Below are 57,671 nucleotides of genomic sequence, written 5' to 3' on the forward strand. Positions count from 1 at the left end.
GCGGTGGCCGGCGGAGCCCGGTGCGCGGGTCCGGGCGGAGCCCGGTGCCGGCGGAGCCGGGTTTCCTGGGGCGCCGCCCCAGACCCCGCGCCTCAAACGCCGGCGGGGCTGGATTCGCCCGGCCCCGGCCGGAACAGCCGGGCGGGGCCTGCCGGGCCGCGGCCGAACACGGGGGCGGCGACCGCCGGGAGGCCGGAGGCTACGACCCGGCCGGGGTCGTGGACCTCAGGGTGCCGTCCGGGGCGGCCAACAGGACCGGGGTGTCCGGGCCGCCGAGGTCGCGGACGGCCGCGCGGTCGGCCTCGGCCGGGGCCTCGGCCGCGCTCACGACGGCGGCGGCCTCCAGCGACCGGGCCCCGCTGGCCACGGCCATCGCGACCGCGGTCTGCAGCGCGCTCAGCTTCAGGGAGTCGAGCTCCACCGTCCCCGCGACGTACGTCCGTCCCGTCTCGTCCCGCACCGCCGCCCCCTCGGGCACCCCGTTGCGGGCCCGGGCGCTGCGCGCCAGCGTGATGATCTTGCTGTCCTCGGGGGCGATCCCGGTGCTCTCCGTCATGGTCGAAAGCATAGGGAGCACCGCTGCCCGGCCGTGCAACGACCCCGCCGCGGCCGGGCCGCGGCCCGGCACGGCCCGCCTCAGGGCCGGTCGAGCTTCAGCCGCTCCGCCCGCGGCAGCCCCGCCACCACCAGGTCGTAGGAGTCCTCGACGAGCTCGCGCAGCATCGCGTCGGGGATCCCGCCCACGGTCACCGTGTTCCAGTGCCGCTTGTTCATGTGGTAGCCCGGCGCGATCGCCCCGTGCTCCTCACGCAGCCGTACCGCCAGCTCCGGCTCGCACTTGAGGTTGACCTTCAGCGGCTCGGCGTCCAGCGCGCTGAGCGCGAACATCTTGCCCTTCACCTTGAACACCGAGGTCTCCGGGGTGAAGGGGAACTCCTCCACCGCCGCGTTGAAGCCCAGACAGAACTCCCGCAGCTGCGCCGGGGTCATTCCCCCTCCTCCCCCGCGGCCTCGGCCGCGGCCACCGGTTCGACCAGCACCGTCACGATCTTGTTCCGCCGGCCCGCCGGCGACTCGGCCGTCAGCCGCAGCGGACGCCCGTCCGGCAGTTCCACCAGCGCCGAGGCGCCCGCGATCGGAACCCGGCCCAGCGCCTTCGCCAGCAGTCCGCCGACCGTCTCGACGTCCTCGTCGTCGAAGGCCTCGACCTTGAACAGCTCACCGAGGTCGGTGATGTCCAGGCGCGCCGTGACCCGGTAGCGGTCCTCGCCCAAATCCTCGACCGGCGGGAGCTCCCGGTCGTACTCGTCCGTGATCTCGCCGACGATCTCCTCGAGGATGTCCTCGATGGTGACGATGCCGGCCGTACCGCCGTACTCGTCGATCACGACGGCCACGTGGTTGCGTACCTGCTGCATCTCGCGCAGCAGATCGCCCGCGTTCTTGGTGTCCGGTACGAAGACGGCCGGCCGCATCGCCGTCGACACCAGGTCGGCCTCGGACTCCCGGTTGACGTGCGTCTTGCGGACCAGGTCCTTCAGGTAGACGATGCCGACGATGTCGTCCTCGTTCTCCCCGGTGACCGGGATGCGCGAGAAACCGGACCGCAGGGCGAGCGTGGTCGCCTGACGGACCGTCTTGTAGCGCTCGATGCAGACCAGGTCGGTGCGCGGCACCATCACCTCGCGCACGAGGGTGTCGCCGAGTTCGAAGACCTGGTGCACCATCCGGCGCTCGTCGTCCTCGATGAGCGATTCCTTCTCGGCGAGGTCGACCATCGCCCGCAGCTCGGCCTCCGAGGCGAAGGGGCCCTTGCGGAAGCCCTTCCCCGGAGTGAGCGCGTTGCCGACGAGGATCAGCAGCTGCGGGATCGGCCCCATGATCCGGGCGAGCGGTACGAGGACGTACGCCGCAGCCGTCGCCGTGTTCAGCGGGTGCTGGCGGCCGATCGTGCGCGGGGAGACCCCCACGGCGACGAAGGAGACCAGCACCATCACGGCGATGGCCACGAGCAGCGCGGTCCAGTTCTCGCCGAACTCGTCGAGGCAGACGTACGTGACCAGGACCCCGGCCGCCATCTCGCAGGTGACCCTGACCAGCAGTGCCACGTTGAGGTAGCGGGTGGGGTCGCCCGCGACCTGGGCGAGCTTCTCGCTGCCGCGCCTGCCCTCCCGTACTGCCTGCTCGGCGCGGAAGATCGAGATGCGGGCGATGCCGGACTCCGCGCACGCCGCGAACCAGGCCACGACCACCAGCAGCACCGCGCCGGTGATCAGTTGCGGGGCGCTCACGAGACGGTGGGAGCCGGGGACGGGCCGGTCAGCCCGCGCTCACCGCGCCAGCCGTCCACGATGGCCGCCTGGAGGCCGAACATCTCGGCCTTCTCGTCGGGCTCCTCGTGGTCGTATCCGAGCAGGTGCAGCACCCCGTGGACGGTCAGGAGCTGGAGCTCCTCGTCCATGGAGTGCTGCGTCGGGGCTTCCTCGCCCTGCTTCTTCGCGACCTCGGGGCAGAGCACGATGTCGCCGAGGAGCCCCTGCGGGGGCTCCTCGTCGTCCTTGCCCGGCGGACGGAGCTCGTCCATCGGGAAGGACATGACGTCGGTCGGGCCCGGCAGGTCCATCCACTGGATGTGGAGCTGCTCCATCGCGTCCTCGTCGATGACGATGACGGAGAGCTCCGAGAGCGGGTGGATCCGCATCCGGGTGAGCGCGTAACGGGCGATGTCGAGGATCGCCTGCTCGTCGACCTCGGTTCCGGACTCGTTGTTGACGTCGATCGACATGGTGCGCTGGGTTCTACTTCCGCTGGTAGCCGTTGGCGGCCTGCTGGCCGTCGTCGTACTTCTCGTACGCGTCGACGATACGGCCGACCAGCTTGTGGCGGACGACATCCTCGGACGTGAGCCTGGAGAAGTGGATGTCGGGTACCCCGTCGAGGATTTCCTGAACCTGGCGCAGACCGCTCCGCGCCCCGCCGGGAAGGTCGATCTGGGTGACGTCACCCGTGATCACGATCTTCGAGTCGAAGCCGAGCCGGGTCAGGAACATCTTCATCTGCTCGGCGGTCGTGTTCTGGGCCTCGTCGAGGACCACGAACGCGTCGTTGAGCGTGCGGCCGCGCATGTACGCCAGCGGCGCGACCTCGATCGTGCCCGCCGCCATCAGCCGCGGGATCGAGTCGGGGTCGAGCATGTCGTGCAGCGCGTCGTAGAGCGGGCGCAGGTACGGGTCGATCTTGTCGAAGAGGGTGCCCGGCAGGAAGCCGAGCCGCTCCCCCGCCTCGACGGCGGGCCGGGTCAGGATGATCCGGCTGACCTGCTTGGACTGCAGGGCCTGGACCGCCTTGGCCATGGCGAGGTAGGTCTTTCCGGTACCGGCGGGGCCGATGCCGAAGACGATCGTGTTCTTGTCGATCGCGTCGACGTACCGCTTCTGGTTGAGGGTCTTGGGGCGGATGGTGCGGCCGCGGCTGGAAAGGATGTTCTGGGTGAGCACCTCGGCGGGCGTCTCGGGCCCGTCGCCGTTGCCGTTCGCGCTCGCCTTGAGCATGGCGATCGAGCGTTCCACTGCGTCCTCCGTCATCGGCTGCCCGGTGCGGAGCACCAGCATCATCTCGTCGAACAGTCGCTGGATCAGGGCGACTTCCGCCGCCTCTCCGATCGCGCTGACCTGATTGCCCCGAACATGGATGTCGGCCTTCGGGAAGGCCTTCTCGATCACGCGCAACAGGGCGTCGCCCGAGCCGAGCACAGTCACCATCGGGTGTGTCGCCGGTACGGTGAAGTGCGCTCGCGCCTGCCCCGGCGCGGGGATGTGGGCTGTCGATGTCTGAGTCATGGGCCGGCACTGTGGCCTGCGCATACCTCCTGCTGAGGGGCCGCGCCGATCGACGACCTCCGGAGTACCAAGCGTACGTCGCCGCCGCTGCTTCCCCGAGAGGTTTTCACCGCCCCCGCCGGCCCGCGACGGGCTGCCGCACAGTCCCCCGGCTACGCGGAGTGCCGGAAGCCGATGGTCGGCACGGCCCTGCGCCGGGCGGCCGGGGTCGCGGCCGACGGGATCAGGTCGTCCAGGAAGCCGTAGCGGCCGCGCAGTGCGTGCGGGGCGTCGCGCCACCAGTGGGCCACCTCCGGCCAGCCGGGGGCCGACAGGGAGCCGCCGAACTCCTGGACCGACAGGGCCGCGGTCAGCCCGGCGAAGGCGAGCCGGTCCGCCAGCGGCCAGCCCGCCAGGGTGCCGGTGACGAAGCCCGCCACGTAGACGTCCCCCGCCCCGGTGGGGTCCAGCGCCTCCACGGAGATCCCCGGGACGTGCGCGGTCTCCCCGGTGCGCCCGTCGACCGCGTACGAGCCCTCCGCGCCCATGGTCACCACCGCGATCGGGACCTTCTCGGCCAGCGCGCGGGCCGCGGCCCGCGGGCATTCGGTGCGCGTGTACCGCATCGCCTCGCCGGCGTTCGGCAGGAAGGCCTCGCAGTGCTCCAGGTCGGCCAGGGCCCCCAGGTCCCACCGCCCGCTCTCGTCCCAGCCCACGTCCGCGAAGACCCGTGAGCCGCGCCGGGCGGCCCCGCCGATCCACTCCTCGCCGCGGCCGGGCCCCAGGGAGGCCACCGCGGCGCGGGCTCTGGGCGGACACTGCGGCGAGGACCCGGGGTCCGCCGGCGGGGGGGCCTCGTGGCCGTGGGAGACCATCGTGCGCTCGCCCTCGTAGGCCATCGAGACCGTGACGGGGCTGTGCCAGCCGGGGACGATCCGCGACATGGACAGGTCGATGCCCTCACCCTGCTCCAGGGCGTCCCAGCAGTACTCGCCGTAGTGGTCGTCGCCGAAGGCCGCGGCGAGCGAGGTGCGCAGGCCGAGCCGGGCCAGGGCGGTGGCCATGTTGGCGACTCCGCCGGGGCTGGAGCCCATGCCGCGCGCCCAGGACTCCGTACCGCGCACCGGCGCCGAGTCGAGGCCGGTGAAGATGATGTCGAGGAAGACCGTCCCGGTCAGGAAGACGTCGCAGCCCGGTTCCTCCGGGTCGCGCAGCGGACCGAGCGGGTCCACGGCTGCGGTGCGGCTGTCGAGGTCCCGACTGGTCACGGTGGTCTCCCCGGTTGATCTCGAAGGGCCGTTTCTCGGTGAAAGCTGCCAGGTCTCCCCACCAGGGGCGGGACCAAAACCCAGTGTGGCGCAGATCACCCACAACATGCCCTGCGACCCGATCGCCGCAACCCGCGGGCGGGCCCGCGACGCCGTGCGCCCCGGGCCGCGCGCGTCAGCCCCGCTTCGGCAGCGGAACCCTCATCAGGTCCGCCGCCACGGTGAGCTCCCCCTCGAATCCCGCCGCCCGCGCCTGGCGTTCGAATTCGGTCGGATCGGTGTACCGCTGCGAGAAGTGCGTCAGCACGAGGTGCCGGACGCCCGCGTCGCGCGCCACGCGTGCCGCCTGGCCGGCGGTGAGGTGCCCGTGGTCGGTGGCCAGCCGCTCGTCCTCGTCGAGGAAGGTCGACTCGATCACCAGCATGTCGCAGCCCTCGGCGAGCTCGTCCACGCCGGTGCAGAGCCGGGTGTCCATGACGAACGCGAAGCGCTGCCCGGGCCTGGGCTCGCTGACCTCTTCCAGGGTGACCCCGCCGAGGTGCCCGTCGCGCTGGATCCGGCCCACGTCGGGCCCCTTGATCCCGTGCCGGGCGAGCAGCTCGGGCACCATCCGGCGGCCGTCGGGCTCGGTGATCCGGTAGCCGAAGGACTCCACCGGATGCGAGAGCCGCCGGGTCTCCAGGACGTACGAGGCCCCGTGCGCGACGGTTCCGTCCTCGGCCACCGGTTCCTCGGCGATCGGCACGGTCTCGCGGTAGGCCGTGGCGTACCGGAGCCGGTCGAAGAACTTCTGCCCCGACGCCGGGTAGTGCGCGGCGACGGGGTGCGGGACCTGGTCGAGGTTGATCCGCTGGATCACCCCGGCGAGGCCGAGGCTGTGGTCACCGTGGAAATGGGTGATGCAGATCCGGTTGATGTCGTGCGCGGCGACCCCGGCACGCAGCATCTGCCGCTGCGTGCCCTCGCCCGGGTCGAAGAGGATGCCCTCGCCGTCCCAGCGCAGCAGGTAGCCGTTGTGGTTGCGGTGGCGGGTGGGCACCTGGCTGGCGGTGCCCAGCACCACGAACTCTCTGGCGGACACGTGCTATCCCGGGGGCCACTGGAGGCCGCGGCCGCCCAGGACGTGCGCGTGGGCGTGCCAGACGGTCTGGCCGGCCCCGGAGCCGGTGTTGAAGACGATCCGGTAGCCGTGGTCGTCGATCTTCTCGTCGGCGGCGACCTGTGCGGCCTCACGCAGTATGTCGGCGGCGACGCCCGGCTCCGCGGCCGCGAGGGACGCGGCGTCGGGGTAGTGCACCTTGGGGATGACGAGCACGTGCGTGGGCGCCTGCGGGTTGATGTCCCGGAAGGCGACGGTGGTCTCGGTCTCCCGGACCACGGTCGCCGGGACGGCCCCCTCGACGATCTTGCAGAACAGGCAGTCGGCCTGCGGTTCCCCGGCCATTGCGCACCCTCCCGTGACGTTGATCGGTCCGGGCATCGTATCCAGCCGGGGGCCCGCCGCGGGCGCGCATTTCAGCCGGTCAGGCCCAACGTCCGGTACGGGCGAGCAGTACCGCCGCGGCCGCTGTGCCGGCGGTGGAGGTCCGCAGGACGGAACGGCCCAGGCGGTAGGGGTGCGCCCCCGCCGCGGCGAAGACCTCCAGCTCCTCCGGGGAGACGCCGCCCTCCGGGCCGACCACCAGGACGACGGAGCCGGTGGCCGGCAGCTCGGCCGTGGCCAGGGCCTGCGAGGGGGTGTCGCGGTCCTCGTGCAGAACCATCGCCAGATCGGCGCCGGCCAGCAGCGCCGCGACCTGCTTCGTGGACAGGGCCTCGGCCACCTCCGGGAAGCGGACCCGGCGGGACTGCTTGCCCGCCTCGCGGGCCGTGGCCCGCCACTTGGCCAGGGACTTGGCCCCGCGGTCGCCGCGCCACTGCGTGATGCAGCGCGAGGCCTGCCAGGGCACGATCGCGTCCACACCGGTCTCGGTCATGGTCTCGACGGCCAGCTCGCCCCGGTCCCCCTTGGGCAGGGCCTGGACCACCGTGATACGGACCGCCGGCTCCTCCTCCCGCCCGGCGTCGGCGACCGCCACGACGAGCCGGTCCTTGCCCTCGGCCGCCTTGACGACGGCCTCCGCCCAGCCGCCGCGGCCGTCCGTCAGGACCACCTGCTCGCCCGGGTTCAGCCGCTTCACGGACACGGCGTGCCGGCCCTCCGGCCCGTCCAGGACGAACTCCGCCCCGGCGGGGACCTCTTCGACCACGAACACCGGGGCCGTCATGACGCACTCCTCATCTGCATTTCCTTCAACATCCTCTGCGCCTGCGCCAATTCGGCCGCCAGCACCTCCACCAGCTCCGCCGCCGGCAGGGCCCGCGCGAGCCGGTGCCCCTGGCCCGCATACAGGGCCATGCCCTGCGGGTCGCCGGCCGCGGCGGCCGCCTTGCGCAGCCCCGAGGTCAGGTGGTGGACCTGGGGGTAGGCGGCCGGGGCATAGGGGCCGTGCTCCCGCACGAAGCGGTTGACCAGCCCCCGCGCCGGCCGCCCGGAGAAGGCTCGGGTCAGCTCCGTCCGGACGAAGAGCGGATCCGTCAGCGCCTTCTTGTGCACGGGGTCCGCACCCGACTCCGGACACACCAGGAAGGCCGTCCCGAGCTGCGCCGCCGCCGCGCCGGCCGCCAGCAGCGCGGCGATCTGCGCGCCCCGCATGACCCCGCCCGCGGCGATGATCGGCAGGGCCACGGCCTCCCGTACCTGCGCCACGAGCGCGAGCAGCCCCACCGCGGCCGTGCCGTCGATCTGCGGGTCGTCCCGGTGGGTGCCCTGGTGGCCGCCCGCCTCGACGCCCTGGACGCAGACGGCGTCGGCACCCGCCCGCTGGGCACTGCGTGCCTCCTCGGCGGAGGTCACCGTGACGACGGTGTACGTACCGGCCTTGCGCAGGGCGGCGAGGGCCGCGGGGGCGGGACAGCCGAAGGTGAACGACACGACCGGGACCGGGTCCTCCAGGAGGATGGCGAGCTTGGCGTCGTAGCCGTCGTCGCTGGTGCCGATGATGTCCTCCTCGGCGAGCGAGATCTCGTACCAGCTGGCCTCGCCGGCCAGCTGCCCGCGGTACGCCTCCACGGCCGCCGGGTCGACGTACCCGGTCTGCGGCATGAAGAGGTTGACGCCGAAGCGGTGCCGGGTGAGTGCGCGCACCTGTTTGATCTCCTGGTACATCCCGTCGGCGGTCTTGTAGCCGCCGGCCAGGAAGCCCAGTGCGCCGGCCTCGCACACGGCGGCGACGAGCGGCGGGCAGGAGGCGCCGCCCGCCATGGGAGCCTGCACGATCGGGTGGGGGGAGAGACCGTTCGCGGCGGTGGACATGGCTGCATCGTGCCACGTCCGGCCCACGGCGCCGAATCACCGCTTTCGCCTGGCATAGTCCGCTTCCCGGCGGGCGGAGGGACGGCCTCCGGCAGTACGCCGAGAGCCCGGCCGGGTCTCCCCGGGCCGGGCTCGAAGCGGTGCTCGCCGTGCGGTCAGCGACCGTTGAAGGCGTCCTTCAGACGACTGAAGAGGCCCTGCTGGCCCGGCGCGAACTGGCCCATGGGCCGCTCCTCGCCGCGCAGCTTCGCCAGCTGGCGCAGCAGCTCCTCCTGCTGGGCGTCCAGCTTGCCCGGGGTGGTGACCTCGACGTGCACGATGAGGTCGCCGCGGCCGCCGCCGCGCAGGTGGGTGACGCCGCGGCCGTGCAGCGGGATCGCCTGTCCGGACCCGGTACCGGGCCGGATGTCGATCTCCTCCAGCCCGTCCAGCGTCTCCAGCGGGCACTTGGTGCCCAGCGCGGCCGCCGTCATCGGGATGGTGACCGTGCAGTGCAGGTCGTCCCCCCGCCGCTGGAAGGTCGGGTGCGCCAGCTCGTGGATCTCCACGTACAGGTCGCCGGCGGGGCCGCCGCCGGGGCCGACCTCGCCCTCGCCCGCGAGCTGGATCCGGGTGCCGTTCTCGACACCGGCCGGGATCTTGACCGTGAGGCTGCGGCGGGAGCGGACCCGCCCGTCACCCGCGCACTCGTGGCACGGGGTCGGGACGACGGTGCCGAAGCCCTGGCACTGCGGGCAGGGGCGCGAGGTCATGACCTGGCCCAGGAAGGACCGGGTGACCTGCGAGACCTCACCGCGGCCGCGGCACATGTCACACGTCTGCGCCGAGGTGCCGGGGGCTGCGCCCTCGCCGGAGCAGGTGGTGCAGACGACGGCCGTGTCGACCTGGATGTCCTTGGTCGTCCCGAAGGCCGCCTCGTCCAGTTCCAGGTCGAGGCGGATCATGGCGTCCTGGCCGCGCCGGGTCCGCGAGCGCGGGCCGCGCTGCGAGGCCTGGCCGAAGAAGGCGTCCATGATGTCGGAGAAGTTGCCGAAGCCGCCCGCCCCGAAGCCGCCGGCTCCGCCGCCGCCCGAGGAGGACAGCGGGTCGCCGCCGAGGTCGTAGACCTGCTTCTTCTGCGGGTCCGACAGCACCTCGTAGGCCGCGTTGATCTCCTTGAAGCGCTCCTGCGTCTTCGGGTCCGGATTCACGTCCGGGTGGAGTTCACGCGCGAGGCGCCGGAAGGCCTTCTTGATCTCGTCCTGCGATGCGTCGCGGCGCACGCCGAGAACGGCGTAGTAGTCCGTGGCCACTTACGACTCCGCCAGGATCTGTCCGACGTAACGTGCCACTGCGCGTACCGCTCCCATCGTTCCGGGGTAGTCCATGCGGGTCGGTCCGACCACGCCGAGTTTGGCGACCGTTTCGCCGCCCGAACCGTAACCGACCGAGACGACCGACGTGGAGTTGAGCCCCTCGTAGGCGTTCTCGTGCCCGATCCTTACGGCCATTCCCGACTCGTTGGCCTCGCCGAGGAGCTTGAGGAGCACGACCTGCTCCTCCAGCGCCTCCAGCACCGGCCTGATCGTCAGGGGAAAATCGTGTCCGAAGCGGGTGAGATTGGCGGTACCGCCGATCATCAGCCGCTCCTCCGCCTCCTCGACCAGGGTTTCGAGGAGCGTCGAGAGGACGGTGGAGACGGTGCCCCGGTCGTCGGCCTCGAAGGACTCCGGGAGGTCCTGGACGAGCGGGGGCACATCGGTGAAGCGCCTGCCGACGACCCGGCTGTTGAGCCGGGCCCGCAGGTCGGCGAGGGAGGCCTCGCCGAAGGGGCTCGGACAGTCGACGAGCCGCTGCTCGACGCGTCCGGTGTCCGTGATCAGGACGAGCATCAGGCGCGCGGGGGCGAGCGAGAGCAGCTCCACGTGCCGGACGGTCGACCGGGTCAGGCTCGGGTACTGGACGACCGCGACCTGACGGGTGAGCTGCGCGAGCAGCCGCACCGTACGGCCGACGACGTCGTCGAGGTCGACGGCCCCGTCGAGGAAGTTCTGGATGGCCCGGCGCTCGGGCGACGACAGCGGCTTGACCCCCGCGAGCTTGTCGACGAAGAGGCGGTAGCCCTTGTCGGTGGGGATCCGGCCGGCGCTGGTGTGGGGCTGGGCGATGTAGCCCTCCTCCTCCAGCACCGCCATGTCGTTGCGCACGGTGGCGGGCGAGACGCCGAGCCGGTGCCGCTCGGTGAGCGCCTTGGAGCCGACCGGCTCCTCCGTCCCGACGTAGTCCTGGACGATGGCGCGCAGCACTTCGAGTCTGCGTTCGCTGAGCATCGCGCACACCTCCAGCGTGATCCGTTGCCGTGTTCTGACGTGTTCTGGCGTTCGTTGGCACTCTGTACGTCCGAGTGCCAGAGAGCCCCCGCTCAGTGTACGGCCGGGTAGTAAGACCCTGGCAAGGGAGGCCCGCCAGGGTAGCGTCGCGGCATGGACGTGCGTTGGGAAGAGGCGGGCTGGGAACGGCTGACCGGGAGGGCCGGCCGGCGGCGCCTGCCGGTGTGGGACTGCACGGTGGGGCTGGTGGTGGGGGACGAGTCCGTCCTTCTGATCGATCCGGGATCGTGCGTGCGCGAGGGTGCCGAGGTGCGGGCCGAGGCCGAGCGTCTGACGGGCCGGAGCGTGACCCATATCGCATTCACGCACGGGCATTTCGATCACGTACTGGGCGCGGCCGCCTTCCCCGGCGCCGAGGTCTTCGGGGCGGTCGGGCTGGCCGCGCTGCTCGCCTCGGGCCGCGAGGAGCTGCGCGGGGACGCGGTGCGGCACGGGCTCGCGGAGGCGGAGGCTGCCGAGGCGGTGGACCTGCTGGTGCTGCCCGGCCATCAGGTGTCGGGCGAGTGGACCCTGGAACTGGGCGGGGTGCAGGTGCTGCTGGCCAACGTGGGGCCCGGGCACACCGGGCACGACCTGGCCGTCTTCGTCCCGGGCGAACGCGAGACGGTGTTCTGCGGCGACCTGGTGGAGGAGTCGGGCGAGCCGTTGGCCGGGCCGGACGCCGTGCCCCGGCAGTGGCCCGCCGCCCTGGACCGGCTGCTGGCGCTGGGCGGCGAGGACGCGCTGTACGTGCCGGGTCACGGAGCGGTGGTCACCGCGGAGTTCGTGCGTGCGCAACGCGCCACACTGGCGGCCCGTTCCGGCGTGTCGTAGGCGGGAGGCGCCCGGCTCTCCTAGTGTCGGCCGGATGCGCGAGTACTCCCCCGACCTGACCCCGCAGTGGAAGCGACCCAAGGCCGTGCCGGAGGTCGCCGCGGAACCGGACCTGGTGGTCGAGGTGGCGGGTACGGACTTCTGCGGTGCGGTGGTGGCCTGCGAGGCGGGCACGGTGACCTTGGAGGACCGCTTCGGCAAGCGCCGGGTGTTCCCGATGGAGCCGCGGGGCTTCCTGCTGGACGGCGCTGTGGTCACCCTGGTCCGGCCGCCCCGGGGGCCGTCGGCGCCCGCCCGTACGGCGTCGGGGTCGATCGCCGTCCCCGGCGCCCGGGCGCGGGTGGCCCGGGCGGGCCGGATCTACGTCGAGGGCCGGCACGACGCCGAGCTGGTGGAGCGGGTGTGGGGCGACGACCTGCGCATCGAGGGCGTGGTGGTCGAGTACCTGGAGGGCGTCGACGACCTCCCGGCGGTGGTGGCGGAGTTCGGCCCGACGCCGGACGCCCGCCTGGGGGTGCTGGTGGACCACCTGGTACCGGGCTCGAAGGAGTCCCGCATCGCGGCGTCGGTGGACTCTGAGCACGTCCTGGTCGTGGGCCACCCCTATGTGGACGTCTGGCAGGCGGTGAAGCCGTCGGCGCTGGGCATCGCCGCGTGGCCGGTGGTCCCGCGCGGCCAGGACTGGAAGACGGGCGTCTGCCGGGCGCTGGGCTGGCCGGAGAACACCGGCGCCGCCTGGCAGCACATCCTGTCCCGGGTGGGCTCCTACAAGGACCTGGAGCCGACCCTGCTGGGCCGCGTCGAGGAGCTCATCGACTTCGTCACAACCCCCGCCTGATCTACGGCAGGGTGCCGAAATCGACGGTGTCGAGCGTCACGCCGAGGCCGTCCAGCGGGACCGGTTCTGCGAACTTGCTGGTCCGCGCCGTGCGGTAGTCGGCCTCGCCCCCCACCGCCGAACGGCTCGGTGAGCAGCGTGCACTTCGCTTCGAAGGGGTCGACGGTCAGGCCGGCCCGGATCCGCGCGGGTTCACCCGGGAAGGTGATCAGTCGACCAGGTCCCGGACCACCGCGTCGGCCAGCAGCCGCCCCCGCAGGGTCAGCACGGCCCGTCCGGCCTCGTAGGGGCCCGGCTCCAGGAGCCCGTCGGCGAGGGCCTTGCGGGAGGCCGCCAGGCCGGCCGGGGCGAGCAGGGTCAGCGGCACCCCGTCCACGAGGCGCAGCTCCAGCAGGATCCGTTCCACGCGGCGGTCCTCCTCCGAGAGGAGCTCGCGCCCCGCGCCCGGGGAGCGGCCCTCGGCGAGGGCGGCGGCGTAGGCGCCGGGGTGCTTGACGTTCCACCAGCGGACCCCGCCCACGTGGGAGTGCGCGCCCGGCCCGGCGCCCCACCAGTCGGCGCCGCGCCAGTACAGCTCGTTGTGCAGGCAGCGCCCGGCCTCCGAGGTGGCCCAGTTCGACACCTCGTACCAGGAGTACCCGGCCTGGGCCATGACCTCGTCGGCGATCAGGTAGCGGTCGGCGTGGACGTCGTCGTCGGTCATGGGGACCTCGCCGCGGCGGATCCGGCGGGCCAGCTGCGTGCCCTCCTCGACGATCAGCGCGTAGGCGCTGACGTGGTCCGGGCCGGCCCCGAGGGCGGCGGCGAGGGAGTCGCGCCAGTCCTGGTCGGTCTCGCCCGGCGTCCCGTAGATCAGGTCGAGGTTGACGTGCTCGAAGCCCGCCGCGCGGGCCTCCGCCACGCACGCCTCGGGGCGCCCGGGCGTGTGCGTGCGGTCCAGGACCTTCAGGACGTGCTGCTTGGCGCTCTGCATGCCGAAGGAGATCCGGTTGAAGCCGCCTGCGCGCAGCTCGGCCAGGTACGCGGGGTCGACGGACTCCGGGTTGGCCTCCGTCGTGATCTCGGCGTCGTCGGCCAGGCCGAACTCGTCCCGGATCGCCGCGAGCATCCGTACGAGGTCCCCGGCGGGCAGCAGCGTCGGCGTGCCGCCGCCGACGAAGACGGTGCGGACGGCCCTCGGGTCGTCGCCGAGCACCTTCCGCGCGAGCCGGACCTCGTCGATCAGGGTGTCGACGTAGTTCTCGCGGGAGGCGAGCACGCCTCCGGTGCCCCGCAGCTCGGTGGCCGTGTAGGTGTTGAAGTCGCAGTACCCGCAGCGCGTGGCGCAGTACGGGACGTGCAGGTAGAACCCGAGCGGCCGCTCCCCCGCGCCCGCCAGGGCGTGCGACGGCAGCGAGCCGTCTTCGGGCATGGGTTCACCGTCGGGGAGTGCGGAAGGCATACCCCCATCATCCCGCACCCGGCGCACCGCCCGGTCCCGCCCGCGTTCGAGGCGGGGGGTGTGCGGCCCCGGCGGGGCGGGACCACGCCCCGCCCCGCCGGGCCCGCGGCAGGCGTCAGGCCTCGCGGGACCCCTCGTACATCTCCTCGATCAGGTGCTTGAACTCACGCTCGACCACCGGCCGCTTCAGCTTCAGGCTGGGCGTGAGGTCGCCGTGCTCGACGTCCAGGTCGCGCGGCAGGATGCGGAACTTCTTGACCGTCTGCCACCGCTGGAGACCCTCGTTCAGGGTCTGGACGTAGGTCTCGATCAGCCGGTCGGTCTCCGGCGCGGCCAGGACCTCCTGGTACGTCCTGCCCTCCAGCCCGTTCTCGGCGGCCCAGCCCAGGATCGACGGCTCGTCGAGCGCGATCAGCGCCGAGCAGAAGTTCCGGTCGGCGCCGTGCACGACGATGGTCGACACGTACGGGCAGATCGCCTTGAACCGGCCCTCGATCTCCGCCGGGGCGACGTACTTGCCGCCCGAGGTCTTGATCAGGTCCTTCTTGCGGTCGGTGATGCGCAGGTAGCCGTCGGGCGAGAGCTCGCCGATGTCGCCCGTGTGCAGCCAGCCGTCGGACTCCAGGACCTCGGCGGTCTTGTCCGGCTGCCCGTGGTAGCCCTGCATGATGCCGGGGCCGCGCAGCAGGACCTCACCGTCGTCGGCGATACGGACCTCGGTGCCGGGGAGCGGCTTGCCGACCGTGCCGGTGCGGTAGGCCTCGCCGGGGTTGACGAAGGAGGCCGCGCTGGACTCCGTCAGGCCGTAGCCCTCCAGGATGTGGATGCCCGCGCCGGAGAAGAAGAAGCCGATGTCGGGGGCGAGGGCGGAGGCGCCGGAGACGGCGGCGCGCAGCTTCCCGCCGAAGGCGTCGCGGAGCTTGGAGTAGACGAGCGCGTCGGCGATCTTGTGCTTGGTGGTGAGGCCGAAGGGGGCGGTCGCGCGCCCGGTACGGCGGTAGTTGTCCTGCGTGACCTTGGCGTATTCGCGGGCGACGCCGGCGGACCACTGGAAGATCTTGTACTTGGCGCCGCCGGCGGCGCGGGCCTTGGCGGCCACGCCGTTGTAGACCTTCTCGAAGATGCGCGGGACGGCCGCCATGTACGTCGGCTGCACGACCGGCAGGTTTTCGATGATCTTGTCGATGCGGCCGTCGACGGCCGTCACGTGCCCGGCCTCGATCTGGCCGGAGGTCAGCACCTTGCCGAAGACGTGTGCCAGCGGCAGCCAGAGGTACTGGACGTCCTCCTTGCCGATCAGGCCGGTGGCGACCATGGCCTTGGCCAGGTACGACCAGTTGTCGTGCAGCAGCCGCACGCCCTTGGGGCGGCCGGTGGTGCCGGAGGTGTAGATGAGCGTGGCGAGCTGCTCGGAGGTGATGGACGCGATGCGCTCGTCGACGGCCTCGGGGTGCTTGGCGAGGTACTCCTTGCCTCTCGCCTCCAGGTCGGCCAGGGAGAGCACCCAGCCCTCCGGGTCGCCCTCGGCGGCGACCGCGTCGTCGGCCTCCAGGACCACGACGTGGCGCAGGCCCGGCAGGTCGGCGCGGCGCTCGCGCGCCTTCGCCAGCTGCTTCGCGTCCTCGGCGATGAGCACCCGGCTCTCGGAGTCCGCGAGGATGAACGCCGACTCGTCCGCGTTGGTGCTGGGGTAGATCGTGGTGACCGCGCCGCCGGCGCACATGACACCGAGGTCGGAGAGGATCCACTCGACCCGGGTGTTGGAGGCGAGGGCGACGCGCTGTTCCGTTTCGAGGCCGAGGGAGATCAGTCCGGCCGCGATGGCGAAGACCCGTTCGGCGGCCTGGCTCCAGCTCAGCGACTTCCAGTCGTCCGGAGCGCCCGTACCGCCGGCCGCGGGCACCGGATACCGGTAGGCCTCGTCGTTCGGCGTCGCTGCGACGCGCTCACGGAAGAGGACCGCCACCGTGGGCGGGCGGTTCTCGAGATAGGTCTGTGTGTCGCTCACGACATCCTCCGGACCGATCCACGCGGCAGCGCGTGGGCGTGGGGCGCTGGGGGCGCTTGGGACTGGCGGGTTTGCAGCCGTTGACTTCTTAAACTGGCGAGTAACCGTTGAGCAGTGATCAGACTAGAGCGCGTCCGGCGTGCGCGTAAGAGCCAGTGAGCGGCCGGTTCATAACGAAACAGGCCCCCGCGCCGATGCGCGGGGGCCTGTGTACGCCGGGTGACGGAGAGGCGGCTACTTCTTCTTGGCGCCGGACTCGTCACTGGAGAGGACGGCGATGAAGGCCTCCTGCGGGACCTCCACGGAGCCGACCATCTTCATGCGCTTCTTGCCTTCCTTCTGCTTCTCCAGCAGCTTCCGCTTACGGGAGATGTCACCGCCGTAGCACTTGGCGAGGACGTCCTTGCGGATGGCGCGGATGGTCTCGCGGGCGATCACGCGGGAGCCGACGGCCGCCTGGATCGGCACCTCGAAGGCCTGCCGGGGGATGAGCTCGCGCAGCTTGGCGACGAGGCGCACACCGTAGGCGTAGGCGGCGTCCTTGTGGCAGACGGCGGAGAAGGCGTCGACCTTGTCGCCGTGCAGCAGGATGTCGACCTTGACCAGGCTGGAGGCCTGCTCGCCGGTGGGCTCGTAGTCGAGGGAGGCGTAGCCGCGCGTCTTGGACTTCAGCTGGTCGAAGAAGTCGAAGACGATCTCGGCGAGCGGCAGGGTGTAGCGGATCTCGACGCGGTCCTCGGAGAGGTAGTCCATGCCCAGGAGCGTGCCGCGGCGCTGCTGGCACAGCTCCATGATCGCGCCGATGAACTCGGTCGGGGCGAGCACCGTGGCCCGGACGACCGGCTCGAAGACGTCCTTGATCTTGCCTTCGGGGAACTCGCTCGGGTTGGTGACGGTGACTTCCTTGCCGTCCTCCAGAACCACCCGGTAGACCACGTTGGGCGCGGTGGCGATCAGGTCGAGTCCGAACTCGCGCTCCAGGCGCTCGCGGACCACGTCCAGGTGGAGCAGGCCGAGGAAGCCGACGCGGAAACCGAAGCCGAGCGCCGCCGAGGTCTCGGGCTCGTAGACCAGCGCGGCATCGTTGAGCTGGAGCTTGTCCAGGGCCTCGCGCAGGTCCGGGTAGTCGGAGCCGTCGAGCGGGTAGAGGCCCGAGAAGACCATCGGCTTCGGGTCCTTGTAGCCGCCGAGGGCCTCGGTCGCGCCGTTCTGCAGGCTGGTGATGGTGTCACCGACCTTGGACTGACGGACGTCCTTCACGCCGGTGATGATGTAGCCCACCTCGCCGACGCCGATGCCGTCGGACGGGGTCATCTCCGGGGAGGAGACGCCGATCTCCAGCAGCTCGTGGGTGGCGCCGGTGGACATCATCCGGATGCGCTCGCGCTTGTTGAGCTGCCCGTCGACCACACGGACGTACGTCACGACGCCGCGGTACGAGTCGTAGACCGAGTCGAAGATCATCGCGCGGGCGGGGGCGTCCTTGACGCCGACCGGGGCCGGGACGGTGGCGACGACCTTGTCCAGCAGCGCCTCGACGCCCAGACCGGTCTTCGCCGAGACGCGCAGCACGTCCTCGGGCTGGCAGCCGATCAGGTTCGCGAGCTCCTCGGCGAACTTCTCCGGCTGGGCGGCCGGCAGGTCGATCTTGTTCAGGACGGGGACGATCGCGAGGTCGTTCTCCATCGCCAGGTACAGGTTGGCGAGGGTCTGCGCCTCGATGCCCTGGGCGGCGTCCACCAGGAGGACGGTGCCCTCGCACGCGGCGAGGGAGCGCGAGACCTCGTAGGTGAAGTCGACGTGCCCGGGGGTGTCGATCATGTTGAGGATGTGGGTGCTGCCCTGACCCTCGCCCGTGGTGGGCGCCCAGGGCAGTCGCACCGCCTGGGACTTGATCGTGATGCCGCGCTCACGCTCGATGTCCATGCGGTCGAGGTACTGGGCGCGCATCTGCCGCTGGTCGACCACGCCGGTGATCTGGAGCATCCGGTCGGCAAGGGTCGACTTGCCGTGGTCGATGTGCGCGATGATGCAGAAGTTGCGGATCAGCGCCGAGTCGGTACGGCTCGGCTCGGGCACGTGGCTGGGGGTCGCGGGCACGCAGTGTCCTGATTCTCGGTCGCAGTCGGAAGCGTTTGCGGAGCGTCGGTCGGAGCGAAAGTCCGGCTCCCGTCGCTGTCGGCGGCGCGATGTCGGATCTCTACGCAGACTCCCATGGTCCCATGGACGGGGCAGTGCGCTCGGTTTGGGCCGCCCGTAGCGTGCCTGGTAGCCTGGGCAGCTGTGTCTTGTATGCCCTCTCAGCTGTCAGGACACAATCCGAAGATCAAACTCTGAACCTGAAAAGGCTCTTTCGTGGCGAACATCAAGTCCCAGATCAAGCGGAACAAGACCAACGAGAAGGCTCGCCTTCGCAACAAGTCGGTCAAGTCCGAGCTGCGCACCTTCATCCGCAAGGCCAACGAGGCCATCCTCGCCGGCGACGCGGAGAAGGCCACCGCCGCGGCCCGCCTGGCTTCCAAGAAGCTGGACAAGGCCGTCTCGAAGGGTGTCATCCACAAGAACGCCGCCGCCAACAAGAAGTCGGCGCTGGCCTCCAAGGTTGCCGCCATCTGAGTTCCGCACTCGATGTGATCGCCGGAAGGGACCCAGCGGGCCCTCTCTCCCGCTCCTGACCGGCACCCCGCTCCGCACACGAAGCGTTCGCCACGCGGGTGCGGAGCAACACCAGCAGTGATCGAAGGCCCCGGCCGCCCCCTTCCCCAGGGTGACGACCGGGGCCTTCGTGCTGCCCCGGCCGCCCCGGCTGCCCGGGGCCGGCGGCCGGGCGGGCCTTCGGGACAGGGGTCAGCGGCGCTGCGGGCGGGCCGCGCGGGCGACCGCGACGACCGCCTTCTCCAGGGCGTACTCGGGATCGTCGCCCCCGCCCTTGACCCCCGCGTCGGCGGCGGCCACGGCGCGCAGCGCGTCCGCGACACCGTCCGCCGACCAGCCCCGCATCTGCTGGCGGACCCGGTCGATCTTCCACGGAGGCATGCCGAGGTCGCGGGCGAGGTCCCCGGGCCGGGCCCCGCGGGGGGCCGAGGCGAGCTTGCCGATCGCTCGGACCGCCTGCGCCAGCGCACTGGTGATCAGGACCGGGGCCACCCCGGTGGCCAGGGACCAGCGCAGGGCCTCCAGGGCCTCGGCCGCGCGCCCCTCGACCGCCCGGTCGGCGACCGTGAAGCTGGAGGCCTCGGCGCGGCCCGTGTAGTAGCGGCCGACGACGGCCTCGTCGATGGTGCCCTCGACGTCCGCGCACAGCTGGGCCGCGGCGCTCGCCAGCTCCCGCAGGTCGCTGCCGATCGCGTCGACCAGCGTCTGGCACGCCTCCGGGGTCGCCGACCGGCCGATCGTGCGGAACTCGCCCCGTACGAACGCGAGCCGGTCCGCCGCCTTCGTCATCTTCGGGCAGGCGACCTCCCGGGCGCCCGCCTTGCGCGCCGCGTCCAGCAGGCCCTTGCCCTTGACCCCTCCCGCGTGGAGGAGGACCAGCGCGATCTCCTCATAGGGCGCGGCGAGGTAGGCCTTGACCTCCTTGACCGTGTCGGCGGACAGGTCCTGCGCATTGCGCACGACCAGCACCTTGCGCTCGGAGAAGAGCGAGGGGCTCACCAGCTCGGCGAGCGTGCCGGGCTGGAGCTGGTCGGAGGTGAGGTCGCGGACGTCGGTGTCGGCGTCGGCGGCACGGGCGGCCGCCACCACCTCCCGCACGACGCGGTCGAGCAGCAGCTCCTCCTGCCCCACCGCAAGGGTGATCGGGGCAAGGGGATCGTCGGTGGAGTTCTTCCTGGTGGCCATCGCCCCCAGCATCCCACGCCGCACTGACAGCCCCCCCGCGCCCCGGCCCCCTCCACCGGGTGTCCGACAATGGCCGGGTGAACGTGCGACATGTACTCGTCCTGCCCGACCGCGACGCCGCCGAGGAGGTGGCGCAGGAGGCCGTCGACCGCTTCGGCCTCCCGGAGGAGCCGCAGTTGGTCCGCGACGCGCTGGCCGGCGAGGACGACGCCGAGGACGCCCAGTGGCTGGTCGTCGTCGAGGATCCGCGGGAACGGCTCGACGCCACCGCCCTGGACGACCTCGCCGCCGAGTACGAAGGCTGGCTGGAGGCCCCCTGAGCCCCGTCCGGGTCAGGCCTTGTGCACGATCTGGACGTCCAGCGTGACGTCCACGCTCGAACCGATCGCCGCGATCCCGTGTGCCAGCACCGACTGCCAGTTGAGGGTGAAGTCCTCGCGGTGCAGCTCGGCGGTGGCCCGGCAGGCCGCCCGCACTTCGCCCTCCATGCCCGTGCCGAGGCCCAGGTACTGGGTGTCCAGGGTCACCGACCGGCTCACTCCGTGGAGGGTCAGGGCGCCCGCGACGGCCCAGCGGCTGCCGCTGCGGTGGATGAACCGTTCGCTGTAGAACTCCACCGTGGGGTGGCGGACCGCGTCCAGGAAGTCGCCCGACCGCAGGTGGTCGTCGCGCAGCCGCATGCCGGTGTCGATGCTCGCCGCATCGATGATCACGTGCATGGAGGAGTCCTCCATGCGGTCGGCTATCCGCACCGCCCCGGCAAACGTGTTGAACCGTCCGTTGATCCGGGCCATGCCGATGTGGCGGGCCGTGAACCCGATGGACGAATGCGTCGGGTCGAGCTCCCAGTGGCCGGGCTGCGGCAGGACCGGCGGCTCCACCGCGTCGAGGATGATCTCCCCCGTACCGGGCTGCGCCGGGTCTCCCACGAGCGTGACCCCGTGGAACGGCGTGTACCCCTCGGCGGTGACCGAGAGCCGGTACTCCCCTTCCGGAACGGCGGCAGTGAAGCCGCCGAACGGATCGGTCTCGCCGCCGACGATCCGGCGGCCGATCGGATCCGTCACCTCGAACGCGGCCTGCCGGATGGGCCGGTGGACCGTGTCGAGGACCCGGCAGCTGAGCAGACGCGCCGTCGGCGGCAGCGTCAGTGTCGCGGATGTGTGCGGGCTGGAACTTCCGGCCGACTCCATCCCCCGTCGGCGACCGAACATGACGTGTGCACCCCCGTGCTGTGTGGACTTGGACCGTTCTGGCGACGACGCATTCGATCATGCTGCCGGGTTGTGGGCAAACAGAGCGGTCGCGCCCGGTATGACCGTGTCGATCACGTCGTCTCCTGGCTGGAAACGCACGCAGCCGAACGCCGGTTCCACTGACGGCGATCGAACCGTCGGTGTCGGTGCGGAGCACCGTCGCCCCCACGGCCCGCAGGCGGGCGAGCGTACCCGGCGCCGGGTGCCCGTAGCGGTTTTTTGTACCGACGGGAACAATCGCGAGCCGCGGCCGGACCCGCTCGTGCAGCCCGGGATCCTGGTGCGCGGAGCCGTGGTGGGCGACCTTGAGGACATCGACCGGGCCCAGCTGCGGATACTCCCTCAGGAGGGCCTGCTGCGCCTGCGGTTCGAGGTCGCCGAGCAGCAGCAGGGTGATTCCCGCACCGCGGACCAGCAGCACGACGCTCGCGTCGTTGGGCCCTTCGAAGGGCGACCCGGCCGACGGCGGCCACAGCACCTGCCATTCGAAGGGGCCGGCCCGGCGCCGCTCCCCCTGCACGGCCCGCACGACCGGCACGCCCGCGGCCGCCGCGGTCCGCCGGACGAACTCGGCCTGCCCGTGCGGCTCTTCCAGCACGGAGGCCTGGATCACCCCCACGGAGCGGCCGCGCAGGACGCCCTGCAGACCTCCCACGTGGTCGGCATGGAAGTGCGTCAGCAGCAGCATCGGCACCCGCCGCACCCCCAGCTCGCGCAGGCACTCGTCCACCGGCCCGGGCTCCGCGCCCGCGTCCACCACCAGCGCCTCCCCCGGGCCGGTGGCGAGCACGGCAGCGTCCCCCTGCCCCACGGCGCACTGGACGTAGCTCCAGTCGGGCGGAGGCCAGCCGGTGAGCGTACGGGTGAGCTGCGGTGGCCGCAATACCGCGAGGAGCAGCAGCACCGCCAGCGCGGAGCACAGCCACCGCCGCCGCCCCCACCGGGCGCCGAGGACGCCGGCCGCCGCCGTCGCGGCGGCCAGCAGCAGACCGCCGGTGAGCCCGCCCGGCCAGGACACCTCCGCGCCGGGAAACCCGGCCCCGGCCCGCGCGACGGCCGCGATCCAGCCTGCGGGCACTCCGGCGCACCGGGCCAGCACCTCCGCGGCGGGCATCGAGAGCGGGGCCGTCGCCAACGCGGCGAAGCCGAGGACGGTCGCCGGGCCGGCGGCCAGCTCGGCCAGCAGGTTGCACGGCACCGCCACCAGGCTGACCCGGGCCGCGAGCACGGCGACGACGGGAGCGCACACCGCCTGGGCGGCCGCGGCGGCGCCCACCGCCTCGGCGAGCCGGGGCCCCATCCCCCGCCGCCGCAGGGCCCCGCTCCACCGGGGAGCGAGAGTCAGCAGCGCCCCGGTGGCCAGGACCGAGAGCAGGAAGCCGTAGCTGTGGGCCAGCCACGGGTCGTAGAGCACCAACAGCAGCACCGCGGCCCCCAGGGCGGGAATCAGTGACCTGCGCCGCCCGGTGGCGATGGCCAGCAGGGTGACCGCCCCGCAGGCCGCCGCCCGCAGCACGCTCGGCTCCGGGCGGCACACCACCACGAACGCCAGCGTCAGGGCCGCCCCGCACAGGGCGGTCGTCCGCAGCGAGAGCCCCAGCCGCGGCGCCAGCCCGCGCCGCTCGGCCTGCTGCGCGCGACCCGGGGGCCCGATGAGCAGGAACAGCACCACGGTCAGGTTCGACCCTGAGACGGCCAGCAGGTGGAGCAGATCGGTGGCTCTGAACGCCTCGTGCAGGTCGGGGGGAACCCTGGAGGTGTCTCCGACGACCAGTCCCGGCAGCAGGGCCCGGGCATCCGGTGCGAGCCCCTCGGTGGCCTCGCGCAGCCCGGCCCGCAGCCGCCCCGCCGACCGCTGGGCGGCGTCCGGGCCGCCGGTCACCCGGGGCGGTGCGTCACCGGCCGGCCGGAGCAGCGCCACGGCCCGCTCCCCGTCCCGCGCCGGGGCCAGCCGGGCGACCACCTCAACCCGGGTGGAGGGCAGCAGCAGGGCCCATCCCGCGTGCCCGGCGAGCACCCGCACCGGCGTCTCGACCCGGGTGCTCGCCCCGTCGGGCCCGGTCACACGGGTCACCACCGCGTCCATCACCACCAGCGGCGGCCCGCTCCCGCTCCGAGCGGCCCTGGGATCGGAGCCGACGGTGAGTTCCGCGAGGACCCGGGCGTGCTCACGCGCCAGCCCGGCGACCGGCCCGGCCCGCGCCTCGGCCAGCTGGAGCCCCGCGACGCCGGCTCCGGCAGCCGCTGACAGCAGGGTCCCCGCCACGGCCGGGGCGACCCTCCACAGCGCCCCCGGACGCCCGCCCTGGACCAGCAGGAGCAGCCCCGCGCAGACCACAGCCAGCCCCGCACCGAAGGCGGTCCGCCCCACGGGCGCGTCGAGGGCGAGGGCGGCCGCCGCCCAGGCGGCCACGGCCGGCACCACGAGCCGCAGATCCACCGGGCCCGTCCCCTCCGCGCGGTTCACGGCCGCACCAGCTTGCGCAGCTCGGTGAAGCGCCGCTCCCCGATGCCGTCGACCTGCCGGAGCTCCTCCACGGAGCGGAAGCCGCCGCGGGCGGTGCGGAAGGCGACGATGTGCCGGGCCAGGACCGGCCCCACCCCCGGCAGACCGTCCAGCTGCTCGACGGTGGCCGAGCCCAGACTGAGCGGCCCGGCGGCCGGACCGCCCGCGGCCGCTCCCGGCGGCGGCTGCGCCGTCGCACCCACCAGTACCTGCTCGCCGTCCACCAGCACCCGGGCCCGGTTCAGCCCGGTGGTGTCCGTGCCCGGACGTACTCCCCCGGCGGCGGCCAGCGCGTCCTCGACCCGGGACCCCGCCGGCAGCCGGCGGACTCCGGGATCCCGGACCTTGCCGCCGACGTCGACGACGATCCGCACGGGCCCCGCGCCGCCCCCTCCCGCCGGCGCCACCGCCGGGGCGACGGGCGCGGGGGCGGTCACGCCCTGCGGTCGGGCCGACCAGTACTGCTGCCCGGCGAAGCCCACTGCGGCGACCAGTACCACCCCGACCGCGGCCACCGTGCGCGGCTCCACCGCGCAGCGGGCCTGCAGCCACACGGGCAGTCGTTCCCGCACCGCCAGCCGCCGCGCGGCAGCGGCCGGCAGGGCTTCGTCCGCCCCGTCGGGCGGCGCCGGCGGATCCCCGCCCGCCGACGAGGACGGCGACGGCAACGCTGGAGTCTGCGGCGGTCCGGCGGCGCCGAGCAGGGCTTCGGCCCTCCGCCGCACCGGGTCCGGTCCCGGGTCGGGAGGCGGAGACAGATGCGGGCGGGGACCTGCGGGCGCGCCGCGGAGGCCGTGGCGGCGCCTGCCGCGGCCTCCGCCGTGCCGCAGGCGGCTGTCGGAGAGACGGGAGCGGCCCGGGCCGCTGGTGGCGCCGGACGGATACGGAGTACGCGTTCGAAGAGTCATGCCACGACCGTAGGGGCAGATCCCGACCGCCGTTCGGAGCCTTCAATTCCGGTGGACAGCAGTCCCGTTGTGGATAACCGGGCCACCCGTTCCGGTGATCAGCGGGGCGAGACGACCGCCGCCAGGAGCCCCGGTCCGGTGTGCGCGCCGATCACCGCGCCGACCTCGCTGACGTGCAGCTCGACCAGGCCCGGGATCCTTTCGCGGAGCCGCTCGGCGAGCTTCTCGGCCCGCTCCGGTGCCGCCAGGTGATGCACCGCCACGTCCACGTCGGCGGAGCCGGCGCGCTCGACGGCCAGCTCCTCCAGGCGGGCGATGGCCTTGGAGGCCGTACGGACCTTCTCCAGCATCTCGATGCGTCCGCCGTCCAGGGTCAGCAGGGGCTTCACCGCCAGGGCCGAGCCGAGCAGGGCCTGCGCGGCCCCGATCCGGCCGCCGCGGCGCAGGTAGTCGAGAGTGTCGACGTAGAAATACGCGGCCATGTCCGCCGCCCGCTTCTCGGCTGCCGCCACGGCCTCGTCCACCGAGCCGCCCGTTTCGGCGACCTCGGCCGCGGCCAGCGCGCAGAAGCCGAGAGCCATCGCGACCATGCCGGTGTCCACGACGCGTACGGGCACCGGAGCGGTCCTGGAGGCCACCACGGCGGCGTCGTAGGTCCCGGAGAACTCGGCGGACAGGTGCAGGCTGACGATGCCGGTCGCCCCGGCGTCCGCGGCCGCCCGGTAGGCCCGTACGAACTCCTCCGGGCTGGGGCGGGAGGTGGTGACCGAACGGCGCTTCTGCAGGGCGAGGGCCAGGCTGCGCGCCGAGATCTCGGTGCCTTCTTCGAGCGCCTCGCCACCGAGCACCACGGTGAGCGGGACGGAGGTGATTCCGTGCCGCGCCATGGCCGGTCGGGGCAGGTAGGCCGTGGAATCGGTGACGATGGCGACATGGCGGGACATGAGGCGGAGGTTACCGCTCGCGGGCACGGGACGGCAGCCGGGGCCCCTGCCGGGGGATGCGAAGAGCCTACGGAGGGCGTTGCGAGCGGTCGGCGCCGGGGCCCTGCGGGGGCTCTCCCCCGCCCCGCACCTCCCCGAAACCCGGGGTGAGCCCCGAGACCCCGCTCCCGCGGCAGGCAGGGCCCACCACGGCGCCCGGCATGCCCGGCGTGCCCGGTGGGCGCCGGGCATGCCGGGCGGACGCCGGGGTACCGGGCGGGTATCAGCAGGGTGCGGGTCAGCCGGCGCTTTCCGGCCGGGGGCTCTTCTGCCAGGGGTACTGCATCGTCGGCGTCGGCGGGTTCAGGGCCGCCGGCGGGGGTGCGGGCGTCGGCTTCGGGGCCGCTGCCGGCGACGGGGCCGGTGCCGCGGCCTGGGCCGCGTCCCACTCGGCGGCTGCCGCCGCCAGGTCGTCCACCGGTTCGCGGGACCAGTCGCGCAATGCGCCCGACTCCATCTCGATCTGCTCCGACAGCAGGGAGATCTCGTCCTCCGCGAAGCGCCGGGCCCGGTCGCGGGCGGCCCACCGCAGCGAGTCCGCCGCCTGGATGATCTTGGCCGCGCGCTCGCGCAGATCCGGCAGGAGCTCGGCGGTGCGCTGCCGGTCGGGCTCCTGCTCCAGCCGCTTCAGCTCCCCGTCGAGCTCGTGTCCGTGGGCGCTGAGCCGCTCGAACAGCCCGAGGGACTCCCGCAGCGAGGCGTCCTCCCGGGCCCCGTCGGCCAGCGCCTGCTGGGTGGCGCGCATCGACGTGCGCAGGTCAAGCCGCAGCTGCGCCAGCGCCCCCGCCACTCCGACCTGGCCGAAGCTCTTGGCGCGCAGGGTGGTGTCCTCCACGCTGCGCCGGGCCTGGGCGACGGTGCGCTCCACACCCCGCTTGGCCGCGCCCACCGCCTTGACCGTGAGGTACGCGCCGAGGCCGACAATGGTCAGCAACATCAGCGCGAAGATGATCAACGCGGCCTCCATGACGGGCCCCTTTCCCCAGGCGTCGGTTCTTCCCCTCCACGGTAAACGCCACGGGCAGGCCAGGGGTTCCATTCGAACCCCCAACCTGCCCGTACGGGATCCCCCCTATGCGGGGGTGCGCCCTCAGATGACGATGTTCACCAGCTTCGGCGCGCGCACGATCACCTTGCGGATCTCCGCACCGCCCAGCGCCGCCACGACACCGGCGTCGTTCACGGCCAGCTGCTCCAGCTCGGCGTCCGTGATCGACGGCGACACCTCCAGGCGCGCCTTGACCTTGCCCTTGACCTGCACGACGCACGTGACGCTCTCGTCCACGACGTACGCCGGGTCCGCGACCGGGAAGTCCTGGTGGACGACGGACCCGCTGTGGCCCAGCCGGTGCCACAGCTCCTCCGCGATGTGCGGGGCCAGCGGGGCGACCAGCAGGACCAGCCGCTCGGCGACGGAGCGCTCCAGCGGGCGGCCCGCCTTCGTCAGGGCGTTGTTCAGCTCGGTGATCTTGGCGATGGCGGTGTTGAACCGCAGCCCCGCCATGTCCGCGCCGGCCCCGTCGATCGCCTTGTGCAGGGCGCGCAGCGTGTCCTCGCCCGGTTCGGCGTCGACGACCGTCACCGCGCCGGTCTCCTCGTCCACGATGTTGCGCCACAGGCGCTGCAGCAGCCGGTACTGGCCGACCACCGCGCGGGTGTCCCACGGACGGGAGACGTCCAGCGGGCCCATCGCCATCTCGTACAGGCGCAGCGTGTCGGCGCCGTACTCCTCGCAGATCTCGTCCGGCGTGACGGCGTTGCGCAGGGACTTGCCCATCTTGCCCAGCTCGCGCTTGACCGGCTCGCCCTCGAAGAAGAACTTGCCGTCGCGCTCCTCGACCTCGGTGGCCGTGACCGGGAAGCCGCGCTCGTCGCGGTAGACGTAGGCCTGGATCATGCCCTGGTTGAACAGCTTGTGGAACGGCTCGACCGACGACACGTGGCCCAGGTCGAACAGCACCTTCGACCAGAAGCGGGCGTACAGCAGGTGCAGCACCGCGTGCTCGGCGCCGCCCACGTACAGGTCGACACCGCCGTGCGGAGCGCCCTCGCGGGGGCCCATCCAGTACTGCTCGATCTCCGGGTCGACCAGCGCGGAGGAGTTGTTCGGGTCCAGGTAGCGCAGCTCGTACCAGCAGGAACCGGCCCAGTTGGGCATGGTGTTGGTCTCGCGCCGGTAGGACTTCACGCCGTCGCCCAGGTCCAGCTCGACGTTGACCCAGTCGGCCTTGCGCGACAGCGGGGTCTCCGGCTGGGAGTCCGCGTCGTCCGGCTCGAAGGTGCGCGGCGAGTAGTCCTCGACCTCCGGCAGCTCCAGCGGCAGCATCGACTCGGGCAGGGAGTGCGCGACGCCGTCCTCGTCGTAGACGATCGGGAAGGGCTCGCCCCAGTACCGCTGGCGGCTGAACAGCCAGTCGCGCAGGCGGAAGTTGACCGTCCCCTCACCGATGCCGCGCTCGGCCAGCCATTCGGTGATCGCGGCCTTCGCCTCGACGACGCCCAGGCCGTCCAGCGAGATGCCCTCGCCCGTGGAGTTGACCAGCTTCGCGTCGTAGGAGGCGAAGGCGTCGTCCCACTCGGCCGGGTCGGTGCCGCGGCCGTCCGAGGGCTGCACGACGCAGCGCATCGGCAGTTCGAAGGCGCGCGCGAACTCGAAGTCCCGGCTGTCGTGCGCCGGAACGGCCATGATCGCGCCGGTGCCGTAGCCCATCAGGACGTAGTCGGCGATGAAGACCGGGACCTTGTCGCCGCTGACCGGGTTGATCGCGTACTCGCCGGTGAAGACGCCGGTCTTGTCCTTGGCCTCGGCCTGGCGCTCGACGTCAGACTTCGAGGCGGCCTGCTTGCGGTAGGCGCTGACGGCCTCGGCCGGCGTGGCGTGCCCGCCCGTCCACACGTCGTGGGTGCCCTCGGGCCAGGCGGCCGGAATGAACTTCTCGACCAGCGGGTGCTCGGGCGCCAGCACCATGTAGGTGGCGCCGAACAGGGTGTCCGGGCGGGTGGTGAAGACGGTGATGGCCTCGTCGCCCAGCGCGAAGTCGACGCGCGCGCCCTCACTGCGGCCGATCCAGTTGCGCTGCTGCAGCTTGATGGCCTCGGGCCAGTCCAGCGCGTCCAGGTCGTCCAGCAGCCGGTCGGCGTACGCGGTGATCCGCATGTTCCACTGGCTGAGCTTGGACTTGAAGACGGGGAAGTTGCCGCGCTCGGAACGGCCGTCGGCGGTGACCTCCTCGTTGGCCAGTACGGTGCCCAGCCCGGGGCACCAGTTGACGGGCGCGTCGGAGGAGTAGGCCAGCCGGAAGCCGTTCAGCACGTCGGCCCGCTCGGCCGCGGTCAGCCCGGCCCAGGCGCGGCCGCCCGGGACCTCACGGGAGCCGTCCTCGAAGGCGGCGACCAGCTCGGCGATCGGCCGGGCCTTCTTCGCGTCCGCGTCGTACCAGGAGTTGTAGATCTGCAGGAAGATCCACTGGGTCCACTTGTAGTAGTCCGGGTCGATCGTGGCGAACGACCGGCGCTTGTCGTGGCCCAGGCCCAGCCGGCGCAGCTGGAGCTTCATGTTCTCGATGTTGGCCTCGGTCGACACGCGCGGGTGCGTGCCGGTCTGCACGGCGTACTGCTCGGCCGGCAGGCCGAAGGCGTCGAAGCCCAGGGTGTGCAGGACGTTGTGGCCGGTCATCCGCTGGTGGCGGGCGTAGACGTCGGTGGCGATGTACCCGAGCGGGTGACCGACGTGCAGGCCCGCGCCGGACGGGTACGGGAACATGTCCATGATGAACTTCTTGGGCCGCGCGACGACCGCAGGGTCCCCCGCCAGGTCACCGGTCGGGTTCGGGGCCTCGTACGTGCCCTGCGCGTCCCATACGTCCTGCCAGCGTGCCTCGATGTCGGCGGCCATGGCAGCCGTGTAGCGGTGCGCCTCGGCCGCCTCGGCCGGGGTGTTCGTCTCGCTCATGATTTCTGAAGCTCCATCGATCGTCTCTGCCGTCTCTGCCTGCCCAAACGAAAAAACCCCTCGCACAGGAGGGGGCGCCGCGCCGAGGCCGACCGTTCGAGGGTCGGTACTGTTCAGCGCGGCTCGGTAAGCAGGAGGCGTACGGCACGCATGGCGTCAGGGTACCGCAGCGGCCCCCGCCGACGCTCAGCCGTTCCACCGGCTGACACAACGAGAAGCGGGCCACCCGATCCGGGTGGCCCGCTTCTTCACTGTGGAGCTAAGGAGAATTGAACTCCTGACCTCCTGCATGCCATGCAGGCGCTCTACCAACTGAGCTATAGCCCCTTGCCCTGCTTGCCGCTTCGGTTCCCCTTGCCGGTTCCCCTTGGCGACGTCCCAAACATTACACGGTCATGGCCCTGGTCCAAAAATCGGTTTCCACCAACCAAGGGCCATGTCCGATTTGCAACAGTCTGTCACGCTCTCGCGAACTGGTAGAAGCGTTTGAGCGTGCAGTGCTCGTCGAGCAGCCGCCCGTAGATCGGCTCCCCTTCCAGCTCGCGGTACGTCTCGATCGGGTCGCCCTTTATGATCAGCGCCCGCGCGCATTCCTCGCACCAGTACTGGTAGTCGGGGTTGACCGGGTCCATGTCCCGCACGATCGGCGTCCCGTTGTTGCACCAGTCGCACCGGCGCCGGTGTGCACCCATCCGTTCGCGACTCCCTCCCGCGTCGGGCCGTCGACTCCCCCTCCGGCCGTCCGATTCTGCCACGCCGGTGCGGGCCAGGTCAGCAAACGCAAAGGGTATAAAAACAAGGATCCCGCCCCCACTTGGGGACGGGATCCTGATTGTGGAGCTAAGGAGAATTGAACTCCTGACCTCCTGCATGCCATGCAGGCGCTCTACCAACTGAGCTATAGCCCCGCTCTCCGCTGCGCTTCCCCCGTCTCCGGTGTTCTTCGCTGCGAACAAGAAGAACTCTAGCCTGCGACCAGCCGGAAAGTGAAATCCGGGTCGGAGCCCCGCTGGGAAGCGGCAGGGAGCCCGCTCAGTCGTCGTCGCCGAGCACCGGTTCCGGCAGGGTGCCGGCGTTGTGCTCCAGCAGACGCCAGCCGCGCGCGCCCTCGCCGAGCACGGACCAGCAGCAGTTGGAGAGCCCGCCCAGGCTCTCCCAGGAGTGCGCCTCGAGACCCAGCAGGCGGCCGATGGTCGTACGGATGGTGCCGCCGTGGCTGACCACGACGAGCGTGCCGTTCGCCGGCAGCCGGTCGGTGTGGTCCAGCACCACGGGCGCGGCGCGGTCGGCGACCTCGGTCTCCAGCTCACCGCCGCCCCGGCGAACCGGCTCACCGCGCTTCCACGCCGCGTACTGCTCGCCGTACTTCTCGACGATCTCCTCGTGCGTCAGGCCCTGCCACTCGCCGGCATACGTCTCGCGCAGCGCCTCGGTGTGCGTCACGGGCAGGCCCGTGACGGCGGCCAACTCGGCCGCGGTGGCCGCGGCCCGCTTCAGGTCGGACGCGACGATGGCGTCCGGCTTCAGCGAGGCGAGCAGCCGCGCGGAGCGGCGTGCCTGCGCCAGGCCCGTCTCGGTCAGCTCGATGTCCGTGGAGCCCTGGAAGCGCCGCTCCAGGTTCCACGAGGTCTGGCCGTGCCGCCACAGGACGATCTTCCTGCTGGACCTGGCCGGGCCTGCCGCGTTGGTCGCGCTCAGAACAGATCACCGTCCAGGTCGTCGTCGCCCGTCGCCTCGCGCAGCTTGGCGTGCTCCTCGGCCTTGCCGATGGTGAGCTTGGCGTCCTCGGGGAGCTCGATCTCGGGGCAGTCCTTCCACAGGCGCTCCAGCGCGTAGAAGACCCGCTCCTCGCTGTGCTGGACGTGGACGACGATGTCGACGTAGTCGAGCAGGATCCAGCGGGCGTCGCGGTCGCCCTCGCGGCGCACCGGCTTGGCGCCGAGCTCCTTCTGCAGGCGCTCCTCGATCTCGTCGACGATCGACTTGACCTGGCGGTCGTTGGGCGCCGAGGCGAGCAGGAAGGCGTCGGTGATCGACAGCACGTCGCTGACGTCGTACGCGATGATGTCGTGCGCGAGCCGGTCGGCCGCGGCCTGGGCAGCGGTGGTGATGAGCTCGATGGAGCGGTCCGTGGCGGTCACTGGCCATGCTTTCGGGTTGGCGGGCAGATCCTTACAAGGGTCTCATGTACCGCCGACAGCGCCCGCGCGGAACGTTCCGCGCGGGCGCGAGTGCCTACTCCCGGCCGGGCCGCAGCCGGTCAGGACGGCTTGTAGTCCTTCCCGAGGATCACCACGACCTCGGCGTTCACGACGTTCTCGGCCTTCTTCACGACCGTCTCGGGCAGCCCCAGCGTCTTGGCGACCTCGATCGCACGGTCGCGCTGGGCGTCGTCCTGGTAGGTGATCTGCGAGGCGGCCGCGGTCTTGTCGGCCTTGCCGCCGTCCACGAAGGTGTAGCCGCCGTTCATCAGCGCCGCCTTCGCCGCGACCTGCGTCTTCTCGTCGCCGGTGGCGTCCTTGAGTCCGACGCGCGGGGTGGCTCCGGGCTGCGCCGCATCGGCGGAGCCGCCGAGCACCTCCTTGACCACCTTCTTGTTGGCATCCTCCGTGAGCGTCCCGTCCGCCTTCACCGCGATGGCGTCGGTGCGGTACGCGCCCACCTTGGCGTGCGCGCCGAGCTTGGCCAGCAGCGCGCCGAGGGTCTGCGCGTTCAGCGCGGGGTCGAGGATCTGGCCGATGCTCTCGACCGTGACCGCCCCGGCCTTCGGGTCGCTCGGGAACTTGCGCAGGACCGCGTGGAGCACCTTGCCCGTGCGTTCCAGCTGCTTGGCCTCCGGTTCGCCCTGGGCGCGGTACGTGGCGTACGCGACGGCCATCGGGCCGCTCAGGCTCTGCTTCTGGCCCTGGGCCACGGCCGGGGTCTTGGCCGCGTCGTCGGCCGGGACCGCGGCGTCGGTGTCGACCTCGATGCCGCCGACCAGCTCGACCAGGTTCTCCAGGAAGGGGGTGTCCAGGCGCCAGGTGCCGCCGATGTGGGTGCCGAGCACGGAGTCGAGGGCCTCGCGGGTGCCGAGGCCGCCCTCCTCGACCGCCTTGCCGAGTGCCATGGCGGTGCCGTCCTGGCCGGCGACGGCGAGGGCGTTCGGCAGCAGGACGGTGGCGCCCTGCTTGGTGGTGACGTTGTCGACGAGCAGCGCCGAGGAGGTGCCGCCCTTCTTGGTGTTGTGCAGGTGCACGACGATCATGTCGCGCTTCTGCGCCGCGGCGTCCGCGGTGGCTGCGGTCTTCTTCCCGGGGCCTTCGAGGAACGGCAGCTTGCCCGCGTACCAGAGGTAGCCGAGGCCCGCGACGACGAACACCGCGAGGACGACGATCAGCGCGACCACCCGGTTGCGGCCGCGGCGGCGGGCCTCCTCGCGGCGTTCGGTGCGGCTCTCGGTGAACTTCAGCCAGTCGATGACGTCCTCGGAGTCCTCGTCCGGCTGGTCGATGAAGGCGAACATCTCGGTGCGGTAGTCCCGGCCCGCCTCGGAGCCGCCCTCGGGCCGGCGCGGCTCGGGGACCTGGCCGGCCGGCCGTTCCGCCGGGGCGGGGGGCTGCTCCGCGGCGGCTGGGGGCTCGGGCGCCGTCTGCTGCGGGATCCACTGCTGGGTCTGCTGCTGGGCCTGCGGGGCGTCGTAGCCGTACGAGGGCGCCTGGGGGTACTGCTGCTGCCCGTACTCCTGGGCCGCCGGCCGCTGCTGGTAGTACTGCTGCGGCTGCTGCTGGTCGTAGCCCTGGTAGTCGTAGCCGTACTGCTGCTCGTACTGCTGGGCGGGCTGGGCGGGCTGCGCGGGCGCCTGGCCGTACACCGGCCGCCCGTACGCGTCGTAGCCGATGAGCTGCTGCTCGTGGGCGGCATACGGATCCTGTCGGTCGTTCACCGCGGGGCCCCTCTCTCCGGAAGCTCAGGCTCCCCGGTACAGCTCACGCTTGTCGATGTAGCGCACCACGCCGTCCGGCACCAGGTACCAGACGGGATCCCCCTGGGCGACGCGCGCGCGGCAGTCCGTGGACGAGATCGCCAGCGCGGGGACCTCGACCAGGGAGACGCCGCCTTCGGGGAGTCCGTCGTCGGTGAGCACGTGGCCCGGCCGGGTGACTCCGATGAAGTGGGCGAGCGAGAAGAGCTCGTCGGCGTTCCGCCAGGTCAGGATCTGTGCGAGCGCGTCGGCACCCGTGATGAAGAACAGGTCGGCGTCGTCGTTCAGCGCCTTCAGGTCCCGCAGGGTGTCGATCGTGTACGTCGGCCCGCCGCGGTCGATGTCGATGCGGCTCACCGAGAACTGCGGGTTCGAGGCCGTGGCGATGACCGTCATGAGGTAGCGGTCCTCGGCGGGCGAGACGGCCCGCTGGGACTTCTGCCACGGCTCGCCCGTCGGCACGAACACCACCTCGTCGAGGTGGAAAAGGGCGGCCACTTCGCTGGCGGCCACCAGGTGTCCGTGGTGGATCGGGTCGAATGTCCCGCCCATCACGCCGAGCCGGCGCTTGACCGGACCGGTAGGCGTCTCCTGCTCTCCCATGAGCGCAGAGCCTACTGGCCCGGCGGACCGGTCCGACTAGCGGTCGCGGTTCAGGCGCGTGGTGACCCAGAGCATCAGCATCAGGATGACGAACGCGGCGCCGCCGGTCAGGTACGGGTTGAGGCTGTCGTGGTTGCCGCCGTGCTGTTCGGCCCCCTCCGAGGCGAGGACGACCAGGTTGTGGGCGGTGGAGGAGAGGCTCATCAGGCAGATACCTATCGAGTCGGGGAGCGGGTCGGAGACTTCGCTCACATCGTATGCGGGCGCCCGGGGCACGCTCGCGCCGACTCAGGCGTTGGAGAGGATAGACGCATGGTCGAGCAGTTCCATCAGGGGAGGGCGCAATGACGGAGACGGGATTCGAGAAGGCACCGGCGCGGGACCGCAGGAGGTTCCCCGGTATCTCCTCGCGTGCGTACGAGCATCCGGCGGACCGTTCCGCCCTGGTGGCGCTGCGCAAGCTGAGCGGCTTCGACACGGTCTTCAAGGCCCTGAGCGGGCTGCTCCCGGAGCGGAGCCTGCGGCTGCTGTTCCTGTCGGACTCGGTGCGGGTGGGCGAGACGCAGTTCCCGCACCTGTACGCGATGCTCCGCGACGCCTGTTACATCCTGGACCTGGAGAAGGTCCCGCAGATGTACGTGCAGCAGGACCCGCGGCCCAATGCCATGTGCATCGGTCTGGACGAGCCGATCATCGTGGTGACCACGAGCCTCGTCGAGCTGCTCGACGAGGAGGAGATGCGGGCCGTGGTCGGCCACGAGGTGGGCCACGCGCTGTCGGGGCACTCGGTGTACCGCACGATCCTGCTGTTCCTGACGAACCTGGCGCTGAAGGTCGCGTGGATCCCGCTGGGCAATGTGGCGATCATGACGATCGTGACCGCGCTGCGGGAGTGGTTCCGCAAGTCGGAGCTCTCGGCCGACCGGGCGGGGCTGCTGGTGGGGCAGGACGTCACGGCCTCGATGCGCGGGCTGATGAAGCTGGCGGGCGGCAACCACCTGCACGAGATGAACGTGGACGCCTTCCTGGAGCAGGCCGACGAGTACGAGAAGGGCGGCGACCTGCGGGATTCCGTGCTGAAGATCCTCAACATGCTGCCGCGCACGCACCCCTTCACCACCGTCCGGGCGGCCGAGCTGAAGAAGTGGTCGGAGAGCCGGGACTACCAGCGGATCATGGACGGCCACTACCCGCGCCGCGAGGAGGACAAGGACACCTCGGTCACGGACTCCTTCCGGGAGTCGGCCGCGCACTACGCCGACTCGGTGCGCACCAGCAAGGACCCGCTGTTCAAGCTGGTGGGAGACATCGCGGGCGGTGCGGCCGACATGGGCGGCCGACTGCGTGACAAGTTCACCGGCGCCGGCGCCGGGGGCGGCGCGGGTACCGACACCGGCTCCGAGGGCAAGGGGGCTACGGGGCAGGGCTGACCGGGGCGCCGCCCGGAGTCGCGGAGGGGGCCAGTACGCCGCACAGCCCGGCCGAGCGCCTCGGGTGGCCGCTGGCGTAGGGGTCGCTCGCGGCCGGTCCCACGGTGGTGGGGCCGGCCCCGGCCAGGAGCGGGCGGAAGCCTCCGGCCGGGTCGGCGGAGCAGTCCTGCGGCCCGGCCATCACGTAGGCCGATGCCAGCTCCAGCCGCCGTGCGCTCAGGTCGTCCCGGTCGAAGCGCAGCCGCAGCTCGCGCCGGACGGTGAAGAGCGATGCTCCGTCGGCCGCGGCCGGAGCCCCGGTGGCCGGCCGCACGGCGTACACGAAGGTGTGGTCGGTGGTGACCTCCAGCACGTCCTGGGCCACCTCCTCGAAGGCGAGGGTGCCGCTCACCCGGACCCGGGAGTCGGCCATGACGGCGGTGGCCGGGTCGAAGCGGACGAGCCAGCCGGTGGCCGCGTGCCGGCCGTCACCGGAGGGCGAGGTCATGCTGCGGTCGAACTGCGCCAGCTGGTCGGGGTCGAGCAGGACGCGCACCGGCCGGGTGGCGGAGCCGGCCAGGACGTCGGGGTCCAGCGAGGACTGCACCAGGTAGTCCTTGGCGATGGACAGCGCGGTGACGACCTGGACGTCGGTGAAGTGGTGCGTGCGGCGCACCGCGGGCAGGGTGATCCCGGCCGCCCCGACCCGGTAGTCGGCGGCGGGGCTCCCGGCGAACAGCTCGGGCGGCAGCCCGCCGGGCACGGCGGTGGTCGGCGCGAGCGGGACCACGGTGCTGGTGAGCGCCTGGGCCGGTCCCCCGGGCGGGGGCACGTAGGGGTTGCGCAGCCCCATGTAGACGGCGACGGCGAAGGCCGTGGCGATGAGCAGCACGAGCAGCATGCCCTGCCGGGCGCCGCGGCCGGGGGTGCTGGTACGGGGTGCGGTCCCGCCCGACCAGATGGACCGGCTGCGGACGGCCCGGGCGTGCTCGCCCATGCGTTCCTGGGCGGAGTACTCCTGGAGCCGGGCAGCACGGACGAAGTCCTCGTCGAACACCACCGACCGGTACTCGTCCGATCGGAACTCGTCCGACCGGAACTCGTCGTCGCCCCCGCCGGTGCCGTCGGGGGTGCCGCTGGGTGGATCTCCTGGCACGGCCATCGCTTCTCCCCGCTGTCCCCGCTTCAGAGAAGCCCCCAGCTCCGGCGAAAGCGAGTGGGGTCGTACCTTCAGGGTTGGCGTACTGAGGGGTACGTAAACGCGCCGACGCCGGTGACTTCACGCCTGGGGGTGCTGGCGGGCGCGGGAGCGGGGTCCGCTTCGCCCGAGGCACTGCGGTAGACGGCGCTGAAGGCGAGCGCGACCATGCCGAGGCCCATCACGAACGCGAGCACCCAGGCGACGGGGCGCAGCCACGGCGCGCGCCCGCGGTAGGGGCGCAGGCTGCCGCCGTAGGCCCCGTACGGGCCGTCGGGGTGGCCGTGGCCCCGCTCGTGGTCGCCGCCGTGCTCCCAGCCGTAGGCGTCGCCGTCGTACCCGTCGGGGTGGCCGTAGCCGTAGCCGTCGTGGTCGTCGTCGCCCGTCCAGCCACCTGCGACGGCCCGGGCGGCTTCCGCCTCGGCGCGCGCCCGGTCGGCCGCCCGCTGGCGCTCTGCGGCGCTCGGTTCATGGATCTCGGCGCTCCGGACGAAGTCCTCGTCGAACACCACGGAGGCGAAGTACTCTTCCGCGCCTCCGCGGTCGTCTGCATCGTCTTCGGGGGTCCCGTCGTCCGGGAACGGCTTGCCCCCCACGTCGTCCGGCACGGGAACAGCGTAGACCTGGGGGGAGCCTTTGGGCAGGGTGTCCGCCGAATTCCGGCCACACCGAGTTGGCGCCTCGACTACCGAACGTGACCGTCGCCGGTGACGATGTACTTGGTGGAGGTGAGCTCGGGGAGCCCCATCGGGCCCCGGGCGTGCAGCTTCTGCGTGGAGATGCCGATCTCGGCGCCGAAACCGAACTGGCCACCGTCGGTGAACCGAGTGGATGCATTCACGGCGACGGTGGTGGAGTCGACCAGCTGGGTGAAGCGGCGCGCGGCGGCCTGCGAGGTGGTGACGATCGCCTCGGTGTGCCCGGAGGTCCAGCGGCGGATGTGGGTGACGGCGTCGTCGAGGGAGTCCACGACTGCCGCGGCGATGTCGTACGAGAGGTACTCGGCGGCCCAGTCCTCGTCCGTGGCGGGCAGGGCGGTGGCCTTGGTGCCCTCGGCGGCGGCGAGGACGGCCGGGTCGCCGTGGACGGTGACGCCGGCATCGGCGAGCGCGTCGAGGGCGCGCGGCAGGAAGGCGCCGGCGATCTCGCGGTGGACGAGGAGGGTCTCGGCGGCGTTGCAGACGGAGGGCCGCTGGGCCTTGGAGTTGATGAGGATGTCCACGGCCATGTCGAGGTCGGCCTGGGCGTCGACGTAGACGTGGCAGTTGCCGGTACCGGTCTCGATGACCGGGACGGTGGACTCCTCGACCACGGTCTTGATGAGGGAGGCGCCGCCGCGCGGGATGAGCACGTCGACGAGGCCTCGGGCGCGCATCAGCTCGCGGACGGAGTCGCGGGACTCGCCGGGGACGAGCTGGATCGCGTCGGCGGGCAGGCCGGCGCCCTCGACGGCGTCGCGCAGGATGGCGACGAGCGCGGTGTTGGAGGCGTAGGCGGAGGAGCTGCCGCGCAGGAGGACGGCGTTGCCGGACTTGAGGCAGAGGGCGGCGGCGTCGACGGTGACGTTGGGGCGGGCCTCGTAGATGATGCCGACGACCCCGAGGGGGACGCGGATCTGCCGCAGGTCGATGCCGTTGGGCAGGGTGCTGCCGCGGACGACCTCGCCGACCGGGTCGGGGAGCGCGGCGACGTCGCGTACGTCGGAGGCGATGGCGGCGATCCGCTCGGGGGTCAGGGTGAGACGGTCGATGACGGTCTCGCTGGTGCCGGCGGCGCGGGCCTTGTCCGTGTCCACGGCGTTGGCCGCGATGATCTCGGCGGTACGGGCCTCCAGCGCGTCCGCGACCGCCAGCAGGGCCGTGTCCTTGGCGGACCGCGGGAGTGGGGCGATGGCCGCGGCGGCGGTCCGGGCGCGGTGCGCGGTGGCGAGGACGGGCGAGGTGACGGTGGCGTCGTCGAGCGAGGTCATGCCGTCCAGGGTAGTGCGCCGGGGGCGCGCTCCCGGTGGGGCTTCCATCCCGCGAGACGGGGCCGGGCCTGCCGCTGCGCGGAGCCTCTCCCCGCCCCGCCCTTTCACCGTTTCCCGGGGCTCCGCCTCCCGGACCCCGCTCCTCATACGGCGGAGGGGCTGGTCGAGGCGGGGCCCGGGAGACGTCAGTACGGGTGGACGCCCACCGGGTGGGCCGGGGGCGGGCCGTAGCCCTCCGCGACGCGCAGGTGGTAGGTGGCGCGGTCGATGACCTCCAGGCCGACGATCTCCCAGGGCGGCAGCTGCGCCGAGGAGCGGTGCTCGCCCCACAGGCGCAGGGCGACGGCCGCCGCGTCGTGGAGGTCGCGGGCCTCTTCCCAGTAGCGGATCTCCGCGTGGTCGTCGGCGTACCGGCTGGTCAGGAGGAAGGGGTGGTCGTGGGCCAGTTGCTCCAGTCCCCGCCGGACCTCCGGCAGCGGGGCCGGCTTGCCGGAGACGCTCAGGGTCACGTGCCACAGGCGCGAGGCCTGGTCCTGGTCCTGCTCGTACCCGCCGCCGTCACCGTCCCCCGTGCCGACGCTGGTCAGTGCTCGTCTCACCAGCCGCCTCCCGTCTCCGCTACGCGTGTCCGCCTGCTCCGCCCCTCACAGTTGACCAGTCCCCGGGCGGCCGCGCTGCGGTTTTGCCGAACCTCAGCCCTGGAGCAGGACCAGATCGTCACGGTGGACGACCTCCCGCTCGTACGCGGGTCCGAGTTCCCGCGCGAGCTCGCGAGTGGAGCGGCCGAGGAGCTGCGGGAGTTCCTTGGCGTCGAAGTTGACGAGCCCCCGGGCCACGGCCCGGCCGTCGGCTGCGCGCAGCTCCACCGGGTCCCCGGCCACGAAGTCTCCCTCGACCGCCGCGATGCCCGCCGGCAGCAGCGAACTGCCGCGTTGGGTCACGGCCCTGACCGCCCCGTCGTCGAGGACCAGGTGGCCCTGCGGGGTGGAGGCGTGCTGGAGCCAGAGCAGCCGGTCCGCGGAGCGGCGCCCGGTGGCGTGGAAGAACGTTCCGGTCCCGCGCCCGGCGAGGGCGTCGGCGGCCTGGCTGGCAGAGGTGAGCACCACCGGGATCCCGGCGGCTGCCGCGATCCGCGCCGCCTCGACCTTGGTGACCATGCCGCCGGTGCCCACGCCCGCCTTGCCGGCGCTGCCGATGGAGACGTGCGCGATGTCCTCGGGCCCGCGGACCTCGTCGATGCGGGTGGTGCCGGGCTGGGCCGGGTCGCCGTCGTAGAGGCCGTCGACGTCGGAGAGGAGGACGAGGAGGTCCGCGCGGACGAGGTGGGCGACGAGGGCGGCGAGCCGGTCGTTGTCGCCGAAGCGGATCTCGTCCGTGGCGACGGTGTCGTTCTCGTTGACGACCGGGAGTGCGCCCATGGCCAGCAGCTGGTCGAGGGTCCGGTACGCGTTGCGGTAGTGGGCGCGGCGGCTGGTGTCGTCGGTGGTGAGCAGCACCTGGCCGACGCGCAGGCCGTACCGCGCGAAGGAGGCGGTGTAGCGCGCGACGAGGAGGCCCTGGCCGACGCTGGCGGCGGCCTGCTGGCGGGCCAGGTCCTTGGGGCGGCGGCGCAGGCCGAGCGGGGACAGCCCGGCGGCGATGGCTCCGCTGGAGACGAGGACGATCTCCTTCTCACCGCCGCTGCGGGCCTTGGCCAGGACGTCGACGAGCGCGTCCACCCGGTCGGCGTCGAGTCCGCCGGCCGCGGTGGTCAGGGAGGAGGAGCCGACCTTGACCACGATCCTGCGGGCGTCCACGACACCTTGCCTAGCGGCTGACACGTTCTTCCCCTTGCCCCTTGCCTTCACCTTCAATGCCTGCCACCTCAATCTACGGGGTGGCCGTCGGGGGCCGCTCAAGGGTTTCAGACCGTGGACCCGGACCCGGGCCTGGACTCAGACCTGGACCCGGACCCGGACTCAGACCGTGGACGAGGTCCTGGCCTGCCCCTGGCGCTCCTCCTGCTCGGCCGCGGCCCGGGCCGCGCCCGGGACGAGGATCTTGCGGGAGAGGAGGAAGGTGAACGGGATCGCCACGACCGCCGCGACCAGCGGGGCGATCCGGGTGTCCATCCCGGCCCAGGTCACCAGGGCGTACAGGCCGGCGGACTGGATGACGTAGTTGGTCACGTTCGTCAGCGGGAAGAGGAGGAACTTCTTCCAGGTCGGCCGCGTCCGGTAGGTGAAGTAGGTGTTCATGAAGAACGAGCCGACCATCGCCAGCACGAAGGCGAGCGAGTAGGCGGCGAAGTACGGCATCCACGGGTGAAGCAGGAGGTAGAGGCCGAAGAAGGTGCCGGTGTTGACCCCGCCCACGAGGGCGAAGCGGAATACCTGGCCGAGCTGCTCCTTGCGGGTCATCGGGCGCTGCGCTCCACAATCGTCGGTTCTGCCGCCGGGGTGGTGCCCGCGGTCCTCGGGAGGGGTTCGGAGCCGTGCGACTCCTTGACCAGGAAGTGCGGCCGCCGCTTGGTCTCGTAGTAGATGCGGCCGATGTACTCGCCGACGAGGCCCAGCATGATCAGTTGTACGCCGCCCAGGCCCGTGATGATGGCCACCAGGGTGACGTAGCCCGGCGCGTCCACGCCGTTGGTGATCGCCATGACGGTGATCCACAGTGCGTAGAGGCCCGTCAGGGCGACCAGCGACACGCCGAACCAGATGCCGATCCGCAGCGGCCGGTTGTTGAAGGAGATCAGGCCGTCCATGCCGTAGTTCAGCAGGGCGCCGAACTTCCACTTGGTCTCGCCGGCCTCGCGCTGCGCGTTGCGGTAGTCGAAGTGGACGGTGTCGAAGCCGATCCAGGAGAACAGGCCCTTGGAGAAGCGGTTGTACTCCGGCAGGGAGAGCAGGGCGTCCACGGCGGGGCGCGACAGCATCCGGAAGTCGCCGACGCCGTCGGTGAGCTCGACGTCGACCCAGCGGTTCACGCCCCGGTAGTAGAGGCGGCTGAGCGCGGACCGCACCTTCTTGTCGCCCTCGCGGGTGCGGCGGGCGATGATCTGGTCGTGGCCCTGCCGGTAGTGCTCCAGCATGGTCGCGATGAGCTCCGGCGGGTGCTGGAGGTCGGCGTCCATGATCACGACGGCGTCGCCGGTGGCCTCGCGCAGGCCGGCGAGCATGCCGGACTCCTTGCCGAAGTTGCGGCTGAAGGAGACGTAGCGGGTCTGTTCGCCGTGTTCGGCGGCGATCTTCCGGAGCTTGTCGAGGGTCCCGTCGCGGCTTCCGTCGTCGACGTAGCAGACCTCGTACTCGACGGGCAGGGAGTCCAGGACCCTGCGGATCTCCACGTCGAAGCTGTCGATGACGGCTTCTTCGTTGTAGCAAGGGACAACTACGGACAGCTTCGTCATGAACACTTCCTGCTGGATCCGAACGGGTGATTGTGGCGACCGGACCCGCCTCTCACCTCTTCCTTAGAAGTATGCACGGCGAGCGGCTACCGAGAGTCGCCCTGCCTTTGCCGAGGGCGGCACACGGTAGCTTTGACGGGATAAGCGGAATGAGCGGAACGAAACGAAGGGATCGAGGTGCACGTGCCCGACGTCTCCGTGGTCGTCATCGTCTACAACGACGCAGAGCGTCTGTCGACAGCAGTCCAGTCGGTTCTCGACCAGACACTCCAGGGTGTCGAGGTCGTGATCGTCGACGACTGCAGCCAGGACCGCTCCTTCGCGGTCGCCCAGGAACTCGAGTCCGCGCATCCGGGGAGAGTGCGCGCCTTCCAGCTGCCGCAGAACAGCGGCGGCTGCGGTGCGCCGCGCAACCACGGTGTCCAGCAGGCCACCGGAACGTACGTGATGTTCCTCGACAGCGACGACGTGCTGGAGCGCAACGCCTGCCGGAACATGCTGTCCGCCGCCGAGCGGACCGGCTCCGACCTGGTCTCGGGCATGTGCGTACGCGTGCACCTCGACAACCGGTGGGGCAAGACCACCGAGTGGTACCCCTGGATCTACTCGCGCACCCGCACGCTGGAGTCGATCACCGAGTTCCCGGACCTGCTGGTCTACGACACGCTCTCCACGAACAAGTGCTACCGGCGCGCGTTCCTGCTGGAGCAGGGCCTGGAGTTCCCGGTCGGCATCCACTACGAGGACCTGCTGTTCTCCGCGCAGGCGTACGTGGCGGCCCGGCGCATCACGCTGATCCCCAACCACGTCTACTTCTGGAACGTGGTCGAGAAGGCCGCGGCCAAGTCGATCAGCAACCGGCGCCACGAGATCGCGAACTTCGTCCACCGGATGGAGATCCACCGGCGCGTAGACGAACTGCTGGCGGCCAAGGGCCACACGGACATCAAGTCGGCCAAGGACGCCAAGTTCCTCAAGCACGACCTGGTCCTGCACCTGCGCGACCTGCCGCTGCTGAGCGACGAGTACCGCCAGGAGTTCGCGGGCCTCGCCAACGGCTACCTCGCCGGCATCGACCCGGAGGCGTACGAGCACGTCACCCATCTCCAGGCGATCTGCGCGTACCTGCTGGGCAAGGAGGACTGGGACAACCTGCTCCCGGCCGCCGACGCCATGATCAACAAGGGCCGGCTGACCTCGCCGCTCGCCGAGCGCGACGGCCGCGTCTACTGGTGCGGGCAGCACCTCGACGGCCCCGACGCCGCCGAGGCCCGCCGGATACTGGACGTCACCGAGCAGGGGTTCCACACCACCCCGCTCCCCTCCCTCACCCTGGGCAACCGGCTCACCTCCTACGAGGACGACGGCCGCGGCACCGTGACGCTGTCCGGCACCGTCGTGAACCCGCTGGGCCGCATCGCCGACGACGCGGAGCTGAAGGCCACCCTGGAGCTGAGGGCCCGCCGGCAGGTCGGCGTGCGCTCCTTCAGCTTCCCGGTGACAACCCTGCGGCACGCCGGTGACACGATCGAGTGGCGCACCACGGCGGACATCGGCGGCACCGTGCGCCCCCTCGGCATCATCGACGCCGTCTGGGACGTCCGGCTCAAGCTGACCGCCGGGGGCGAGCGGATCACCACCCGCGTCTCGGTCGGCGGCCTCGACCTGGACTCGGCGGCCCGGCTGCGCGTCCGGCCGCGGCTGACGCGTCTGGTCTCCGACCGCTTCGCCGCGGAGATGACCAAGAAGGGCAACCTCTCCTACGTCCTGACCGCGGAGGGCGCCGCCGCCGTCCGCACCCAGTCGCTGATCAACAACGCCATACAGGGCAAGGCGGCGGGCGTGGTCAAGCGGGGTCTGCGCAAGGCCCTGCGGGCCCGCCGGAACATGGGCTCCGGCGAGCAGAAGGTGAAGATCTACCACGAGGTCTTCTCCAAGCTGCCCGTCAAGAAGGGCACGGTCGTCTTCGAGAGCCACATGGGCAAGCAGTACAGCGACAGCCCGAAGGCCATCTACGAGGAGATGGTCCGCCAGGGCGCGCCCTTCGAGGCGGTCTGGTCGTACGCGGGCGCCAAGCCCACCGGCTTCCCGAAGGAGGCCACCCTGGTCAAGCGCTGGAGCTGGCAGTACCTGCGCGCCCTGGCCCAGGCCGAGTACTGGGTCGACAACCAGGGCTTCCCGCTGGCCCTCGCCAAGCGCCCGGGCACCACGTACATCCAGACCTGGCACGGCTCCGCGCTCAAGCGGATGGGCTTCCACGAGCCCCGCACCAAGGCGCAGGGCCGGGCCGGGCAGGCCCGCTTCCAGGCGGCCGTGGACCGCTTCGACCACTTCCTGATCCGCTCCGAGCACGACGTCCGCACCCTCGCCAAGGGCTTCCGGCTGCGCGACGAGGTGCTGCTGCGCACGGGCTACCCGCGCAACGACGCCCTCGTCGAGGCGCACCGGGCCGAGGTGGCCAGCGGCGAGCGGGTCCGCGGCGCCCTCGCCGCCGAACTCGGCATCGACCCGGACAAGAAGGTGCTGCTGTACGCGCCGACCTTCCGGGCGGGCGCGGACGGCGCGGTGGAGGGCTTCACCTTCCCCTTCGACGTGGAGGAGTTCGCGGACCGGCTCGGCGACCGCTTCACGCTGCTGGTGCGGACCCACTACCTCAACAGCGTCTCGCTGCCGCCCTCGGTCGCAGGCCGGGTCGTCGACGTGTCACGGCACCACGACATCACCCCGCTGCTGGCCCTCGCCGACGGACTCATCACCGACTACTCGTCCGTGATGTTCGACTACGCGGTCCTGGACCGGCCGATGGTGTTCTTCGCGTACGACTACGAGAAGTACGCCACCGACATCCGCGGCACGTACTTCGACCTGAAGGAGAAGGCCCCGGGCCCGGTGGTGGCCACCGCGGACGAACTCCTGCAGGCGCTGGCGGCCTTCGAGGAGGCGGACGCCAAGTACGCGGAGGCGCGGCAGCGCTTCCTCACCGAGTTCGGCGAGTACGACCGCGGGGACGCGGCCCGCCAGATCGTCGAGAAGTTCTTCACCGGGAGCGGCAAGTGAGCCGGGACATCTTCATCGTCTCCAACAGCGTCGACGAGATCGGCGGCGTGACCACCTGGTCGCACCAGATGGCCCGGCACTTCACCGACCGCGGGCACAGGGTGCACATCGTGGGCATCGCGCCGGTCGCCGAGGAGATCCGGCAGAAGCTGCCCGAGGACCTGCCATACGGGACGACGACCCTGTACGAGGCCCACCCGCCGTCGGCGCGCCGGCTGCGCGGCATCAAGGGCCGGCTGAACGCGCCCGAGCGGCGCCGTCAGGCGGCCAGGCGGGCGCAGATGCGGGCCAAGGCGGACCGGCTGAGCGAGCTGCTGCGCGGAGCCCGTCCGGGCGGGGTCGTCATCGTCACCCAGGTCTGGGCGATGGAGTGGGTGGCGCTCGCCGACACCAAGGGGCTGTCCGTCATCGGCATGAGCCACGAGTCGTTCGAGGCCAGCCAGAAGTCCACCCGCGGCGAGCGGGTCCGCCGGCACTACCGGGAGGTCGACCGGCTGCTGGTGCTGACCCCCGAGGACGCGGACCTGTGGATCCGGGCGGGCATGGAGAACGTCGGCAGCATGCCGAACCCGATCCCCTTCATGCCCGGCGCCCCCGCTCCGCGCACCGGGAAGGTCGTGGCGAGCGTCGGCCGCCTCGCCTTCGAGAAGGGCGTCGACCTGCTGCTCGACGCGTGGGCCGACGCGGCGCCGCACCACCCCGACTGGGTCCTGCGCATCTACGGCGCGGGTGTGGAGGAGGAGGCCCTGCGGGCGCACTGCACCGCGCTCGGGCTCGACGACTGTGTCGAGTGGATGGGCAGCACCGACGACGTGCTCGGCGCGCTGCGGGAGGCCTCGGTCTTCGCTCAGGCATCGCGCGCCGAGGGCTTCCCGATCACGCTGCTGGAGGCGATGGCGGCGGGCGTGGCTCCGGCCGCCTTCGACTGCGCGCCGGGCGTGCGCGAGATCGTCGAACACGGCGAGGACGGCCTGCTGGCCCGGCTGGGCAACACCATGGAGCTCGCCGGACACCTGCACGCGCTGATGTCCGACCGCGAGCTGCGCGACCGGCTCGGGGACAACGCCTTCCGCTCGGTGAAGCGCTACTCCAGCGCCGAGATCACCGACCGGTGGGAGGAGCTGTTCGCCTTCCTGGAGCGCTGACGGCCGGGCCGCACGCGAGGAACGGCGAAGCCGCCCGCCCCGGACACCTCCGGGGCGGGCGGCTTCGTCGTACGGCCGGGGCACCGGCCGGACCGGTCAGGCCTTGTGGACGTCGCGGTGCGCGTTGCCGCGGGCCACCTTGTTGGCCTCCCAGCCCGCCCAGGCGGAGGTGACCATCTCGCTGACGTCGTGGCGGGCCGCCCAGCCCAGCACCGTGTTGATCCGGTCGGCGGAGGCCACGACCTTCGCCGGGTCGCCGGGCCGGCGCGGGCTGATCACCGGGGCGTGGTCGTGCCCGGTGCCCTTGTTCAGGAGTTCGACCATCTCGGCGACCGAGACGCCCTCGCCGCGCCCGATGTTGACGGTGAGGTCCTTGTAGTCCTCGGCCGCGGCCCACTCGGCCAGCTTGCGGGCGGCCGCCACGTGGGCCTCCGCCAGGTCCTCGACGTGGATGTAGTCGCGGATGCAGGTGCCGTCCGGCGTCGGGTAGTCGTCACCGAAGATCTTGGCGCCCTGGCCGGCGTCGTACCGCTCGAAGACCATCGGGACCAGGTTGAAGACACCGGTGTCCGCGAGCTCCGGGGTCGCGGCGCCCGCCACGTTGAAGTAGCGCAGGCAGGCGGTGGAGATGCCGTGCGCCTTGCCCGCGGCGCGGACCAGCCACTCGCCGGCCAGCTTGGTCTCGCCGTACGGGCTCAGCGGCGCGCACGGGGTGTCCTCGGTGACCAGGTCCACGTCGGGCATGCCGTACACGGAGGCGGAGGAGGAGAAGAGGAAGTTGCGCACGCCCGCGTCGGCGACGGCCTGGAGCAGGACGGTCAGGCCCTGGACGTTCTCGTGGTAGTAGTACAGCGGCTTCTCGACGGACTCGCCGACCTGCTTCTTGCCCGCCAGGTGCACCACGCCCGTGATCTTGTGCTCGCGGATGGTCTTCTCCAGCACCAGCCGGTCCAGGACGGAGCCGACCACCAGCGGGACGCCCTCCGGGACGCGGGCCTCGTTGCCCGTGGAGAGGTCGTCGAGGACGACGACCTTCTCCCCCGCGAGCAGCATCGCGCGGACGACGTGCGCGCCGATGTAACCGGCGCCACCGGTGATCAGAAACGTCATGTGTATCTCCTTGGTCCTGTCCGACTTCGGTGGGGAAAGCGCAGCGGGGCGCATCGGGTTCAGCCCGCCCCCCGGGCTGCCCGGGCCCGGTGGAGGCGGTTGCGTACGAGGTCCAGGGCTCCCTCGGCGCCGGGCGCGAGGCGCAGCGCGAGGGCGCCGGCCCCCGTCCGGTAGGGCTGCGCCAGCAGAACACCGTACCGGCTGCTGGGCAGCGCCCGGCGGCGGAGGAGCCGGCCCCGGGGGCGCAGAGAGGTGGACACCGAGCTCCCGTCGGCACACTGCACGCCCAGCCCGACGTTCCAGGCCTGCATCCTGCGCAGTCCCTGGCGGCGGCCGGTGACGGCCAGGTCGGCGAGGCGGAACGGCAGGACGGCCGTCCAGCCGCCCTCCTGGTCGGGCAGCAGCTCGACGGGGCGCGCGAGGACGGGTTCGCCTCCGGCGCGGGGCATGAAGCTCAGGCGGGCGGTCTGCGGTCCGGCCTCGGCGAGGCGCCCGTAGAGGTCGTGCACGCGGACCCGTACGGCGCCGCGGCCGGCCGGCTCGGCGTCGGCGGTGACGGGCAGTTCCCCGACCGGCAGCGCCGGCAGGCCGTCCAGCGCGGCGGGGAGCTCCTCGCTCCACACCGGTTCGCCGGAGGCGCCGACCGCGTACGGGGGCAGCAGGCGCGGCGGTTCGGCAGCGAGGCGGGTGAGCCGCTCGATGTCGGCGGGCGGGGTCGCGGTGGCACGCAGCACCCGGACGATCCAGCGGGCGTGGGCCGCGGCTGCCTCGACGTCGGCCTCGGCGAAGGTGTCGACGTACTCCCGGGTGAGGGTCCACCAGGCCGCCTGGTACTCGGGATCGCGGCCGAGCTCGCGCAGGTACATGCGCAGGTCGTACTCGAGGAACTTCACCTGGCAGGCACTGCCCAGGACCGGGGAGGCGGCGGCGAGGGTCCGGGCGGCCGTGCGGTGGGCCTCGATGCGGGAGCGCCAGTTCCCGACGTCCTTGCGGTCCAGGGAGATGGACACCTGGGCGGCGCTGCGGCGCACGTGCCAGACGTAGACGAGGTCGCCCGTGACGGCGATGCGGGGGGCCGCGGCGAGCACGCGGGACGTGAAGACGAAGTCCTCGTAGACGAACCGGCCGTCCGGGAAGCGCAGGCCGTGCTCCTCCAGGAAGGCGCGCTCGTAGAGCTTGTTGACGCAGAGGGTGTCGCGGACGAGCTCGGGCCGGTCCGCCGGGCGCTCGATGACGTCGCCGGGGGTGTAGAGACCGGGCATCCACGGCACGTCGTGCTGCTGGGGCAGCTCGCGCCGCACGGCCGCGCCGACGGTGACCGGGGCGCGGTGCCGCTCGGCGGTGCGCACCAGGGCGTCCGCCGCGCCCGGTGGCAGGATGTCGTCGCTGTCGAGGAAGAGCACGTACCGGCCGGACGCCGCGGCGATCCCGTCGTTGCGCGGGGTGCCGCACCCGCCGCTGTTCTCCGTCCGGTGCACGACCTTGAGGCGGGGGTGGACGGAGGCCAGTTCGTCCAGCACCCGCGCGGTGCCGTCGGACGAGGCGTCGTTCACCGCGATGACCTCGGTGACCACCGGGCCCTGGGCGAGGGCCGAGGAGACGGCCTCGCCCACGAGCCCGGCGTCGTTGTACGCGATGACCACGACGGAGACCGTGGGGAGGTTGCTGCTGTTCACCCGGAGGATCCTAGGCGACCCGTATAAGGACGCCTTCAGACCCTCCGGGGCAGCTGCCCTCGGGAGGGGACTAGAACGGCCGGAATTCGTCGTACTCCTGCTGCGCCGAGTCCCCGCGCTTGGCTTCCTTCTCCTTGCGGCGCGTCGTGGCCGGGCGCGGAGCCTCCAGGCGGTGGTCCTCACCGCGGCGGCCCAGCATCTCGGCGCCGGCCATCATGGTCGGCTCCCAGTCGAAGACGACCGCGTTCTCGTCGGAGCCGATGGCGACGCCGTCGCCGGCGCGGGCGCCGGCCTTCTTGAGCGCCTCCTCGACACCGAGGCGGTTGAGGCGGTCGGCCAGGTAGCCGACGGCCTCGTCGTTGTTGAAGTCGGTCTGGCGGACCCAGCGCTCCGGCTTCTCGCCGCGCACCACGTACACGTCCTCGGCCTCGTCGTAGGCGACGGTGAAGCCGGCGTCGTCCACGGCCTTCGGGCGGATGACGATGCGGGTCGCCTCCTCCTTCGGCTTGCGGGCGCGGGCCTTCGCGATGACCTCGGCGAGGAAGTAGGAGAGCTCCTTCAGGCCCGTACGGGCGACCGCGGAGACCTCGAAGACCTTGTAGCCGCGTGCCTCCAGGTCGGGGCGCACCATGTCGGCGAGCTCCTGGCCGTCCGGGATGTCGACCTTGTTGAGGACGACGAGGCGGGGGCGCTTCTCCAGGCCGCCGCCGTAGAGCTTGAGCTCCTCCTCGATGACGTCGAGGTCGGCGATCGGGTCGCGGTCGGTCTCCAGGGTGGCGGTGTCCAGGACGTGCACGAGCACCGAGCAGCGCTCGACGTGGCGCAGGAACTCCAGGCCCAGTCCCCTGCCCTGGCTGGCGCCGGGGATCAGGCCCGGGACGTCGGCGATCGTGTAGACGGTCGAGCCGGCGGTGACGACGCCCAGGTTGGGGACGAGGGTGGTGAAGGGGTAGTCCGCGATCTTCGGCTTGGCCGAGGAGAGCACCGAGATCAGCGAGGACTTGCCGGCGCTCGGGAAGCCGACCAGCGCCACGTCGGCGACGGTCTTGAGCTCCAGGACGATGTCGCCGGTGGTGCCGGGGACGCCGAGGAGCGCGAAGCCGGGGGCCTTGCGGCGGGCGGAGGAGAGCGCGGCGTTGCCGAGGCCGCCGCGGCCGCCCTCGGCGGCCACGTAGGTGGTGCCCTGGCCGACGAGGTCGGCGAGGACGTTGCCCTGCTTGTCGAGGACGACGGTGCCGTCGGGCACGGGCAGGATCAGGTCCTGGCCGTCCTTGCCGGAGCGGTTGCCGCCCTCGCCGGGCTTGCCGTTGGTCGCCTTGCGGTGCGGACTGTGGTGGTAGTCCAGCAGGGTGGTGATCGCCTGCTCCACCACCAGGATGACGTCGCCGCCACGGCCGCCGTTGCCGCCGTCGGGGCCGCCGAGCGGCTTGAACTTCTCCCGGTGAACGGAGGCGCAGCCGTGGCCTCCGTTACCCGCGGCGACGTGCAGCTCGACGCGGTCCACGAAGGTGGTCATGGTTGTTCCTCCAGATACAGCGGGGATAGTCCGGAAAATCCGGTGGCAGGCCTTGCTGCCCATTAAACGTGTCTATGTGACAACGCGCCGAGGGCGGACCTCTCTTCCCGGCCTGAGCCGGGAAGAGCTGAGATCCGCCCTCGGGAAGTTACGTACGCTTGATCAGCAGAAGCTGGATCAGGCGGCCGGAACGATGTTGACGACCTTGCGGCCACGGTGCGTGCCGAACTGGACAGCACCCGCCTGCAGCGCGAACAGCGTGTCGTCGCCGCCACGGCCCACACCCGCACCGGGGTGGAAGTGGGTGCCGCGCTGGCGGACGAGGATCTCACCAGCGGAAACGACCTGACCGCCGAAGCGCTTCACGCCGAGCCGCTGAGCATTGGAATCGCGCCCGTTCCGGGTGGACGATGCGCCCTTCTTGTGTGCCATGTCTCAGTCCCTCTTACTTCGCAGCCGCGGGGATACCGGTGACCTTGATCGCCGTGTACTGCTGGCGGTGACCCTGGCGACGGCGGTAGCCGGTCTTGTTCTTGTAGCGCAGGATGTCGATCTTGGCGCCCTTGTGGTGGTCCACGACCTCGGCCGTGACCTTGATACCGGCCAGGACCCACGGGTCGCTGGTCACGGCGTCGCCGTCGACAACGAGCAGGGTCGAGAGCTCGACCGTGTCGCCAACCTTGGCAGTGGAAATCTTGTCAACCTCAACGATGTCGCCGACAGCAACCTTGTGCTGGCGACCACCGCTGCGCACGATGGCGTACACGCGGATCTCTCTCTCACTCGATTCGGGAACCCCTGAAGCCAGCCGGCCCCGCGGGAACCCGCAGACCGGCCTCCCCCGCGCCGCGAGGCGATACGGGAGGTGAGGTGCTCAGTGGATGGCGTACACATAGACACGCCAGCGACCCAGGTTACGGGCCCCGGTTTGATGGGTCAAACCGGGGCCCGATCACACACGGTCGTCGCCGACTACTCGCCGAGAGCCGGCGGGTCGAACCGTGCGGGATACCCGTTCACCCGGAGGTCGTCGAATTCGACAGCCGCTCTCGCCTTCAGGTCGGCTCCGCCCTCGGCCAGCCTCGACATGACCTTGGTCGACCGGTCGTAGCAAGACCTGCCGAACCGCGCACAGGTGGAGAACAGGTCGACACAGACCAGTCGCTCCCCACCGGAACCCGTGTCCGCCACCGCCTCGAACGCCGGCAATCCCCGCTCGATCTCCTGCCGCAGTTCGCGCACGGAGTCGGGATCATCGGCCTCCACCACGGAGGCGGCGAGCTGGACCAGGAGGTGCAGGACCTCCGCCCGCGATTCGGCGGTCGCGGTCGCGAGACCGGCGACGAGGCACGCGGCCACCGCATCCGCTCCCGGCCGGAGAGAGTCGTTGATCGGCACCACCAGGTCTTCGATCTCGTACGCCCACCGCTCGACCGAAGCCGCGTCCCGGGCACCGGTGAGCGACGCCACGAGCTGCCGCGCCTGTTCGTTCGTCACGTGATCAGTCCTTCGCCAGGTCGGACGCATATGTGGTGTCCGGGTCGGGGAACGCCCTTCTGCCGTAGGTGGGCTCGCAGTAGGCGGCACAGACAGGCTGGTCCTTCGGCGGATTGCCCGAACCTCTCGGCCGGACGGCCCGCGTGAAGCGGATGTCCTTCAGGTCCCCACCGACATTACGTGCTGCACACGCCTCGGCGCATTCGCCCGGGAAGTCGCCCTTGGGCTTGGAAGACACGCCGGACGCCACCTTGCCCGTCCTGACGTTGAAGGCGCCGACGGCGACCGCGTGCTTCGACCGCATGGACGCCGGCCCCTTGGACAACTCGTCCACCACGAGGTCCCGCGCCTCATTGGCCTCCTGTAGCAGCGCTGCCTCGTCGAACGCCGAGCCCGGCTTGAGTTTGGCCTTGGCTGCTGACAGAGCCCCCTTGGCCTTGCCGACGGCATCGGCGGCCTTCCACCACGCCTTGGCACCGTCGATCAGGTCGCCTGCCAAGCCGGCCAGGCGCTTGATCAGTTGTCCCGCCTTCTCCCACTTCCACGGGGCGCCGTACTTGGCCAGGACCTTGCCCGCCAGGCCTCCCGCGAAGCTGCCCGCGATGTTCAGTGCGGTCTCACCGCAGGCGCCGAGGTCTCCACTGGAGAAGCAGTCCAGGGCCGCGGTCACACCAAGCTCGTCCATCAGGATCTTGGTGATCTGCTTGACTGCGGTCTTGACCTTGCCCTTGGCGCTGTTGAGGTTGCCCTCCGCCCGGTTCAGGTTGTCCGTGGCGTCGTTGACGTCCTGCTGCTCCGGCGTAGTGTTCGTGTTGACCTTGCCGCTGGTGCAGCTGCTCGGGTGCGACTGGCAGTACGCCCTCTCGTCCGGGTCGTACAGACCCGTCGGGTCACTCGCCGAGACCGGGCGGTTGTGGGCGTACGCATACGCGTTGAGCTGCTGGGCGTCGCTCGTGTCGACGACCGGGTCCGGGGTGATGAACTTGCCCAGGAACGAGTCGTACTCGCGCGCGCCGATCGTCGTCAGACCGGTCGACGTGTCGATGGTGCCGCCGACGAAGCCCTTCTCCCCCGGCCAGGTGCCCTGCGGGGTGCCGCGCTTGTTGCCGTAGGGGTCCATCCGTCGCTGGGTGACCGCGCCGGTGGTTGCGTCGATCGCCAGCTCGCCCGTGCCGTGGTGGTCCGAGGCGAGGAAGGACAGCTTGTTGTCAGGGGTGCGGACCGCGATGCTCTGGCCCGCAAAGGCGTAGTGGCGCGTCGCCTTCGCCGTAGTCGCTCCCGCATCCAGGCGCAGCTCCATGCCCGGCAGGTACACCGTGGTGCCGGTGGCGTCCTTGCGCTGGATGCGGTTGCCCCCCGGGCCGTAGAGGAAGGTCGTCTCCGACGCCTCGTTCTTGCCGGGGGTCGTGACGTCGTCCGGCTGGCTGTTGCGAACCGGGTCGCCCTGGGAGTCGTACTCCAGGGTCTGGGTGTTGCCTCCGATCGTCCGCTGCGTCGTGTTGCCCGCTGCGTCGTAGCCGTACGTGTACTGGCGGTTGCCGGTCGGGGAGTTCTCCACGACCTTCTCGACCCGGTGCGTCCCCGCCTTGTAGGTGAAGGTGCGCTTGACGTCCTTCGACGCGTTCAGGCCGGTGTCGTGGGCCGTCTCGGAGAGGCGGTTGCCCACCGTGTCGAAGGTGTACGAGTTCCAGTACGGCGCCGGACCGCCCAGGGCGGCGGAGCCGGGAGCGCCGGAGCAGGCCGCCGGGCCCGAGCCCGAGACCGGGACCTGGCTGCCGACCGTGCCGGCCGCGGTCGCCCCGGCCTTCGTGGTCGCCGGGGTCCAGGACTCCGTCATCCGGTTCTGGTAGTCGTACGCGAAGCACTGCAGGTCGGGCGTGCCCGCTCCGGCCGTGTCCGCGATGGACCTGACGTTGCCGATCTGGTCGTACGAGTAGTTCGACTCCTTGGCCGGACCGGTGGTCGAGCCGTAGATGTCCACCGTCGACTTGATCAGGCGGTCGGTGCCGGTCTCGTACTGGAAGGTCTGCCAGGTCTTCTTGCCGCCGTTGTTCAGCTCCAGCTGCTGGAGCAGGGTGCGGCCGGACCAGATGGCGTTGGTGACGTACGGCGTCGTGCCCGTCATGCTCTTCGGGCGCTGGATGTCGTCGTAGCTGTAGGCCAGGGCCTCGGCGGGGAGACCGCCCGCAGCGGGGACGCTGTCGCTCTGCTTGGTGCCGTCACGGTTGTAGGCGGTGCCGTAGACGTAGGTGCCCGCCAGGCCCGTTCCCGAGGAGGCGGGGACCGTGTAGGCCGTCTTCAGCGGCTGGTAGAACTCGTCCATTCCCTGGACGATCGCGGCGAAGTACTCCGTCGCGTTGATGTAGCGCAGCGAAGCCCAGCCCTTGCCGAGCCAGCCCGCCTTGTCGTAGCGCTGCTCGGTGAGCTTGGTGCCGGTGGTTGGGGCACCGTCCCACGTCGACAGCGTCCGGCCGAGCTTGTCGTAGACGGTCGAGATCGTCTTGCCCCGGGCTTCGGTCACGGAGACCGGACGGTCGACCTCGTCGTACGCGGTGGTCCGCTTGCCCGAGTCCGGGTCGACGGCCTCCGTCAGTCGGCCGAGCTGGTCGTACTTGTACGTCCAGACGTTGCCCCCGGCGTCCTCGAGCTGCGCCAGCTTGCCCGCCGGCGTGTAGCCGTACTTCGTGCTGTCGTAGCCGGACGTCGGTCCCGCCGGGACGGGGGCGGCGCCCTTGTAGTGGCGGACCTCCGTCGTGCGGTTCTGCGCGTCCGTCAGGGTGGTCGTCGGCACGCCGCCGACCGGCGGGTCGATGTGGACCCGGTCACCGCCGTGTACGTACGTCGTGCGCCACTGCTCGCCGCCCGCCGCCGCGAAGATCTCGGCGGTGGTCCGCCCCAGGCCGTCGTACTCGTACAGGGTCTGCGCGCCGACATCGCCGTTACGGACGATCAGCAGCTCGTCGGAGGCCGCGCCTGCCGCGTTGTACGTCGCGTTGACCTTCGCGACCTTGCCGGTCGGGCTGTAGAAGGTGTCGGCCACCATGCGGGTGCCGCTGGGCCCTTCGGTCTGCTTCTGCCTCGGGCGCAGCAGGCTGTCGTACAGCTGGTACTCGGCGCCGTACGAGCCGTCGATCTCGATCTTCTCCGTCTTGACGGAGACCGGCTTGTCGAGGCGGAAGTTGTAGCTGTACTTGATGCTCGGCGTCTGGCCGGCGCTCTTCGAGCGGTCCGGCAGCCATACCGAGACCAGGCGGCCGAGCGGGTCGAGCGCGAGGTCGCTGCGCTTGCCGTTCGGGTCGGTCTGGCCGAGGGACTGTCCCCAGGCGGGTGCGTAGTCCGTGGTGGTGACGTGCCCGAGGGCGTTGGTGACCTTCGCCTGGGAGATGAGGCCGTTGACGTCCGTGTACTCCGTCTTGGTCTCGGCGCCCGAGGCGTCGGTCTGGGAGGTCGGGCGGCCGAAGCCGTCGTAGGCCGTGGTGCCGGTGACCTGGTAGGTCGCAGTGGTCCCGTTGTGGGACGTCATGCGCTCGGTCTTCGTCGCCCGGCCCACGGTGGGCGCGGCGCCGAAGGCAAGGCCGTCGTAGGAGATGCGCTCGTCGGAGAGCACCTGGGTCTTGCGGTCGGGGGTCGTGGCGCACTTGACCAGTACGGTCTCGACCCTGGAGGTCAGGCTGAGGACGTTGGCGCCCGCGTTGTCCGCGTAGGACGTGCGAGTGCAGGTGTCGTCGGCCGTGGTGGACAGGTCGCCGAGGTCCTCGGAGGTGAGGATCCGGCCGGTGCCGTTCGCCAGGTCGTACGTGGTGTTCGACTCGGTCTCGCGGCGGCCGTCGCCGCCCTCGGTGACCGAGTAGCCGCGCGTCTTGGCCGTCTTGGTCAGCGAGGCGTGGCTGGTGCCCCAAGTGTTGGTGTCCGTCGCGGTGTAGTGCCGCATCGGGGTCTTGATGACCTTGGAGACGAGCTTGTCGCCGTCGTAGGTCGCCGCCTCCAGCTCATGGCCGGAGAACTCCTTGTGGTCGGTGTGCGTGCCGTTCTCGGAGTCGGTGACCGTGACCGAACGGGTGCTGCCGTCGGGCTTCTTGTCCCCGTCCAGACCTTGGAGGTACGTGTAGTCGATCCGGGTCGGCTTGACGGTCGCACCGCCCGTGGTCACCTTGACCTTGCCGTAGCCCTGCCAGCCGCCCCAGGTGAGGTACTTGTCCTCGGTCATGCCGTCGGGCTCGGCCTTACGCCAGCCCGCGGGGCCCTGGTAGTCGTACTCGGTGACCTGTTCCGGGGATCCGCCGGTCCGGTCGGTCTCGATGACCTGGTGGACGACGTACTTGTGGAACCAGTCGGTGATCGGGTCGAGGAATCCCGGCGGGGACCAGACGACCGGGTAGCAGCGCTTGGTGGACTCGCCCGGCTTGGGCAGGGTGTCCTTCGTGCACTCCGCCGGGGCGTAGTTGACGTCCAGCTGCGCGCCGGTCTCGCTCAGGACCGTGGAGAGGCGGAAGCGGTGGAAGGGGGCAATGGACTCCCCGAGGCCATCCACTCGGTTGGCCAGCTGGGTACCCATCAGTTCGACCGAGGGGACCTTGGCGCTGCCGCCCTTGCGGCCCTCGTGGTCGATCTTCGACAGCCACAGGGTCTTCGACTGGTCGCCGTTGTCGGTGAACTGGTGCGTGAACGTCCAGGCGTCCACGTCGTCGTAGTTCGTGGCGTCCTTGCGGATCTGGGTGGTGACGCCGGTCAGCCGCTGGCGGGTCCAGAAGGAGGCCGCTACCTGCGTGGCGTTGCACTTGGTGTTCGGCGCGCAGTACCGGTCCATCGGGACGTCCGGCCAGTGGGCGGCGTTCGCCGTCTTGAAGTCGGCCGGGAGGCACTTGAAGGTGTCGGTCTCCAGGCAGCGCTCCTTCGTGGTGAACACCACGCGGGCCGGGGCCTTCGCCGCGTACACGCTGCCGTCGCGCTGGCCGTAGTCGACGCGCTTGAGGTAGCCGCCGGCCGTGTACGCGGTGCCGTTGACGTCGGTCTTGCCGTTCAGGGCGTAGTGGTTCGTCTCCTTGCCGTAGAAGTACGACATGACGTTGCCCTGGCGGTCCTTGACGTAGTCCAGGTTCCAGCGCCAGCCTTGCTGGCAGGAGGCGTTCGCGAAGGTCGCGTTGTAGCAGGGCTCGCCGGTGTTGTTGCCGAAGACCGGGGTCGTCCACACGGACGAGGTCTCCTCGTTGCCCGTGGCCCAGCCCGGCAGACGGTTCTTGCCGAAGTAGTACTCGGTGCCGTCGGTCGTGGTGATCTTCCAGTGCTCGCCGTCGTTGTCGCCGTTCACGGCGCCGGTGAGCTGCTCGACCTTGGAGCCGTCGTCGGCCGCGAACCGCCACTTGCCGTCGGCGTCACCCTTGATGAGCTGGGTGGACGTGCCGTTGAGCATGATCGTGGCGTTGTCGAAGGCCCAGCACTGCTCGGCGGAGGTCTTCTGGCCGTCCTTCGCGCAGGGCTTGTAGGTGCGCTCGACGTAGCCGGCCTCGTACGAGAAGCCCTCGCCGAGCCAGGAGCCCTGGTTGTTGGTGTCGGAGGTACGGCCGTCCGCGGACTGCGAGGAGTAGCCGAGGCCGACGGTGGGCACCAGTCCGCCCGGGGTGGGCGGTGTGCGCAGCGGGTACGACCAGGAGAAGCCGCCCGAGGACGTGGCCACGCTCCACTTGGCCGAGGGGGCGAGCGGAGTGGCCGCGTAGTTGCCCTGCGAGCCCGAGTCACCGGCGGCGAGGGCCACCATCGAGCCGCCCGCTGCGGGACCGGCCG

General features: G+C 71.5%; 48 protein-coding genes, 2 tRNA genes and 1 pseudogene (1 of these 51 only partly in view). 7 read left to right on the forward strand and 44 right to left on the reverse strand.

Translation table 11 applies throughout. The features are described from left to right. Positions 1-199 precede the first annotated feature (199 nt). The 12 genes from E6U81_RS16050 to hrcA all read right to left on the reverse strand — a co-directional run bounded on the left by E6U81_RS16050 (position 200) and on the right by hrcA (position 10,750). Positions 200-556 (reverse strand): cytidine deaminase, encoded by a 357-nt coding sequence (locus tag E6U81_RS16050; RefSeq protein WP_136230751.1) that lies wholly within the window; start codon positions 554-556, stop codon positions 200-202. 80 nt (positions 557-636) lie between these two features. Next, complete coding sequence (locus E6U81_RS16055; protein WP_030957668.1) at positions 637-990, reverse strand: MmcQ/YjbR family DNA-binding protein; 354 nt, start codon at positions 988-990, stop codon at positions 637-639. Continuing rightward, positions 987-2,291 carry a hemolysin family protein gene (locus E6U81_RS16060; protein WP_136230752.1) on the reverse strand — a complete coding sequence of 435 codons (1,305 nt, stop codon included), beginning with the start codon at positions 2,289-2,291 and terminating at the stop codon, positions 987-989. Before E6U81_RS16060 ends, E6U81_RS16055 begins: the two co-directional genes overlap by 4 nt. Continuing rightward, the gene (gene ybeY, locus E6U81_RS16065; RefSeq protein ID WP_136230753.1) at positions 2,288-2,785 is read right to left on the reverse strand and encodes an rRNA maturation RNase YbeY; all 498 of its coding nucleotides are present in this window, start codon (positions 2,783-2,785) and stop codon (positions 2,288-2,290) included. Before ybeY ends, E6U81_RS16060 begins: the two co-directional genes overlap by 4 nt. A 13-nt stretch (positions 2,786-2,798) precedes the next feature. After that, positions 2,799-3,839 carry a PhoH family protein gene (locus E6U81_RS16070; RefSeq protein ID WP_136230754.1) on the reverse strand — a complete coding sequence of 347 codons (1,041 nt, stop codon included), beginning with the start codon at positions 3,837-3,839 and terminating at the stop codon, positions 2,799-2,801. Between the two features lie 152 nt (positions 3,840-3,991). Continuing rightward, complete coding sequence (locus tag E6U81_RS16075; protein ID WP_206309944.1) at positions 3,992-5,086, reverse strand: PfkB family carbohydrate kinase; 1,095 nt, start codon at positions 5,084-5,086, stop codon at positions 3,992-3,994. A gap of 175 nt (positions 5,087-5,261) precedes the next feature. Beyond that, positions 5,262-6,167, reverse strand: coding sequence for a ribonuclease Z (locus E6U81_RS16080; protein WP_136230755.1), 906 nt, complete (start codon positions 6,165-6,167; stop codon positions 5,262-5,264). A 3-nt stretch (positions 6,168-6,170) separates the two neighbouring features. Next, on the reverse strand, positions 6,171-6,530 hold the full coding sequence (locus E6U81_RS16085; RefSeq protein ID WP_030027777.1) for a histidine triad nucleotide-binding protein: 360 nt from the start codon (positions 6,528-6,530) through the stop codon (positions 6,171-6,173). Positions 6,531-6,609: 79 nt separating this feature from the next. Then, positions 6,610-7,353: a 16S rRNA (uracil(1498)-N(3))-methyltransferase gene (locus tag E6U81_RS16090; RefSeq protein ID WP_136230756.1), complete on the reverse strand. Its 744-nt coding sequence runs from the start codon at positions 7,351-7,353 to the stop codon at positions 6,610-6,612. Further along, entirely contained in the window at positions 7,350-8,441 is a 1,092-nt protein-coding gene (locus E6U81_RS16095) for a nitronate monooxygenase (protein WP_136230757.1), read from the reverse strand. The genes E6U81_RS16090 and E6U81_RS16095 overlap by 4 nt, the downstream gene beginning before the upstream one ends. Before the next feature lie 155 nt (positions 8,442-8,596). Further along, positions 8,597-9,733 carry a molecular chaperone DnaJ gene (dnaJ, locus tag E6U81_RS16100; protein ID WP_031145725.1) on the reverse strand — a complete coding sequence of 379 codons (1,137 nt, stop codon included), beginning with the start codon at positions 9,731-9,733 and terminating at the stop codon, positions 8,597-8,599. Then, on the reverse strand, positions 9,734-10,750 hold the full coding sequence (gene hrcA, locus E6U81_RS16105; protein WP_136230758.1) for a heat-inducible transcriptional repressor HrcA: 1,017 nt from the start codon (positions 10,748-10,750) through the stop codon (positions 9,734-9,736). Positions 10,751-10,903: 153 nt separating this feature from the next. Between hrcA and E6U81_RS16110 the strand changes: the two genes are divergently transcribed. Beyond that, positions 10,904-11,623: an MBL fold metallo-hydrolase gene (locus E6U81_RS16110; RefSeq protein ID WP_136230759.1), complete on the forward strand. Its 720-nt coding sequence runs from the start codon at positions 10,904-10,906 to the stop codon at positions 11,621-11,623. A gap of 34 nt (positions 11,624-11,657) precedes the next feature. Next, positions 11,658-12,461: a DUF3097 domain-containing protein gene (locus E6U81_RS16115; protein ID WP_136230760.1), complete on the forward strand. Its 804-nt coding sequence runs from the start codon at positions 11,658-11,660 to the stop codon at positions 12,459-12,461. A gap of 208 nt (positions 12,462-12,669) precedes the next feature. Here the strand turns inward: E6U81_RS16115 and hemW are convergent, their stop codons facing one another. The 3 genes from hemW to lepA form a co-directional block, all read right to left on the reverse strand. Continuing rightward, positions 12,670-13,902: a radical SAM family heme chaperone HemW gene (gene hemW / locus E6U81_RS16125; RefSeq protein ID WP_136230761.1), complete on the reverse strand. Its 1,233-nt coding sequence runs from the start codon at positions 13,900-13,902 to the stop codon at positions 12,670-12,672. A gap of 115 nt (positions 13,903-14,017) precedes the next feature. Continuing rightward, positions 14,018-15,910, reverse strand: a complete 1,893-nt coding sequence (locus E6U81_RS16130) for an AMP-dependent synthetase/ligase (protein WP_136230762.1) — start codon at positions 15,908-15,910, stop codon at positions 14,018-14,020. Positions 15,911-16,144: 234 nt separating this feature from the next. Continuing rightward, on the reverse strand, positions 16,145-18,010 hold the full coding sequence (gene lepA / locus E6U81_RS16135) for a translation elongation factor 4 (protein ID WP_136230763.1): 1,866 nt from the start codon (positions 18,008-18,010) through the stop codon (positions 16,145-16,147). A 255-nt stretch (positions 18,011-18,265) separates the two neighbouring features. On the opposite strand from lepA, the gene rpsT reads away from it, so the two are divergent. Further along, on the forward strand, positions 18,266-18,526 hold the full coding sequence (gene rpsT / locus E6U81_RS16140) for a 30S ribosomal protein S20 (RefSeq protein ID WP_030030523.1): 261 nt from the start codon (positions 18,266-18,268) through the stop codon (positions 18,524-18,526). A gap of 231 nt (positions 18,527-18,757) precedes the next feature. Here the strand turns inward: rpsT and holA are convergent, their stop codons facing one another. Then, complete coding sequence (gene holA / locus E6U81_RS16145) at positions 18,758-19,750, reverse strand: DNA polymerase III subunit delta (protein ID WP_240803847.1); 993 nt, start codon at positions 19,748-19,750, stop codon at positions 18,758-18,760. A 77-nt stretch (positions 19,751-19,827) separates the two neighbouring features. Between holA and E6U81_RS16150 the strand changes: the two genes are divergently transcribed. Continuing rightward, entirely contained in the window at positions 19,828-20,070 is a 243-nt protein-coding gene (locus E6U81_RS16150; protein ID WP_030031475.1) for a hypothetical protein, read from the forward strand. A gap of 12 nt (positions 20,071-20,082) precedes the next feature. Here E6U81_RS16150 and E6U81_RS16155 read toward each other — a convergent pair whose 3' ends face one another. From E6U81_RS16155 to E6U81_RS39835, 14 genes and pseudogenes are all read right to left on the reverse strand, one after another. Continuing rightward, positions 20,083-20,964, reverse strand: a complete 882-nt coding sequence (locus tag E6U81_RS16155) for a YceI family protein (protein WP_168714641.1) — start codon at positions 20,962-20,964, stop codon at positions 20,083-20,085. Between the two features lie 136 nt (positions 20,965-21,100). Continuing rightward, a pseudogene (locus tag E6U81_RS16160) lies at positions 21,101-23,473 on the reverse strand (ComEC/Rec2 family competence protein); the annotation flags it as partial. Beyond that, a complete protein-coding gene (locus E6U81_RS16165; protein ID WP_346766150.1) occupies positions 23,470-24,180 on the reverse strand; it encodes a ComEA family DNA-binding protein in 711 nt (236 codons plus the stop codon). The pseudogene E6U81_RS16160 and the gene E6U81_RS16165, both read right to left, overlap by 4 nt. Before the next feature lie 338 nt (positions 24,181-24,518). Beyond that, positions 24,519-25,364 (reverse strand): DegV family protein, encoded by an 846-nt coding sequence (locus E6U81_RS16170; RefSeq protein ID WP_136230765.1) that lies wholly within the window; start codon positions 25,362-25,364, stop codon positions 24,519-24,521. Positions 25,365-25,641: 277 nt separating this feature from the next. Further along, positions 25,642-26,370 carry a hypothetical protein gene (locus E6U81_RS16175; RefSeq protein WP_136230766.1) on the reverse strand — a complete coding sequence of 243 codons (729 nt, stop codon included), beginning with the start codon at positions 26,368-26,370 and terminating at the stop codon, positions 25,642-25,644. 123 nt (positions 26,371-26,493) lie between these two features. Continuing rightward, positions 26,494-29,355: a leucine--tRNA ligase gene (gene leuS / locus E6U81_RS16180; protein ID WP_136230767.1), complete on the reverse strand. Its 2,862-nt coding sequence runs from the start codon at positions 29,353-29,355 to the stop codon at positions 26,494-26,496. 254 nt (positions 29,356-29,609) lie between these two features. Further along, positions 29,610-29,682: transfer RNA gene (locus E6U81_RS16185), tRNA-Ala, on the reverse strand. Between the two features lie 131 nt (positions 29,683-29,813). After that, positions 29,814-30,047, reverse strand: coding sequence for a hypothetical protein (locus tag E6U81_RS16190; protein ID WP_008738908.1), 234 nt, complete (start codon positions 30,045-30,047; stop codon positions 29,814-29,816). A gap of 143 nt (positions 30,048-30,190) precedes the next feature. Then, positions 30,191-30,263: transfer RNA gene (locus E6U81_RS16195), tRNA-Ala, on the reverse strand. Positions 30,264-30,387: 124 nt separating this feature from the next. Continuing rightward, the gene (locus tag E6U81_RS16200; protein WP_136230768.1) at positions 30,388-31,053 is read right to left on the reverse strand and encodes a histidine phosphatase family protein; all 666 of its coding nucleotides are present in this window, start codon (positions 31,051-31,053) and stop codon (positions 30,388-30,390) included. Beyond that, positions 31,050-31,496, reverse strand: coding sequence for a ribosome silencing factor (rsfS, locus tag E6U81_RS16205; protein ID WP_136230769.1), 447 nt, complete (start codon positions 31,494-31,496; stop codon positions 31,050-31,052). The genes E6U81_RS16200 and rsfS overlap by 4 nt, the downstream gene beginning before the upstream one ends. Before the next feature lie 119 nt (positions 31,497-31,615). Further along, entirely contained in the window at positions 31,616-33,280 is a 1,665-nt protein-coding gene (locus E6U81_RS16210) for a LytR C-terminal domain-containing protein (protein WP_136230770.1), read from the reverse strand. A 24-nt stretch (positions 33,281-33,304) separates the two neighbouring features. Continuing rightward, positions 33,305-33,922: a nicotinate-nucleotide adenylyltransferase gene (nadD, locus tag E6U81_RS16215; RefSeq protein WP_030760999.1), complete on the reverse strand. Its 618-nt coding sequence runs from the start codon at positions 33,920-33,922 to the stop codon at positions 33,305-33,307. Between the two features lie 36 nt (positions 33,923-33,958). Further along, complete coding sequence (locus tag E6U81_RS39835) at positions 33,959-34,126, reverse strand: hypothetical protein (RefSeq protein WP_037631388.1); 168 nt, start codon at positions 34,124-34,126, stop codon at positions 33,959-33,961. 140 nt (positions 34,127-34,266) lie between these two features. On the opposite strand from E6U81_RS39835, the gene E6U81_RS16220 reads away from it, so the two are divergent. Further along, positions 34,267-35,352: a M48 family metallopeptidase gene (locus E6U81_RS16220; RefSeq protein WP_136230771.1), complete on the forward strand. Its 1,086-nt coding sequence runs from the start codon at positions 34,267-34,269 to the stop codon at positions 35,350-35,352. Here E6U81_RS16220 and E6U81_RS16225 read toward each other — a convergent pair. From E6U81_RS16225 to E6U81_RS16255, 7 genes are all read right to left on the reverse strand, one after another. After that, entirely contained in the window at positions 35,336-36,493 is a 1,158-nt protein-coding gene (locus E6U81_RS16225) for a hypothetical protein (RefSeq protein WP_136230772.1), read from the reverse strand. The two genes, E6U81_RS16220 and E6U81_RS16225, sit on opposite strands and share 17 nt — an antisense overlap. Positions 36,494-36,561: 68 nt before the next feature. Then, positions 36,562-37,137 (reverse strand): hypothetical protein, encoded by a 576-nt coding sequence (locus E6U81_RS16230; RefSeq protein ID WP_136230773.1) that lies wholly within the window; start codon positions 37,135-37,137, stop codon positions 36,562-36,564. A gap of 77 nt (positions 37,138-37,214) precedes the next feature. Next, positions 37,215-38,498 carry a glutamate-5-semialdehyde dehydrogenase gene (locus E6U81_RS16235; protein ID WP_136230774.1) on the reverse strand — a complete coding sequence of 428 codons (1,284 nt, stop codon included), beginning with the start codon at positions 38,496-38,498 and terminating at the stop codon, positions 37,215-37,217. Positions 38,499-38,683: 185 nt separating this feature from the next. Next, the gene (locus tag E6U81_RS16240; protein ID WP_240803840.1) at positions 38,684-39,097 is read right to left on the reverse strand and encodes a hypothetical protein; all 414 of its coding nucleotides are present in this window, start codon (positions 39,095-39,097) and stop codon (positions 38,684-38,686) included. 93 nt (positions 39,098-39,190) lie between these two features. Then, on the reverse strand, positions 39,191-40,318 hold the full coding sequence (gene proB, locus E6U81_RS16245; RefSeq protein ID WP_136230776.1) for a glutamate 5-kinase: 1,128 nt from the start codon (positions 40,316-40,318) through the stop codon (positions 39,191-39,193). 138 nt (positions 40,319-40,456) lie between these two features. Continuing rightward, the gene (locus tag E6U81_RS16250) at positions 40,457-40,897 is read right to left on the reverse strand and encodes a GtrA family protein (RefSeq protein ID WP_136230777.1); all 441 of its coding nucleotides are present in this window, start codon (positions 40,895-40,897) and stop codon (positions 40,457-40,459) included. Next, the gene (locus E6U81_RS16255; RefSeq protein WP_136230778.1) at positions 40,894-41,889 is read right to left on the reverse strand and encodes a glycosyltransferase family 2 protein; all 996 of its coding nucleotides are present in this window, start codon (positions 41,887-41,889) and stop codon (positions 40,894-40,896) included. The genes E6U81_RS16250 and E6U81_RS16255 overlap by 4 nt, the downstream gene beginning before the upstream one ends. Positions 41,890-42,066: 177 nt before the next feature. Here E6U81_RS16255 and E6U81_RS16260 point away from each other — a divergent pair, with 177 nt between their 5' ends. Together E6U81_RS16260 and E6U81_RS16265 are read left to right on the forward strand one after the other, a co-directional pair. Then, positions 42,067-44,946 carry a bifunctional glycosyltransferase family 2 protein/CDP-glycerol:glycerophosphate glycerophosphotransferase gene (locus tag E6U81_RS16260; RefSeq protein ID WP_136230779.1) on the forward strand — a complete coding sequence of 960 codons (2,880 nt, stop codon included), beginning with the start codon at positions 42,067-42,069 and terminating at the stop codon, positions 44,944-44,946. Beyond that, positions 44,943-46,091 carry a glycosyltransferase gene (locus E6U81_RS16265; RefSeq protein ID WP_136230780.1) on the forward strand — a complete coding sequence of 383 codons (1,149 nt, stop codon included), beginning with the start codon at positions 44,943-44,945 and terminating at the stop codon, positions 46,089-46,091. The genes E6U81_RS16260 and E6U81_RS16265 overlap by 4 nt, the downstream gene beginning before the upstream one ends. 96 nt (positions 46,092-46,187) lie before the next feature. Here E6U81_RS16265 and galE read toward each other — a convergent pair whose 3' ends face one another. From galE to E6U81_RS16300, 7 genes are all read right to left on the reverse strand, one after another. Next, positions 46,188-47,201 (reverse strand): UDP-glucose 4-epimerase GalE, encoded by a 1,014-nt coding sequence (galE, locus tag E6U81_RS16270; RefSeq protein WP_136230781.1) that lies wholly within the window; start codon positions 47,199-47,201, stop codon positions 46,188-46,190. Positions 47,202-47,260: 59 nt separating this feature from the next. Continuing rightward, positions 47,261-48,877 carry a glycosyltransferase family 2 protein gene (locus E6U81_RS16275; RefSeq protein ID WP_136230782.1) on the reverse strand — a complete coding sequence of 539 codons (1,617 nt, stop codon included), beginning with the start codon at positions 48,875-48,877 and terminating at the stop codon, positions 47,261-47,263. 70 nt (positions 48,878-48,947) lie between these two features. Then, complete coding sequence (gene obgE / locus E6U81_RS16280) at positions 48,948-50,393, reverse strand: GTPase ObgE (RefSeq protein ID WP_136230783.1); 1,446 nt, start codon at positions 50,391-50,393, stop codon at positions 48,948-48,950. Between the two features lie 177 nt (positions 50,394-50,570). After that, positions 50,571-50,825, reverse strand: a complete 255-nt coding sequence (gene rpmA, locus E6U81_RS16285; protein WP_008738950.1) for a 50S ribosomal protein L27 — start codon at positions 50,823-50,825, stop codon at positions 50,571-50,573. Positions 50,826-50,838: 13 nt separating this feature from the next. Then, positions 50,839-51,159: a 50S ribosomal protein L21 gene (gene rplU / locus E6U81_RS16290; protein ID WP_015033583.1), complete on the reverse strand. Its 321-nt coding sequence runs from the start codon at positions 51,157-51,159 to the stop codon at positions 50,839-50,841. A 206-nt stretch (positions 51,160-51,365) separates the two neighbouring features. Next, entirely contained in the window at positions 51,366-51,890 is a 525-nt protein-coding gene (locus E6U81_RS16295) for a hypothetical protein (RefSeq protein WP_136230784.1), read from the reverse strand. A gap of 4 nt (positions 51,891-51,894) precedes the next feature. Further along, positions 51,895-57,671, reverse strand: the 3' portion of a protein-coding gene (locus tag E6U81_RS16300; RefSeq protein ID WP_240803841.1) for an RHS repeat-associated core domain-containing protein. The gene runs 751 nt beyond the window's last position; only the last 5,777 of its 6,528 coding nucleotides appear in the window; its start codon lies off the right edge, out of view; its stop codon occupies positions 51,895-51,897.

It is taken from the genome of Streptomyces sp. A0592, assembly GCF_004795115.1.
Taxonomy (GTDB): domain Bacteria; phylum Actinomycetota; class Actinomycetes; order Streptomycetales; family Streptomycetaceae; genus Streptomyces; species Streptomyces erythrochromogenes.

Bases quoted from the DNA above. Each gene is read 5' to 3' on its own strand.
- E6U81_RS16050 (WP_136230751.1), bottom strand. From the start codon at position 556: ATGACGGAGAGCACCGGGATCGCCCCCGAGGACAGCAAGATCATCACG.
- E6U81_RS16055 (WP_030957668.1), bottom strand. From the start codon at position 990: ATGACCCCGGCGCAGCTGCGGGAGTTCTGTCTGGGCTTCAACGCGGCG.
- ybeY (WP_136230753.1), bottom strand. From the start codon at position 2,785: ATGTCGATCGACGTCAACAACGAGTCCGGAACCGAGGTCGACGAGCAG.
- E6U81_RS16070 (WP_136230754.1), bottom strand. From the start codon at position 3,839: ATGACTCAGACATCGACAGCCCACATCCCCGCGCCGGGGCAGGCGCGA.
- E6U81_RS16085 (WP_030027777.1), bottom strand. From the start codon at position 6,530: ATGGCCGGGGAACCGCAGGCCGACTGCCTGTTCTGCAAGATCGTCGAG.
- E6U81_RS16090 (WP_136230756.1), bottom strand. From the start codon at position 7,353: ATGACGGCCCCGGTGTTCGTGGTCGAAGAGGTCCCCGCCGGGGCGGAG.
- E6U81_RS16095 (WP_136230757.1), bottom strand. From the start codon at position 8,441: ATGTCCACCGCCGCGAACGGTCTCTCCCCCCACCCGATCGTGCAGGCT.
- hrcA (WP_136230758.1), bottom strand. From the start codon at position 10,750: ATGCTCAGCGAACGCAGACTCGAAGTGCTGCGCGCCATCGTCCAGGAC.
- E6U81_RS16110 (WP_136230759.1), top strand. From the start codon at position 10,904: ATGGACGTGCGTTGGGAAGAGGCGGGCTGGGAACGGCTGACCGGGAGG.
- E6U81_RS16115 (WP_136230760.1), top strand. From the start codon at position 11,658: ATGCGCGAGTACTCCCCCGACCTGACCCCGCAGTGGAAGCGACCCAAG.
- hemW (WP_136230761.1), bottom strand. From the start codon at position 13,902: ATGCCTTCCGCACTCCCCGACGGTGAACCCATGCCCGAAGACGGCTCG.
- holA (WP_240803847.1), bottom strand. From the start codon at position 19,750: ATGGCCACCAGGAAGAACTCCACCGACGATCCCCTTGCCCCGATCACC.
- E6U81_RS16155 (WP_168714641.1), bottom strand. From the start codon at position 20,964: ATGTTCGGTCGCCGACGGGGGATGGAGTCGGCCGGAAGTTCCAGCCCG.
- E6U81_RS16170 (WP_136230765.1), bottom strand. From the start codon at position 25,364: ATGTCCCGCCATGTCGCCATCGTCACCGATTCCACGGCCTACCTGCCC.
- E6U81_RS16175 (WP_136230766.1), bottom strand. From the start codon at position 26,370: ATGGAGGCCGCGTTGATCATCTTCGCGCTGATGTTGCTGACCATTGTC.
- leuS (WP_136230767.1), bottom strand. From the start codon at position 29,355: ATGAGCGAGACGAACACCCCGGCCGAGGCGGCCGAGGCGCACCGCTAC.
- E6U81_RS16190 (WP_008738908.1), bottom strand. From the start codon at position 30,047: ATGGGTGCACACCGGCGCCGGTGCGACTGGTGCAACAACGGGACGCCG.
- nadD (WP_030760999.1), bottom strand. From the start codon at position 33,922: ATGGGAGAGCAGGAGACGCCTACCGGTCCGGTCAAGCGCCGGCTCGGC.
- E6U81_RS39835 (WP_037631388.1), bottom strand. From the start codon at position 34,126: ATGAGCCTCTCCTCCACCGCCCACAACCTGGTCGTCCTCGCCTCGGAG.
- E6U81_RS16220 (WP_136230771.1), top strand. From the start codon at position 34,267: ATGACGGAGACGGGATTCGAGAAGGCACCGGCGCGGGACCGCAGGAGG.
- E6U81_RS16225 (WP_136230772.1), bottom strand. From the start codon at position 36,493: ATGGCCGTGCCAGGAGATCCACCCAGCGGCACCCCCGACGGCACCGGC.
- E6U81_RS16235 (WP_136230774.1), bottom strand. From the start codon at position 38,498: ATGACCTCGCTCGACGACGCCACCGTCACCTCGCCCGTCCTCGCCACC.
- E6U81_RS16250 (WP_136230777.1), bottom strand. From the start codon at position 40,897: ATGACCCGCAAGGAGCAGCTCGGCCAGGTATTCCGCTTCGCCCTCGTG.
- E6U81_RS16255 (WP_136230778.1), bottom strand. From the start codon at position 41,889: ATGACGAAGCTGTCCGTAGTTGTCCCTTGCTACAACGAAGAAGCCGTC.
- galE (WP_136230781.1), bottom strand. From the start codon at position 47,201: ATGACGTTTCTGATCACCGGTGGCGCCGGTTACATCGGCGCGCACGTC.
- obgE (WP_136230783.1), bottom strand. From the start codon at position 50,393: ATGACCACCTTCGTGGACCGCGTCGAGCTGCACGTCGCCGCGGGTAAC.
- rpmA (WP_008738950.1), bottom strand. From the start codon at position 50,825: ATGGCACACAAGAAGGGCGCATCGTCCACCCGGAACGGGCGCGATTCC.